Here is a 56,086-nt window from a genome sequence, read left to right as displayed (position 1 = left end):
CGTAACTTCCATGTTGGGCGGTGTCTATCTACTCTGGTTGATGCACCGCAAGCCCATGCTGGAGCGACGCGCATGAAGAACACATCGGCCGCAGCCCCCCACACCGCCGCCCCGCCCTTGAGAGCCCGCTTGCAAGGGGTGAGCCTGCAGGGCACACCCATTCTCGGAGCCCTCGACCTGAACATCGCTCCCGCCCAATGGACCGCCATCGTCGGCCCCAATGGCGCCGGCAAGTCCACCTTGTTGCGCGCCGTGGCCGGCTTGCTGCCGCTGCAAGGGCATGTCGAGTTGTTCGGCCGGCCGCTGCAGCAGTGGGACCCCAAAGCCCGCGCAAGAACGCTGGCCTGGTTGGGCCAAAACGAGCACAGCTCCGATGAATTGAAAGCCTACGAAGTGGTGATGCTCGGGCGCTTGCCGCATCAAGCCTGGCTCGCTGGCCCCAGCGCCGAAGACCATGCCGCCGTGGCACAAGCGATGCGCCAAACCCAGAGCTGGGACTGGCGCGAGCGGCCCCTTGGCCAGCTCTCCGGCGGCGAGCGCCAACGCGTGCTGCTGGCCCGGGCCCTGGCGGTGCAAGCGCAACTGCTGTTGATGGACGAACCGCTCGCCCACCTCGACCCGCCTCACCAAGCCGACTGGCTCCAACTCGTGCGTGCACTCGCCGCCCAAGGCGTGGCCGTGATCAGCGTGCTGCACGAGCTGAACATGGCGCTGCAGGCCGACAGCCTCGTGGTGATGCAAGGCGGGCAGGTACGCTGCCACGGCGCCCCCGAGCAGCCCGAAACCCGCGCCGCTCTGCAAGACGTTTTTGACCACCGCCTGCACCTGATTGAGGTGCAGGGGCAGTGGCTGGCCCTGCCGTTTGCCGGCGCGACGCCAAGCCAGCCCCGGCCCCAATCTGCCACCCCGGGCAGCAATGTCCTGCCGCTCAAATCAACGCACAGGCAACCATGAGTTCATGCCAAGCACTCCTGGTCAGCGCCCCATCGTCCGGCGCGGGCAAAACCAGCATCACCGCGGCCATCGCTCGTTGGCATCACCGCCGGGGGCTGCGCGTGCGGGTGTTCAAAACCGGGCCGGACTATCTCGACCCGATGATTCTGGCGCGCGCCAGCGGGCACCCTGTCTATCAACTGGACCTGTTCATGGCGGGCCTTGACGGCTGCCGTGCGCTGCTGGCGCAAGCGGCTGCCGAAGCCGATTTGATTCTGGTGGAAGGTGTCATGGGCTTGTTCGACGGCAAACCCAGCAGCGCCGATCTGGCCGCCGCTTTCGGCCTGCCCGTCTTGGCGGTGATTGACGCCCAAGCCATGGCGCAGACCTTTGGCGCGCTCGCGCTCGGGCTGCAAACTTACCGCGCAGACATCAAGTTATGCGGCGTGGTGGCGAACCGCATCGGCAGTGAAGCCCATGGCCGCATGCTGGCTGAAGGCCTGCCGCCCTCACTGCCGCTGGTCGCCGCGCTGGCCCGCCAAACCAAGCTCGCCCTGCCAGAGCGCCATCTAGGCCTGGTGCAAGCCATGGAGCTGCCTGCACTGGACGCCCAGCTGGATGCCTGGGCTGACGCATGGGGCGCCGCAACCCAAGATACCCACGGTGGGCTTGAAGGCCTCAGCGCTGCATTCAAGCCACCCGCGGGTGAAGCAAGCGCCGTAGCCCAGCCTATCGAACCCACGCTGCAGGGGCGCCGCGTCGCCGTGGCCCAAGACAGTGCCTTCAGCTTCATCTACCCCGCCAATCTCGACGCACTGCGTGAGTTGGGCGCCGAACTGCTGTGCTTCTCTCCCCTGGCCGGCCACGCATTGCCCGCCTGCGACGCCTTGTGGCTACCCGGCGGCTACCCCGAGCTGCATGCCGAAGCCCTGCGCGCTCACCCCAGCTTCTTCAAAGACCTGCGGGCTCACCTGGCGGCCAACAAACCCCTGCTGGCCGAATGCGGCGGCATGCTCTGCCTGCTGGAAAGCCTTACCGATGCCGAGCAGCGCCAGCACCCGATGGCAGGCCTGATGCCGGGGCACGCGCGCCTGCAAACCCGGCTGGCCGCCCTGGGCCTGCAAAGCCTGGCCTGGCCGGAAGGCACTTTGCGCGGCCACAGCTTCCACTATTCAACATTGGAAACACCGCTCACCCCCACCGCGCATGCGGACAACCCCAACGGCGGCAAAACCGCCGAGGCGCTGTACCAGCACGGCAGCCTGCGTGCCAGCTACGTCCACCATTACTTCCCCTCCAACCTTCAAGCTGTTGCTGCGTTCTTTCGCGGCACAGCCCCCTGAGTTCGGTCACCACGATGCAAATAGAAAAGCCCCCTGTCGACCATGAACGCGTCGTCCCCACAGCCGAGCGCCGCGGCCTGATCCTCATCCACACCGGCGACGGCAAGGGCAAGAGCACGGCCGCATTTGGTCTCGCCCTGCGTGCCCACGGCCGCGGCAAAGCGGTCAAAATCTACCAATTCATGAAAGTGCCGAGTGCCCGCTTTGGCGAGCACCGCATGTTCGAGAAAATTGGTCTGCCCATCGAGGGCCTGGGCGACGGCTTTTCCTGGAAAAGCAAAGACCTGGAGCACTCCGCCCAATTGGCGCGAGACGGCTGGGCGCGGGCCGAAGCCAGCATTCGCGGCGGAGAGTTGTTCATGGTCGTGCTGGACGAGATCACCTACCCCTTGCGATATGGCTGGATACCGCTTGAGCCCGTACTGGCCTGCCTGCGCGAGCGGCCCGCGCACGTTCACGTCGTATTGACGGGACGTAACGCCCCGGATGAGCTGATTGAGTTGGCCGACACCGTCACTGAAATGACCTTGATCAAGCACCATTACAAAGCCGGCGTCCCCGCCCAACGCGGCATTGAAGACTGACGCCCCAACCGGCACCCTGACATGAACATGGCCCTGCTTCTGCCCCTGAGCATGCTGGTTGCCTTGCTGGTAGACCGCCTGTTCGGCGAGCCGCCCGCCTGGATGCACCCGGTGGTGGCGATGGGCCGGGCACTCGGGGTGTTCTCTCAACGCCTGCTCAAATTGCCGCCCGCCACGGCCTTTGTAGCGGGGGCGCTGCTCTGGGGGGTGATTGCCCTCCCCTTTGTAGTGTTGGCCACAGTGCTGGAATTTGCCTTGATCAAAGGCACCCAGCCCGCCTCCGCCAGCGCAAGCCTGCTCAGCTGCAGTGTGGCCTTAGGCCTCATGCTCAAGCCCTTGATGGCCTGGCGCATGCTCAGTGACGAAGTGGCCGCCGTGGAAGCGGCCTTGCGCGAGTCGCTGGAGGCGGGTCGCCTGCGCCTGTCGCGCCTGGTCAGCCGCGATACCTCGGCGCTGTCAGCGGCGGAGGTGCGCGAGGCGGCCATTGAAACCCTGGCTGAAAACCTCAACGACTCTGTGGTGGCGCCGCTGTTCTGGTTTGCCGTGGCCGGGCTACCTGGCGCGGCACTCTACCGTTTCGCCAACACGGCCGATGCCATGTGGGGCTACCGAGGCCGTTGGGAATGGGCCGGCAAATGGGCCGCCTGGGCCGATGATGTACTCAGCTGGATTCCCGCACGCATCACCGCCCTCGCCTTGATGGGAAGCCACCTCGGTTTATTGGGGCAAGTCCGACGGGAAGCGCTGCGCACGCCGTCGCCCAACGGCGGCTGGCCAATGGCCGCCGTGGCCTTGCGATTGCAACTGCGCCTGTCCAAACCGGGCGTCTATGTGCTCAACGCCAAGGGCGAGGCACCCGGGCACAACGACATTGAACGCGCTTATGCGCTGGCCTTCCAGGCCTTGTTGGTCGCAGCAAGCCTGCTGGCCTTGCTCGCCTTTGCAATGAGGTGGCCATGACCTTCGCCATCGCCCCCCAAATCCAGCACGGCGGCACGGATGCCGGGCCTGTGCCCGCGCATGATTTTTCCAGCAACGCCAATCCCCTGGGCCCGCCGCCACTGTTGCTGGCGGCCGTGATGGCCGCTGATCGTGAGCGTTATCCTGACCCGCACTACACCGCGCTGCGCGAGCGTCTCGGCCTGGCCTGGGGCGTCAGCGCGGACCGAGTATTGCCCTGCGCAGGCGGCGCCGAAGCCATCCGCCGGCTGAGCCTGGCGACGCTGCTGGCAGGCGGGCGCGCCGTATGGGTGCCGCAGCCGGGCTTTGGCGACTACGCTGCGGCCGCGCAAGCCCTGGGCCTGGAGGTACTGCGTTACCAGAGCGTGGCTGAACTGTGCCGTGGCTTGCGGCGCGACACGCTGGCCTGGGTGTGCGACCCCTGCAACCCGACCGGCACCGCCTTCAGCCCGCAAGATTGGCTGGACCTGACCCTGGCCCTTCAATCCAGCGGCGCCACCCTGGCCATCGATCAAGCCTATGAACCGCTTCGCCTCAACGGCCAGGGCGCCCTGCCCCCGGTGCTCGCCGAGCGAGCCTGGCGCCTGCAATGCCCCAACAAGGCCTTGGGCCTGACAGGAGTGCGGGCCGCCGCCCTGCTCGCACCGGCGGGAGAAGACTCGCTGCGTGAGCACGCCGAAGCCGTGGCCCCCAGCTGGGTGCTCGCCGCCGAGGCCTGTGCCCTGCTGCAGCACTGGGTCAGCTCAGAAACGCAAACCCACTTGCGCCGCAACAAACTGACCTTGCAGCAATGGCAGCTCACCCAACACGCCGGCCTGCAAGACCTGGGCTGGCAACAAGGTGCGAGCTGTTGCAACTTCTGGCTGGCCCGGCCCCCGCAAGCGCTGGATTTGCCAGCACTGCGTGCGCTGGGCATTCGTGTGCGTGATGCCGGTAGTTTCGGTTTGCCGGGGTGGATTCGGCTGTCCATCCAGCCGCCGCAAGCCCAGCTTGCTTTCTTCAACGCCCTCAAAGCCCTGCGTCGCCCATGAACGACTCCTCTCGCCCCGCCCGCGCCGTCATGGTGCTGGGCACCACCAGCGGTGCCGGAAAAAGCTGGCTGGCCACGGCACTGTGCCGCTGGTATGCACGCCAGGGGCTCAAGGTGGCGCCCTACAAGGCGCAAAACATGAGCAACAACGCCCGCGTGGTGGCCATTGGCGGTTCAGGCGGCGGTTCAGGTGGCGCCGGTGAAGCGGGCCTTGCCCGCATGGGTGAAATTGGTTCAGCCCAATACTTCCAGGCGCTGGCGGCCCGCTGCACACCCGATGTGCGCATGAACCCTGTGCTGCTCAAGCCCGAAAAAGACACCACCTCGCAAGTCATCGTGATGGGCGAGGTAGACACCGCACTCACCCACACGCCCTGGCGTGAACGCAGCGAGCAGCTGTGGCTGCGCGCCCGCCCGCCCTTGATGGAATTGCTGGCCGAAAACGATGTGGTGGTGATTGAAGGCGCAGGCTCGCCTGCCGAAATCAATCTGCACAGCAGCGACTACGTCAATATGCGCACAGCCCTGGCCGCGCAAGCCGCTTGCCTGCTGGTCACCGACATTGATCGCGGCGGCGCCTTCGCCCATCTCTACGGCACCCATCAGCTTTTGCCTGCACATGAGCGCGCCTTGATTCGAGGTTATGTGCTGAACCGCTTTCGGGGTGACGCCAGCCTGCTGGCGCCCGGCCCCGAGCAGTTGCAGGCCCTGACCGGTGTGCCCACCCTGGCGGTGTTGCCGATGTGGCGCGGCCACGGCCTGCCCGAGGAAGACGGCGTGTTCGACGACGCCCGCACCGGCGCCAGCGGCGGCAAACGCGTGGTCATCGTGGCCTACCCGCGGCTCTCCAATCTGGATGAATTCCAGCCACTGCGCAGCCTGCCCGGTGTGCAACTGGTGTGGGCGCGGGAGCCGGCCCAGCTGGAAGACGCAGACCTCATCATCCTGCCCGGCTCCAAAGCTGTCGCCGCCGATCTGGCTTGGTTGCGCACACAAAAGCTCGACCTGCCCATCGCCCTGCATGCGGCCCGTGGCAAGCCCGTGCTGGGGATCTGCGGTGGCCTGCAGATGTTGGGCGAAAGCCTGCTGGACCCATTCAATCTCGACGGCAATGCGCCCGGCCTGGGCCTGCTGCCCCTGGTGACGCAGTTCGAACGCGACAAGCTGCTGCGCCCCGCCGCCCTGCGTTTTGGCACCTTGGAGTCACCATGGCAAGCCTTGATTGGCGTTGAGGCGCAGGGTTATGAAATTCACCACGGCCGCACCGTTCAACACCCTAGCCTCGCGGCCGCCCAAATGGCCGTGCTGAACGAGGCCGGCGAGGCACTGGGCTGGCAATCTGGTTCGGTGCTAGGTTGCTACGCCCACGGCTTGTTCGAGGATCCGGCGGTGATGCGCGCCCTGTTCGGCGCTGCGGCGCCCAGGCTGGACGATGTCTTCGAAGGCCTGGCCGATTACATTGACCGCCATTTCAAACCCGGCGCCCTGATGGGTTTGCTGCAGCAGCCATGACGATTTTCAATGCCGGCGGGCACGCCTGCACTTCACCCCATTGACCTCATTCATCTCATTTCGATTGAAAGCACGCTTCTCATGCATGACCTGATTCCGCACATTTCCTCGCTCCAAGACGCCACCCTGAAAGCCGAGCTGCAGCAGTGCATCGACGGCAAGACCAAGCCTTTGGGCGCACTGGGCCGGCTCGAAACCTTGATGATGCAGCTGGGCCTGATCCAGGGCACGCTGCGGCCGCAACTGCGTGAGCCGCAGATGATGGTGTTCGCGGGCGACCACGGGCTGGCAGCGCAAGGCGTGTCGGCCTATCCCAGCGACGTGACCTGGCAGATGGTGGAGAACTTTCTGGCCGGCGGCGCGGCGGTGAGCGTGCTGGCACGCCAGCACGGCCTGGAAATGACGGTGGTGGATGCCGGCGTGGCGCACGACTTTGCGCCCCGCGCCGGTCTCGTCATCGCCAAGATCGCGTGCGGCACGCAAGATGCCTCCGAGCAAGCTGCCATGAGCATGGACCAATGCGCCACCGCCATCGCAGCGGGCCGCAAGCTCTTGGGCCAGCGCCCCGGCAACGCCTTGCTGCTGGGCGAAATGGGCATCGGCAACACCTCCAGCGCCGCCCTGCTACTGGCCCGCCTGGCGGACCTGCCAGTGGCCGATTGCGCAGGCCGCGGCACGGGCCTCGACGATGCCGGCCTGACGCACAAGATCAGCGTGCTGGAGAAGGTACTGCAGCGTCATCCCGAGGCCCGCGAGGCCTTGCCCGCGCTGGCCGCATTTGGCGGCTTCGAGATCGCCATGATGGTGGGCGCGGTGTTGCAGGCGGCGCAAGAAAACCGCGTGATCGTGGTGGACGGCTTCATCAGCAGCAGCGCGGTGCTGGTGGCGTCCCGCCTGCGGCCTGCGGTGCTGGAGCGTTGCGTGTTTGCCCATCAGTCCGAAGAACGCGGCCACGCCCTGATGCTGCAAGCCATGGCGCCCGCCGAATCGGCCCTGCGCCCTCAGCCCCTGCTCAATCTGGGCCTGCGCCTGGGTGAAGGCTCAGGCGCCGCGCTGGCCTGGCCGCTGCTGGAATCAGCCTGCCGCGTCATGGCCGAAATGGCCAGCTTCGCCTCCGCCGGGGTGAGCGAAAAGGCCTGAAGCCCTTAGCATTGCGCCATGCGCTTTTTCTCACACCAGATCCGCCTGTTTTTCATCGCCCTGCAATTCTTCACCCGCTGGCCGGTGCCCGCCTGGGTGGGTTTTGAGCCCGCTTGGTTGCAGCAATGTGCACGCTACTTTCCGGTGGTGGGTACGGTGGTGGGCGGCGTGGCGGCCTTGGTGCTGTGGGTGGCAAGTTGGATCTGGTCGCCCGCCGTGGCGGTTGGCCTGAGCCTGGCGGCCAGTGTGGTGTTGACCGGCGGTTTTCATGAAGACGGCTGGGCCGATACCTGCGACGGCCTGGGTGGCGCGGTGAGCCGCGAGAAGGCTCTGCTCATCATGAAGGACTCACGCATCGGCAGCTACGGCGCGCTGGGTTTGGTGCTGATGCTGGGGCTTAAGGCCGCCTGCCTGATAGCCCTACTTGAAAGTGATCCCATGCTGGCCCTGTGGGCCACGGTGTGGGCACACACCGCCTCCCGTGCGGCGCCGGTGGCGTTGATGCACGCACTGCCCTACGCGGGTGATGCCGAGCATGCCAAGGCCAAGCCACTGGCCACCCAGGCCAACGGCGCCACATTGTCTGTTGCGCTGGCCTGGGTGCTGCTGCTGAGTGGCGCAGTGGCATGGCTCGCGCCCCGTGAAGTGCCGCTATTGTGCGCAGGCTGGGTCGCCGCGGGCGGTGCCACCTTGGCGATGCAAGCGTGGCTGGAAATGCGCCTGGGCGGCTACACCGGTGACAACCTGGGTGCCACACAGCAAGTCACTGAACTGGTCAGCCTGCTGAGTTTTGCGGCGCTGATCAACTATTCGGGATGACGGCACCACCGCGGCCGCAGCTACACGTCTGGCGGCACCCCCGGCCCGAGGGCGCCGCAGGCCGCTGCATCGGCGCGCAAACCGACCTGCCCGTGCACTGGCGGCGCGCCAAACGCCTGGCCCGCCGCATCCAGGCACAGGCCCGGCGGCAACACTGGCCCCATGTCATCCATTGCTCACCGCTGCGCCGGTGTGCTGACGTGGGCCGCTGGTTGAAACGCTGGGGCTGGCAGTTATGCCTCGATCCCGCCTTGCTAGAGCTGAACTTCGGCAGCTGGGATGGCAAGGCCTGGGCGAACATCCCCAAAACAGCGGTTGACGCCTGGGTGGCTGATTTTTCAAACCATGCACCGGGCGGCGGTGAATCGCTGGCCGCCCTGCTGCAGCGCGTGGCCGCGTGGCAGCCGCAAGCCACCACCCTGGCAGTCAGCCACGGCGGCTGGATGCTGGCCCACGCCTGGCTGGTTGAACATGGCGCAGTGCCGCCGTGCGCAAATCGCTGGCCGGCACCACCCGGTTACGGCGAGTGCAGGGCAAGCCCTTGATGCTCTCTTGAGGCCACTAACGCCCCATCAACTCAGACCGTGGCAACCGTGGTGTCGGCGGTCAGGCGCAAATACTTGGCCATCAAGGTTTCCCGCCCTTCCACATGGGCCGGATTGACTGGGATGCAGGCAACCGGGCACAGCTGCACGCACTGCGGCTCGTCGAAATGCCCGACGCATTCGGTGCACTTGCCGGGGTCGATCTGATAGTAGTCCGGCCCCATGGAAATCGCCTCGTTGGGGCATTCCGGCTCGCAGACATCGCAGTTGATGCAATCATCAGTGATCATCAGTGCCATTTTTTGTCCCCTTTTTCAGACCGACTTGAGCCGCTCGAGCAGGCGCGCGCAGACGGAGGGTGAAACAAATTTGGACACATCGCCGCCCAGGGTGGCGATTTCACGCACAAAGGTGCCAGAGATGAACTGGAATTGGTCTGATGGCGTCATGAACACGGTTTCTACATCGGGCATCAACTGGCGGTTCATGCCGGCCATCTGGAATTCATATTCAAAATCGCTGACCGCACGCAGGCCGCGCACCACGACCTTGGCGCCATGCTCGACAACAAAATTGCGCAGCAGCCCGGAGAAGGGAATCACCTGAACATTGGGGTACTTGGCGGCCAGTTCGGTGGCGATTTCCAGGCGCTCTTCGATGCTGAACAAGGTGCGCTTGTGGTGGCCTGCCGCCACGGCCAGGATCAAGCGCCCAAACATGCGACTGGCGCGGCGCATCAGATCTTCATGCCCCAGAGTCATGGGGTCGAAGGTGCCGGGATAGACGGCGGTGAGAACAGTGGCTGAGGTCAAGGCAAGCGCTCCGGCGGCCCAGCGGGCACAAAGGAAGGAAAGCCTGGATTATCCGCTGCGGCGCAATAACTGGAAATGCACCGCCCCGGCGCGGCCCGAGCGCAGGGGCTCCAGCCCCAGGTCCGCAGGCGCTTCAATCAGCTCGCCCGCCTCCAGGTAGATCAACCCCCCCGGTGCCAGCAAGGGCACGGCGGCCTTCAAAGCCGGCAAGAACAGGTTCAAGTCAAAGGGCGGGTCCAGCAGCACCAGTTCGAACGCCGGCGCCGCCTGGCGGCTCATCCAGCCGATGGCGTCGGTGCATTCGACCCGGATATTGGTGGCCTTGAGCCGTTGGGCGCTGGCCTGCAGACTGCGCGCCAATTGCGGATCGCGCTCCAGCAACAAAACCTCGGTAGCAGCACGGGATGCCGCTTCAAAGCCCAGCGCACCGCTGCCGGCAAAGGCGTCCAGCACGCGCCAGCCTTCCAGGGTCTGGCCCAGCCAGTTGAAGAGCGTTTCACGCACCCGGTCGGGCGTGGGGCGCAGGCCGGGTTTGTCGGCCACCGGCAGTTTGGATCGCTTCCAGTCGCCACCGATGATGCGCACCTCGCGTGCACCCATGCGCGGCGCCCCTCGGCGCTGCTCAGGGACACTGGCGGCCTTGGCCGCAAGGCTGGAACGCGGGCGGGCGCCGCTCATCACTGACGCACCGGGATGCCACGCGCCGCCATCAGCGCCTTGGCTTCGCCCACGGTATGCTGGCCGTAGTGGAAGATGCTGGCCGCCAGCACCGCGTCGGCACCACCCTTGGTGATGCCGTCCGCCAGATCGTCCAGCGAACCCACGCCGCCGGAGGCGATCACGGGGATGGTCAAGGCATCGCTCACGGCGCGGGTCAATTCAAGGTCAAAGCCGCTGCGGGTGCCGTCGCGGTCCATGCTGGTGAGCAGGATTTCACCCGCGCCCAGCTCAGCCATCTGGCACGCCCAGGCCACTGCGTCCAGCCCGACGTTCTTGCGCCCGCCGTGGGTGTACACGTCCCAACCCGGGCCGCGTGCGGCCAGATCGTCACCTTGGCGGCGCTTGGCGTCGATGGCCACAACGATGCATTGCGCGCCGTATTTGTCTGAAGATTCACGGATCAACTCAGGCCGCGCCACCGCCGCCGAGTTGAAGCTGACCTTGTCGGCCCCGGCATTGAGCAGGCGCCGCACATCGGCCACCTCGCGCACGCCGCCGCCCACGGTGAGCGGAATGAAAACCTGGGACGCCACGCTTTCAATGATGTGCAGGATCAGGTCGCGCCCGTCTGAGGTGGCCGTGATGTCGAGAAAGGTCAGTTCATCCGCGCCCTGCTCGTTGTAGCGGGCGGCGATTTCCACCGGGTCGCCGGCATCGCGCAACTCAAGAAAATTGACGCCCTTGACCACACGGCCACCGGTCACGTCGAGGCAAGGAATGATGCGTTTGGCGAGCATGAGAGCAGTCTCGGGTTGAAATACAAAGGGCCGCAGCGTGCGGCCCCTGACGCCACAATTTAACGGCGGCTCAGTGGTGATTCAGCTGGGGCAAAGGGATCAACCCTCAACCCATTCATCGGCCAGCTTCTGCCCAGCCGCCAAGTCGAGGTCGCCGGTGTAGATGGCGCGGCCGCAAATGACGCCTTCGACGCCTTCTCGCTCCACCTCGCACAGGGCGCGGATGTCGTCCAGATTGGACAAGCCGCCCGAGGCGATGACGGGAATCGTCAGCGCCTGCGCCAGTTTGACTGTCGCCTCGATGTTGACGCCGCTGAGCATGCCGTCGCGGCCGATGTCGGTGTAGATCACGCCTTCGACGCCATAGTCTTCAAACTTGCGAGCCAGGTCGATCACTTCGTGGCCGGTCAGCTTGCTCCAGCCGTCGGTGGCGACCTTGCCGTCTTTGGCGTCCAGGCCCACGATGATGTGGCCGCCAAAGGCCGAGCAGGCGTCTTTCAGGAAGCCTGGGCTTTTCACCGCGGCGGTGCCAATGATGACGTAGCTCAGGCCACCGTCGAGATAGCGCTCGATGGTGTCAAGGTCGCGAATGCCGCCACCGAGTTGCACTGGGATTTCATCGCCGACTTCACGAAGAATGGCTTTGATTGCCGCCTCGTTGACCGGCTTGCCCGCAAACGCACCATTCAGGTCCACCAGATGCAGGCGCCGGGCGCCCGCGTCCAGCCAACGCCGGGCCATGGCCGCGGGGTCCTCGCCGAAGGTGGTGGAGTCATTCATATCGCCCTGTTTGAGGCGGACGCAGCGACCGTCTTTCAGGTCAATGGCAGGTATCAGCAGCATGGCCGAGGTAGGTAGAAGAGAAAAGGGAGATCGAAAGATCGAGGACGGAAGCGAAGATTTTTACGGGGCACAAACATAAAGGCAAGAAGCCTTCAGGGTGCCCAATGCAAGAAGTTGCGGTAGAGGGCAAGACCCAGTGCTGCACTTTTTTCGGGGTGAAATTGGGTGGCGAAAATGTTATCCCGCGCCACCGCGCAGGTAAAGCGGGCACCATAATCGCATTCACCCACACTGTGGCGCGCATCTAACGGGGCCGCATAGTAGCTGTGCACGAAGTAGAACCAGCTGCCGTCCGGCACGCCCGCCCAGATCGGGTGCGGCAGCGACTGGTGCACCTGGTTCCAGCCCATCTGCGGCACCTTGTAGCGGCTGCCGTCGGGCTGCAACTGCCCGGCCAGCTGAAAGCGTTTGACCTCGCCGGGGATCAAACCCAAGCCCGGTGTGTCTTGCTCTTCGCTGTGGTCCAGCAGCATCTGCATGCCCACGCACACGCCCATCAGGGGTTTGCGGGCGGCGGCGTCCAGCACCGCGTCCTTGAGGCCCGAGTCGGCCAACTCGCTCATGCAGTCGCGCATGGCGCCCTGCCCTGGCAGCACCACACGCTCGGCGGCATACACCTCGTCGGGTCGCGCAGTGATGATCACCTCCAGCCCGGAGTCTTGCGCCACGTGCAGCACGGCCTGCGAAACCGAGCGCAGATTGCCCATGCCGTAGTCCACCACGGCCACTGTGCGTCGGCTCATGTCAGAGACTTCCTTTGGTCGATGGAATGACGCCCGCCGAGCGCGGGTCAAGGGTCATGGCCATGCGCAGGGCACGGCCAAAGGCCTTGAAGATCGTCTCACACTGATGATGGGCGTTATGCCCCTTCAAATTATCCACATGCAGGCTCACCAGCGCGTGGTTGACAAAGCCCTGGAAGAACTCAAAAGCCAGTTGGGTGTCAAAAGCGCCGATCGAGCCGGACGTGAATTTGACGTCCATCGCCAACCCCGGGCGCCCCGAGAAATCAACCACCACGCGGGACAGCGCCTCGTCCAGCGGCACATAGCTGTGGCCGTAGCGAGTGAGCCCCTTCTTGTCGCCAATCGCCTTGGCAACGGCCAGGCCCAGGGTGATGCCCACGTCTTCCACGGTGTGGTGACCGTCGATGTGCAGGTCGCCTTTGGCGACGATGTCCAGGTCAATCAGGCCGTGGCGGGCGATTTGGTCCAGCATATGGTCGAAAAAGCCGATGCCGGTGTCCAGCCGCGCCTCGCCGCTACCGTCCAGGTTGACTCGCACGGTGATCTGCGTCTCTTTGGTGTTGCGGCTGACCTCGGCCACCCGCGGGCCAACGGTGTGGATGACTTGGGGCAAATTTTGGCTATTCATGATCCAAGGCTTTCTTTCATCGCGGCCAACAAGGCCTGGTTCTCATCCGGTGTGCCCACGGTGATGCGCAGGCAGTTGCGCAGCATGGGGTGGGCGGCGGAGGAATTCTTCACCAGCACGCCACGCGCTTTCAGCGCGGCAAACAAGGCGGGCGCATCGGGCACCCGCGTCAGAATCATATTGCCCTGGCTGGGATAGGGCTGCACGCCGGGCAATTGGCACAGGGCCTCAAACACCCTCGCGCGTTGGGCCCGCAACTCGGTCGCTTGCGCCGCGTACACGTCGGCGTGCTCCAGCGCAAACAAGCCTGCCTCAGCGTTGAGCACGCTGATGTTGAAGGGCGGGCGCACTTTGTCAATCTCGGCAATCAAGGCCTGCTGGCCGATCAGGTAGCCGATGCGCACCCCCGCCAGCCCAAACTTGCTCATGGTGCGCATCACCAGCAGGTTGGCATAACGCGTTAGCCAATGCATGGCGTCACTGGCGGCAAAGGGCTGATACGCCTCGTCCATCACCACCAGTCCGGGCGCGGCCTCGATGATTTGCTCGATGACAGCGGCGTCCCACAAATTTCCCGTGGGGTTGTTCGGGTAGGCCAGATAAATCAAGGCCGGCTGGTGCTCAGCAATAGCCGCCAGCATGGCCGGGCCGTCCAGCTCGAAATCGGCGCGCAGCGGCACGCCCACGAACTTCAGGCCCTGGTAGCGGGCCGACATCTCGTACATCACAAAGCTGGGCTCGGGCGACAGCACACAGGCGCCGGGCCGGCTCAAGGCCAGGCTGAGCATGGTAATCAGCTCATCTGACCCGTTACCCAAGGTGATGCTGCAACCGGCGGGCATGCCGGCATGGCGCGCCAGCGCGGCTGCCAGATGCTGCGTGCCTTCGGCTGGATAACGATTGATCGCGACGGCGCCCAGGCGCTCTCCCAACTGCCGTTGCAAATCAGCTGAAAGGCGGAAGGGGTTTTCCATCACATCCAGTTTGACCATGCCGGCGCTAGACGCCACCGGGTAGGCATGGGCCGCACGCACGTCCTCGCGAATACAGCGCAGGGCAGCGTCGAGGTCTTTTTCAAGAGAGGCATTGGCTGGATTCATGGCGCACTCACACGGAGGTCAAAAGAGCCGGGTCGCTCAACAAGGGATTGATGATCTGCACGCTGTCGAGTTGCAATTCATGCGGCAATTCAAGGCTCAGGAGCAGGCGGCAACCCTGCGCCTTGGCGGCGGCCACGATCAATGCGTCGACATAAGGCAGGCCGAAGCGGCTCTCAATCGACCAGGCGCTTTCCACCGTGGCGTGGTCAATGGCCCAAGGGTTCCAGCGCTGATAACGCCGCACTTCAGCGCGCGCATCGCCATTGGGCATGGGCGGATTCACCCGCGTCGTGACCTGCGCATAAAAATCATTCAAAACTTGGGTGGAGACCCGCCCCAGGCGGCGCAGCCAGAGCTCGCGCAACCAAGCCATCACGCAGCTGCGCGCGGCCTCATCGGCCCCGTCTTCACTGCGGATCAACACCGAGGTGTCGACAAACACAAACGTGGCCGCAGCACCGGTGCTCATTGGGCGGCCCCACGGCGGGGATAGTCGCGCCCATCAGACGCCCAACTGCGCTCGCGGTGCAGCCAGTCTTGCATGGCCCGCTCGTAAGCATCGTCATGCCGCATCTTCTCGGCCAACATTTCACCCACCAGCCGCGACACGCTGGTATTGCGCCGCGCAGCCTCCAAACGCGCCCACTCGGCAACGCTGTCTTCCATGCTGACGGTGACGTTCTTCATGGGCCCAAGAATAACACGAAGTTCGTGTTACACGAAGTTCGTGTTATCTCAAGGCCAACCACCTGGCCTACTCTTTGAGGCGCAACTCCGCCGATTACTTCTTCAAACGCAGTTCCGCTGCGCGGGCATGCGCCTGTAGGCCTTCACCGTAGGCCAACTCGGCGGCGATGGGGCCGAGTTTCTGAGCGCCGGCTTCGCTGACTTCGATCAGGCTGCTGCGTTTTTGGAAGTCGTAGACGCCCAGGGGGGACGAGAACCGTGCGGTGCCCGAGGTGGGCAGCACGTGGTTGGGGCCAGCGCAGTAGTCACCCAGGGATTCACTGGTGAAGGCGCCCAGGAAGATGGCGCCGGCGTGGCGCAACTGGGGTTCCCAGCGATGGGGCTCGGCACTGGACACCTCCAGGTGCTCGGGCGCGATGCGGTTGCTGATCTCGCAGGCTTCGTCCATCGAGCGGGTGTGGATCAGGGCGCCGCGCCCTTCCAGCGAGGCCTTGATCACCGTTTGGCGCGGCATGGTGGGCAGCAGGCGCTCAATCGCCTCGGCAACGCGGGCGATGTAGGCGGCGTCGGGGCACAAGAGAATGCTCTGGGCCAGCTCGTCGTGCTCGGCCTGGCTGAAGAGGTCCATGGCCACCCAGTCGGGCGGCGTGCTGCCGTCGGCCAGCACCAAAATCTCGCTGGGGCCGGCAATCATGTCGATGCCGACTTGGCCGAACACGTGCTTCTTAGCGCTGGCCACATAGGCGTTGCCGGGGCCGGTAATCTTGTCGACGCGGGGGATGGTGGCGGTGCCATAGGCCAGGGCGGCAACGGCCTGCGCCCCGCCCACGGTGAAGGCGCGGCTGACGCCGGCCACATAGGCGGCGGCCAGCACCAGGGGATTTTTCTCGCCGCCGGGGGTGGGCACAACCATGATGATCTCGGGCACACCGGCCACCTGGGCGGGGATCGCATTCATCAGCACGCTGCTGGGGTAGGCGGCCTTGCCGCCGGGCACATAAATGCCCACGCGGTCCAGAGGCGTGACCTTCTGGCCCAGGAGCGTGCCGTCTTCATCGCGGTAGCTCCAGCTGAGGCCTGAATGCTGCTTCTGCCGCTCGTGATAACTGCGCACCCGAGCGGCTGCAGCCTGCAGAGCCTCACGTTGTGCGTGGGTGATGGCGTCGAAGGCGGCCTTGAGTTCTTCGCGGCTCAGCTCCAGCGCGGCAACGCTGGCAGCGTCCAAACGGTCAAACCGGGCGGTGTACTCCAGCACCGCGGCGTCGCCGCGCTGGCGCACATCCGCCAAAATCTCGGCCACCCGGGTTTCAATGCCGGCATCGGTTTCTGCCGACCAATGCAGCACGCGCTGAAACTCGGATTCAAAGTCGGCAGCGGCGGTGCTGAGTTGGCGCAAATTCAACATGATGGCGGGACCGGAGAACAAAAAGGGGAAATGCGGGCCTCACAGAGCAGGCCGGCGCACCGGCCCCACCCCGGGGATTTACGGCTGCACCGCCGAGGCAAACGCCTCGATCATGCGGCGCAACGGCTCGCGCTTGAGCTTGAGCGCAGCCTGATTGACGACCAGGCGGGAGGAGATGTCCATGATTTTCTCCACCTCAACCAGATGGTTGGCCTTGAGCGTGTTGCCGGTGGAGACCAGATCAACGATGGCATCGGCCAAGCCGGTCAAGGGAGCCAGCTCCATGGAGCCATAAAGCTTGATCAGGTCAACGTGCACACCCTTGTCGGAGAAGTGCTGGCGCGCAATCTCGGTGTACTTGGTGGCCACGCGCAGGCGCGAGCCTTGCTTGACGGCGCCGGCATAGTCGAAGTCGTCGCGCACCGCCACGCTCATGCGGCAGCGGGCGATGTTGAGGTCGAGCGGCTGGTACATGCCGTTCACGCCGTGCTCAATCAGCACGTCGCGCCCGACCACGCCCAGATCGGCGCCACCGTATTGCACATAGGTGGGCACGTCGCTGGCGCGCACCAGAACCACACGAACTTCGGGGTTATTGGTGCTCAAAATCAGCTTGCGCGAGGTTTCCGGGTCTTCCAGCACGGTGATGCCGGCGGCTTTCAGCAGGGGCAGGGTTTCTTCGAAAATCCGGCCTTTGGAGAGGGCAAGCGTGATCGTCATGACGTCACGCCCGCGTTCGCGTTCGCGTTGACCACGTTGGTCGCGGCCCACTCGGTGGGCGTCAACGTCTTCATGGACAAGGCATGAATCTGCTCACGCATGCGATCGCCCAGCGCTTGATAGACGCGCTGGTGACGACGCACGCGGTTCAAACCCTCAAACTCGGCGGAGACGATGGTGGCGAAGAAATGCCTGCCGTCACCCTCGACTTCGAGGGTCTGGCAGGCAAGACCTGCGGCAATGTAGTGCTGGACTTCAGCGGGTGTGGGATCGGCCATGGCGCAATTCTAGTTTGATCGCCGATGGCCGTCGTTCACCAAGTGCCCAACTCAGGGTGCCGCAGGCTTGAGCAGGGTCTCTCGCAAGAACAGGATCAGAGCGTAGAACTGATAGTCCTGATTCTCTTTGCGGGCAAAGCCATGGCCCTCGTTGTCGGCCCGCAGATACCACACGGGGGTACCCTGACTGCGCACCTTGGCAACGATTTGCTCAGCCTCGGTGTAGGGCACACGCGGGTCGTTCTTGCCCTGCACCACGAACAGCGGCTTGGTGATCCGCTCCGCATGGGTCAGCGGCGAGATTTCTTGCAGGTGGGCACGCATGGCCGGCTCACGCTCGTCGCCATACTCCACGCGGCGCAGGTCGCGGCGGTAGCTCTCGGTGTTCGTCAAAAAGGTGACAAAGTTGGAGATGCCCACCACGTCCACCGCGCCAACGATCCGGTCGGCATAGTGCGTGGCCGAGGCCAGCGTCATGTAGCCGCCATAGCTGCCGCCCATGATCATCACCCGCGAGGCGTCCAGGCCGGGCTGCTGCGCCACCCAGTCCAGCAAGGCGCCGATGTCTTTGACCGAATCCTCGCGCTTGAAGCCATTGTCCAAGGCCAGAAACGTCTTGCCGAAGCCGCTTGAACCCCGCACATTGGGCTGGATCAGCGCCACGCCCTGCTCCATCACAAAGTAGTTGTTGCGATTCAGAAAGCCCACACTGGCCTGGCTTTCAGGCCCACCGTGGATGGAAATCAGCACCGGCCGGCGGCCCTTGAACTTGTCAGCGGGCGGCAAGGTCATCAGGCCCGAAATAGCCCTGCCATCGAAACTCTTCCAGCGGATGATTTGCTGCTCAGGAAACAAGCGCGTGTCCACGCCGGGCGGAGCGTAGGACTGTGTCCAGGCCTGCACCGAACCATCGCGTTGGATGCTGAATACCTGCCCAGGCCCCTGGGCGTTGTTGACCCCGAAGGCCAATTCATCCCCGCGCACAGCGTAGTGGGCGCTGGTGATGTTGCCAGCGGGCAGCGCCGGCAGCGGCAAGGGCTTGGCGGTGGCGGTGTCGTAGAGCCTCAATTCATGGCGCCCTTCAACGTTGAACAGGGCCGCCAGGCGACGCCCATCCTGCGTGAAACTGATGCCGCTCACGTCCCACGGCAGGTCGGCGCTGACCCGCTGTAGGTCACCTCGCGCCAGATCAAGCCGCAGCAGTTCGCGGAATTCCCCGAAGCGATCACCGCTGAGCCACAAAAACTTGTTGTCGCGGCTGAAGCCTGCGCTGAGGTAACTGGCCTTTTCAGCGGCAGCATTCCTGTCGCCATTGCCCGAGGCATTGGGCAAAATTTGACGCATCTTTCCGTCGGCCAAGTCCATCAACCAGATCTGGCTCTCATTGGCGGAAATGCTGCGGGTCAGAACCAATTGCCGGTCGTCCCAAGAGACTTGCGCACCCGCCCAGCCGCCCCCGGGCAGCTCGGCCAATTTGCGTCGCGTCTTGAGCGGCTCGGCGCTGAGCGGGTCGACCCGCCAGAAGGTGCTCGTCACCTCAGCCCGGCTGCCGCTGGCGGCGGTGCGGTCTAACGGCACCGACACATAGATCAGCTGGCCACCCGCATGCAGCCAGTTGACCATGACATGGCGCTCGTTGGCGGGGGTCAGCTGAACTGGCACGGCAGGCCGCCTGGCCGATGAGGCACCCATATCCAGGCGATACAGCTGCCCCACTTCATCACCACCGTTGGCACGCTCGAACACGATGTAGCCGCCGTGTTTGGGCTCGTAACTGGCGCGATTGACGGGGTCGGCCGCATCCGTCAAGGCCTGCAGCACCCCCAATTTGCCGTCGGCGGGTGCACTCAGGCGAAACAGTTGGTTGATGTTGCCACCGGCCGGGCGGTGCGACACCAGCATTTCGCGCTTGAGCGGGTGCCAGTCAACAAAAGCATGGCCGCGGAAATCGGTGTAACGCGCCACATCGTCGGCCAGCGTTTTTGGAATTTCAGGAATGCCTTGCGTCAGGAGATGCGCATTGGCGGCGATCACGCTGTCAGCCGGAGCATATGCCGGAGCAAAGACCAGCGCAGTGGCCGAGGCCGAGGCCGTCTGGGCGGCAACGCCGCCGGCCACGACGGCCAGCGCCAGCGCCCCCAGTTGCAGCAAGGGAATAGGAAAGGGCAATCGCGGAGCTTGTGGTCGCGTCATGGCTCGGTTCATCCTGGATAGAAGAGGAAGGCCGCCGGATTATGCGCAAGCCCTCCCCCCAACACAGCCGCCACCCGACCGGACACGGAAAACGAACCTTGAATGACGCCGCACAAGTCCCTTGGGCGCCATGCGCACCGTGCAAAGGCCAACCCATGCCAATCTAAGCGCCAATCAGGCGCAGATTTGACGCCGTTTGGCGTGCGATGCAGTACTTGAAAGTGGCAGCACTGGCCCCGCAGCTGCAGCCTCCTAGCTGCGAATCTTGTAGCCGCGCCGCAGCAACTCCAGCGCCAGCGCGGCCACGCCGACAAAGGCCCCGCCGACCACGGCCAAGCTGAGCCAGGGCGAGGCGTCGCTCACGCCAAAGAAGCCGTGGCGAAAACCGTCGATCATGTAGAAAAACGGATTCAGATGGCTCACCGCCAACCACAGCGGCGGCAGTGAATGCACCGAATAGAAGACGCCCGACAAAAACGTCATCGGCATGATGATGAAGTTCTGGAAGGCGGCCAGTTGATCAAATTTTTCGGCCCACAGGCCGGCAATCAGGCCCAGGGTGCCCATCAGGGCCGAGCCCAGCAGGGCAAACGCCAGCACCCAGGCGATCGACGCCAGGCCCGGCGGCGCAAACCACGCCGTTACCGCCAGCACCCCCACCCCCACAACCAGACCGCGCACCACGGCCGCGCCGACATAAGCCACAAACCAGGCCCAGTGCGACAGTGGCGTTACGAGCAGAAACACCAGATTGCCGGTGATCTTGCTTTGGATCAGCGACGAAGAACTGTTGGCAAAGGCGTTCTGCAGCACGCTCATCATCACCAGCCCGGGAATCAAAAAGCTGGTGTAGCCCACCGTGCCATACACCTTGACGTGATTCTCCAGCGCGTGGCCAAAAACCAGCAGGTACAGCACCGAAGTCAAGATCGGCGCGCCCACCGTTTGGAAACTGACCTTCCAAAAGCGCAGCACCTCCTTGTTGAACAAGGTGCGTGAACCGCGCAGCACACCGCGCAGGCTGCCGAAGGCCGTCTGCGCCGGGGGCTGACTGTGAGTCTGCACTGATACATCGGCGGTGGCGGTGGCGGCGGAATTCAACGTCGGGGCCATCCCGTTCATGGTCTCGGGCTTCATGCCGTAACTCCTTGTTGCGCGGGCTCGCCCTGCATGATTTCGAGGAACACGTCTTCCAGATCAGCGCGGCCGATCTCCAGGTCTTCCACCCGGCATTGCGCGGCGCGCAGCACCGCCAGCAGGGCTTCAACGTCGCTGGCGTCATGCGCCTTGATTTGCACGATGCGGCCCGTCACACGCGCTTGGGCCTGCAACTCGGCGGGCAGCGTGTCGTCAGTTTTGAAGCGCAGCATGGTGGCGGCACGCCCGCGCAGCAAATCGCTGGTGCGGTCCAGCGCCACGATGCGGCCTTGCTTGAGCATGGCCAGGCGGCCGCACAGGGCTTCAGCCTCTTCCAGATAGTGGGTGGTGAGCAGCACGGTGTGGCCTTCGCGGTTGAGCCGCGCGATGAACTGCCACAGCGTCTGGCGCAGTTCAACGTCGACACCGGCGGTCGGCTCGTCCAGCACGATCACGGGCGGGCGATGCACCAGCGCCTGCGCCACCAGCACCCGGCGCTTCATGCCGCCCGAGAGTTGCCGCATGTTCGCGTTGGCCTTGTCAGAGAGGCCAAGCTCATGCAGCAACTCGTCGATCCAGGCCTCGTTGTTGCGCACGCCGAAATAGCCGCTCTGGATCTTCAACGACTCGCGCACGCTGAAAAAGGGGTCGAACACCAACTCCTGCGGCACGATGCCCAGGGCCCGACGCGCCGCCGCATAGTCGCCTACCACGTCGTGCCCCAGCACCTCCACCCGCCCACCGCTGGCCTGGCTCAGCCCGGCCAAAATGCTGATGAGGCTGGTCTTGCCGGCGCCGTTTGGCCCCAGCAGGCCGAAGAATTCGCCTTGCGCAATGTCGAAGGAAACGCCGTCAAGCGCCTTGACCTGACCGCCACGGTAGGTCTTGCTGACGTTCTGAAACGAAACGGCCGGCACATGGCCGGCCGAGGAGAGGTATGGATGCTGCATGGCTGCATTGTAGAAAAGCCACGCTGATCGCGCTGAAATGAGGCTATTTGAGGCGAATACCCTGGGCGCCCAGGGTCTGCAGCCACTGTGGAGCGAAAACCCTAGAGCAAGTCCCCGGCTTGGTGCCAGAATGAAACGAGGAGACTCCCCATACATGGTCACTAAAAAGCCGCCACGCCGCACGGCCGAGCGAATTCTTGAAGTCACGCTGGACCTGTTCAACCGTTTTGGTGAACCCAATGTCTCAACCACACTGATCTCAGCCGAGCTGAACATCAGCCCGGGCAATCTGTACTACCACTACCCGGCCAAGGATGAGTTGATCAACGCCTTGTTCAACCGCTACGAACAGGAGTTGGGCGTTTTGTTGGCTGCTGCTGACGGTGTGCGCCATGTTGAAGACGCTTGGTTGTTCTTCCATATGCTCTACGAGCTGACCTGGAAATACCGCTTTCTGTACCGCGACCTGAACGACCTGCTGTCCAAGAACCGCCGCCTGGAAACGCATTTCCAGACCGTGCTGGCCCAAAAAAGCCAAGCCATGCGCCAGGTGCTGGCCGGCCTGCAACACGGCGGCGTGCTGACGATGGATGCACGCGAGCAAGAACCCACGGCCAGCGCCATGGTGGTGCTGTTGAGCTACTGGCTCAGCTTTGAGTATGTGAAAGATCCCCGCAACGCCCTGGAGCCCGCGCAGGCCGGGGCTGCGCTGATGCGCGGCGCCTTCCACGTGCTGAGCCTGCTGTTGCCCTATCTGGAGCCGGCCTCCAAAGACCACCTCTTCGCGCTCGCCAACCAATACCAACAATCCTGAAGGAGATCACCGCATGGCCAAGTGGACCGCTTTTCCACATGACAACAGCGCCTTTCAGTACACCCCAGCCAGCCTGAAAAAGAACTGGGCACGCCTGCACATGGGCGACGCCGAGCCTTTTCCCAAGGATGCGGCGGTACAGCAGGCCTGGATTCACTTCCACGCCGGTGAATTTCAGCAGGCGCATGACGCAGGCCTGGCCGCTGGCGGTGGCGGCATCACCGTTGCCAACAAGGCCCAAGCCATCTACGCCAACTACCTGGAGAAGAAGGAAAAGGTCAAGTTGGAGATGTTTCTGGAGGTGGCCGAACGCGCGGCCGCCCAGCAAGAAGCCGAGCCCGGCAACCCCAACGCCTATTACTGGCAAGCCTATGCGATTGGCCGTTATGGCCAAGGCATCAGCGTCGCCAAGGCCTTGACGCAAGGCCTTGGCAGCAAGGTCAAGAACGCGCTGGAGAAAACCATCGCCCTCGCCCCCCAACATGCCGACGCGCACATCGCCCTGGGCGCCTTCCATGCCGAAGTGATCGACAAAGTGGGCAAGCTGCTCGGCAAGACCCAGGGCGCCGACACCAGCACTGGCCTGAAAATGTTTACGCAGGCACTGCAGATCAACCCCGGCAGCGCCATCGGGATGATCGAACGCGCCAACGGCCTGATCATGCTGGAGGGTGACAAGCGCATGAAAGAAGCCGAAAAGCTCTACGCCGATGCCGCCGCCTGCGAGCCCGTGGACGCCATGGATTGCCTGGACATCGAAATGGCACGGGAAGAGCTGGCGGAATAAAGGCCGGTCTGAGGGACGAAGCGCACCGAGCCGGCGTTCAACGCCGGCTCGCCCTCATTCCTCGGCAGCCTCGTCGCCCCAAGGCAGCATCAGCGCCAGCATCAGCAGCTTGTCGAATTCTGGCGTGAAGTTGGCAATGACAGCGTCTGGATCCGGGCACAGCTTGCTGTCGGTGATGAGGCCAAATTGCACATTGCCGGCGTAAGTGAGCACGCTCACCCCAACCCCCACATCGCCCGACTGGGGCACCCAGAACATCACCCGCTCCACCTCGGCGCCGCAGAAGTTCAGCGCCTCGGCCGGGCCGGGCACATTGGTCATGACCGCCGTGGTCTTCTTGGCGAAGATGTTCAACATCGCCTGCTGCACCGGCTTGATCAGCAGGCCCGCCACCGACAACAGCCCGAAGGCCATCACCGGCTGGTAGCTGCCTTTGAGGTTGCGCATCCGCGACTTCACCTCATACAGCCGCTCCACCGGATTGAGAATGCCGATGGGCAGCACCAGCGGCACCAAACCAAAGCGGTTACCTAACTGATAAGCCTTTTCCATCGGGCGCAGGTTCACCGGCACCATGACACGGATTTCCTTGCCCTCGACCGCGTCACCCTTGTCGTGCAGGTAACGCCCTATGGCACCGGCCACGCAGGTCATCAGCACGTCGTTGATAGAGGCGTTCATGGCCTTGCCAACGGCCTTGACGGCATCCAGCGGCAAGGGCTCGCCCCAGGCCACGCGCTTGTGCAAACCCGGTTTGCCTTTGAGCCGGGTATGTGAATCGTCAGCCATCAAAGCGAAGGCCGCCACGTCTGCCGCAACTTGGTAACCCATGCGCGCCATGTCCAGGCCGCTGTCCCAGGGGTTCAATGGGCTGACCGGATGCAGCAAATGGTCCACGGACTTGGACATGCCCGCGCCGGCCATGCGAATCGCCTTGATGGTGAGCCCGGTGATTGGCCGCATCAAGTGGTCGTACAGCCAGTCGGCGTCGTCGCGGGGCTGCTGCTTGCGTTTGGGCGGCGCGCGCCCGCCGTCGGTGATGGAGAGCATCACAGCGATCAGCGCCATGCCGTCGCCAATGCAGTGGTGAATGCGGGCAATCAAGGCGCTCGACCCGTCGCCCATGTCCTCAACGAGATGAAACTGCCACAGCGGATGCGCCGGGTCCAGGGGCTGCACTGCCAACTCGCCCACCCGATCTTTCAAGAGCATCTCGGCATCGACCCCGGTATGCAGGGCCAGGGTTTCAGCGGGCACGTGGCGGTTGATGTCGAACTCGGTGTCTTCAATCCAATGCGCGCCCAAGCCGTCATCCACCACCCGTTGCCCAAATCGCGGGTACTTGAGCAAGTGGGTGCCGATGCGCTCACGCACGGCGGCCAGGGTCACGCTCGGGCGGATGCGCCACACGCCCACGATCATCATCAAATTGGACGGGGTGTCCATCCGCAGCCACGCGGTGTCCACCTTGGACATGCGTTCATGTTCTGGCGCCAAAATCGTCTCCATTCTCATTTTTCCTCTCGTGCCCGAGCCGGTCATCGCGCGTCGTCTTGGGCCACGTCGCCACCCGGGCAGCGCCCGAACCTTCATTGCCTCGCATTTTTAGATCGGCCACACTTCAAGAAGAAGGGCATCAGCCCTCTTTTCAGTGCAAACCCTCGTTAACATCGCGGCCGGTCCTGGCAATTGTCACGAACTGCATTCAACATCAAGGAGAAGCCCCCATGAGCCTGAAAGATCAATTCGACGCCGCTGTTGTCGCCTCCAAACAACTTCCCGAGCGTCCGGACAATATGACGTTGCTCAAGATGTATGCCTTGTTCAAGCAAGGAAGTGCTGGCGATGTGGAAGGTTCGCGCCCCGGTTTCACCGACATGGTGGGTCGCGCCAAGTGGGACGCCTGGAACGAGCTCAAGGGCAACACACAAGAAGAAGCCCAGCAGAGCTATATCGATCTGATCGAGTCGCTGAAGTAATCAAGCAGCCGCGCGGCACCTCAGCGCGACGCTTCAACATGCCGCTTCTGAATTTGATTTCAGCGCGGCTTTTTTTTCGTCGCTTTGGGCGGTGATACGGGCGCTTGCTCAGCGGCGAGCAAGGCGTCCAACTCGCGCTGGATCTCACCTTCGATGGTGGCTTTGAAGGCGCCCAGAAGCAGGCCCAGCTTGGCATGCAGGTCGAAATGATCGGCCGCCACGATCAGCTCACCCTTGACGCCCGAACGATGAAACGCCACGGTATCGCTGGTCTTGCCCTCCAGCACCGTGCAGTCCATGCCGAACTTGGCCTCCAGCTGTTCGGCCCAGGTCCAGGCCAACTCGCGGGCGCGCTTGAGGCCCAGGGAGTGGTCGCGGTGAATACGGATGTCGGACATGGTCTATTTGTCTCCTGCGCTCAATCGTTCCAGACGCTGGGATTTTGGCAGCTGTGCCAAGCGCTGCACCTCGGCGTAGAAACGCGGCCAGTCGCCGCCCTGGCGATCCAGCAAATTTTCAAACGCCGGCGTCAGGTCAGCATAGGCGCCCATGATCGCCAGGCTGGCATTGTTGGCGCGTTCAAACCAAGCGTCATAGGCCGTGTCGCCACCCCACTGGTCTGCCTTCAAGCGTGCGTAGTCCTGCCGCATGGCCTGCATCAGCACTGACTTGGCGCTGCGCTTGTCTGCATCGCTCAGGGGCCCGGTGTACACAGCGCCCAGCTTGGCGCGGTAGAGAGCCGTCAATGCCCGAAACTGTTCCCGCCTAAGTTGGCGGCGCCGGTACGCCTCGCCAGCCTCGGGCTGGGCGTGCGCCCGCAACCAGGCCTGAACACCCCGACGCTCCACCGCGCTGGCAAAGGCTTCATTGAAGGCCGTGTCATCCGCCGCATAGGCCACTTGATGGGCCAACTCATGAAACAGCAAGCCCGCCAGATCCGCCTCGCTGTCGTTGAGAAAGGTGTTCAGCAGCGGGTCGCCGCCCAGCGCATTGCTCCAGCCCAGGCTGGAATAGGCCGGCACCGGGTACACCATCAACTCAAGGTCAGGTTGCTGCGCCTTCAGCTCGCGTGCAAAAGCCTGTGCCGCCTCCCGCTCGAAGTACCCCCGATAGCCCACGCACCCCAACACCGGAAAGCACCAAGTCTGCAGTGTCAGGCTCAGTGCCGGCGCCGCCACCACATTCCACACCGCCGCGCTGCGCCCTAGATCGGCATAACGTCGATAACTGGCGTTGTCGGGCAGATGCAGTTTAACCACGGCGTAGTCCCGCAGCTGCTGGCTCAGGGCAAGACGTTCACGCAGCTTCGCAGGCGTGGCCGGATCAGCCAGCAAGTCCGACACCGGCTTGGCCGCGGCCAGCATCTGCAGGTGCCCACTCACCGATTGGCGCCAATACGCCATCTCCGAGCAGCCGCTGGCGGCGAGCAGCACGCTCAGCGCCGCCGCCCAGGCCTGCGCCTTTAAAACAGGCCGGGGCCAATAGCCCGAAGAGCCCGAAGAGCCCGGCAACTCTTGGCTAGGCACCGTGTTCAAGCGTCGACGGGCAGTGTTTGCAGATCCACCAAGCAGTCGTAGAAGCTGGGCGCCGCGCCCATATCGGTCAGGCGCTGGTGAGTCAGCTCATTGACATTTGTGCCCTGCACGCCCAGCTTGCGCCACCACACGCCTAGGCCATTCACCACGCCCGGCCGTGCGCGTTTGCTGATGCGTGCACGGCAAACATAGCTGCCCCGGTCGTTGAAGACGCGCACCATCGCGCCATCGGCCAGGCCGCGCGCGGCGGCGTCGTCGGCATGTACTTCCACCAGGGGCTCGCCCTCGATGTCGCGCAGGCTCTTCACGTTGACGAAGCTGCTGTTGAGAAAATTGCGCGCCGGTGGAGAAATCATCGCCAGCGGATAACGTTCAGCCAGCACGGGGTTGGAGGCCCGGCTTTCGTAGTTGGCCACGTAGTCGGCGCCCCCCGCCTGGGCACGGCCATTGGGCGTGTGAAAGCCACCCTGCGCAAACGGCGCCTCGGGCACAGGCAGGCTTTGCCAACCCTGGGCGCGCAAGGCCGCAAAATCAATTTCGGCTGTAAAAGCCTGGCGCGCGAGCAGTTCGTCCGACTCGCTAAAGCAAGGCTCGCCAAAGCCCATGGCCGCCGCCAATTCGCGGAAGATCTGGGTATTGGGCTTGGCTTCACCCAGGGGCGCAATCGCCGGTTCGTTGATCAGCACATCGGTATGGCCGTAGCTGGTGTGCACATCAAGATGCTCCAGCTGCGTGGTGGCGGGCAGCACGTAATCCGCCAGGTCAGCGGTGTCCGTCATGAAGTGCTCCAGCACCACGGTGAACAGGTCGGCACGTTGAAAGCCCTTGACCACCTTGGCCGACTCGGGTGCCACGGCCACCGGGTTACTGTTGTAGACGATCAAGGCCTCGATCTTCGGGCCGAAGCCGGCGCTGGCCTCGCGCAGCAGGTCGTCGCCGATGGTGCTCATGTTCACCATGCGCGGGGTGGCGCCGTTCAAGAGTTCAGGCATCTCCAGCGCGGCCGTGTTCTTGTAGGGTGCAAACCAACCCGAGCTGGACAGCAGCAAGCCGCCCGCCCGGTGACGCCACGCCCCAGTCAGGCAAGGTAGCAAGGCAATCAAGCGGACCGCATTGCCACCGCCGTGCACCCGCTGCATGCCGTAATTGAGGCGGATCGCCGCGGGCTGCGTCGTGCCGTAGTCGCGCGCCAGACTCTGCACCTCTTCAGGCGTGATGCCGCACACCTCGGCGGTACGCTCGGGCGGCCATTGCAGGGCCTTGGCGCGCAGGGCGTCCCAGCCATCCACATGCGCTTGCAGGTAGGCATGATCCAGCCAGTCGTGGGCGATCAACTCATGCATCAAGCCCAGGGCCAGCGCACCGTCAGTACCTGGCATCAGGGCGATGTGCTGATGGCATTTGTCCGCCGTTTCGGTTTTGCGCGGGTCGATGCAGATCAGTTTGGCGCCGGCGCGCTTGGCCTGATTGGCATAGGTCCAGAAATGCAGGTTGGACGCAATCGAATTGCTGCCCCAGATGATCAGCAGTTTGCTTTCGGCAAAGTACGGCAGGTGCATGCCCAGCTTGTGGCCGTAGGTGGCCGCCAGGGCTGCCCCGCCCGCCGAAGCGCAAATGGTGCGGTCCAGCCGCGCAGCGCCCAGGCGATTGAAAAACCGCGCGGCCATGCTTTCGCCCTGCAACTGGCCCATGGTGCCGGCATAACTGTAAGGCTGGATGGCTTGCGGGTCACGCGCGGCGATGGCCTGCAGGCGGGCCGCGATGTCCGCCAGCGCTGCGGCCCAACTGACGGGCTCGAAGCGCGGAGCCTCGGTCTTGGCGCTGACCCGCTTGAGCGGCGTCAGCAGCCGCTCGGCGTGATAGGTGCGCTCGGCATAACGGGACACCTTGGTGCACAGTGCGCCGTGCGTACTAGGGTGGTCGGCAGCACCCTGAATCTTGATGACGCGGCCGTCTTCAACGGTGACTTTCAGCGCGCAGGTGTCCGGGCAGTCGTGCGGGCAGGCGCCCTTGACGACCGTTTGGGAGGGGGATGAAGCGAGGGATTGCATGCCTGAACTATTGCACAAGATGCCACGCCAAGGTCTTTCAAGCCGGTGCGGGCAGCCCTGAAGCACCGCCCCTGTAAACTCGAAACACAGCCCACCGCCGACCCCCGCGGTGCCCGGCCCCCAACAACGGAGCGACCCATGAAGTTGATCGATTCCATCCTGGCCGATGCCCCTGGCATCGCCACCCTGCGACGCGATATCCACGCTCACCCCGAGTTGTGCTTTCAAGAAGAACGCACGGCTGATCTCATCGCCAAGGCCCTGAACGATTGGGGCATCCCTGTGCACCGCGGCCTGGGCAAAACCGGCGTGGTGGGCATCGTCAAAGGCCGTGGCAACAGCCCTCGCGCCGTGGGCCTGCGCGCCGACATTGACGCCCTGCCCATGACCGAACACAACCACTTCGCGCATGCCAGCACCTACCCCGGCCGCATGCACGCTTGCGGGCATGACGGGCACACCGCGATGCTGCTGGCCGCAGCCAAGCACCTGGCTAAAAATCGCGACTTTGACGGCACCATCTATCTGGTATTTCAACCGGCTGAAGAAGGCGGCGGCGGCGCCCGCGAGATGATCAAGGACGGCTTGTTCAAGCAATTCCCGATGGAAGCCATCTTCGGCGCCCACAACTGGCCCGGCATGGCTGCCGGACAGTTCGCGGTGAAGAGCGGGCCGGTGTTTGCCTCCAGCAACGAGTTTTTCATCACCCTGCGCGGCAAAGGCGCGCACGCCGCCATGCCGCATCTGGGGCTGGACCCGGTGCCGGCGGCCTGCCAGATGGTGCAGGCCTTTCAGACCATCATCACGCGCAACAAACGTCCGATCGACGCGGGCGTGATTTCGGTGACCACCATCCATGCCGGCGAGGCCACCAACGTGATCCCCGATGCCTGCGTGATCGAGGGCACGGTGCGCACCTTCACGCTGGAGACGCTGGACCTGATCGAGCGGCGCATGAAGCAAGTGGCGCAAAGTACCGCCGAAGCCTTTGAGCTCAGTTGCGACTTCCGCTTCAAACGCAATTACCCGCCCACCATCAACCACGAGCGCGAGACCGGATTCGTCCGCGAGCTGTTAGGCGAGTTGGTCGGGCCCGAGCAGGTGCAAGAGTTCGAGCCCACCATGGGTGCGGAGGACTTCAGCTTCTATCTGCAGGAGATACCGGGCTGCTATTTCCTGATCGGCAATGGCGACGGCAGCCACCGCGTGGGCGGGCACGGCATGGGGCCGTGCATGTTGCACAACCCCAGCTACGACTTCAACGACGAACTGATTCCGCTGGGCGGCAGCATGTGGGTACAGTTGGCGCAGGCTTGGTTGTCCAAACCCCAAGCCTGAGCGGACCCACTCAAGCGCCCGGCTGACAGACAATACCGGTTCTATCTCCGTGCTCCCGCCTCATCTCATGAACCACACCGCTCCCGACATCAACGCTGAAGTCGTCCAGCAAGATACCCAGGCCTGGCTTGAAAAAGCCGTGATCGGCCTGAACCTCTGCCCCTTCGCCAAGAGCGTGCATGTCAACCAACGGCTGCGTTATGTGGTGAGCAGCGCCAGCACACCCGAGGACCTGCTGAAGGAACTCGCGCATGAACTGCTATTTCTCAAGCGCGCCGACCCCGATGAGATCGAAACGAGCGTACTGATCCATCCGCAGGTGTTGACCGATTTTCTGGATTTCAACGACTTCCTGGGCGCCGCCGATGCGCTGGTGGAAGACCTTGAGCTGGACGGCGAACTGCAGATCGCCAGCTTCCACCCCCGCTACCAGTTTGCGGGCACTGAGGTGGACGACATCAGCAACTACAGCAACCGCTCGCCCTACCCCACCCTGCACCTGCTGCGCGAAAGCAGCATTGAGCGCGCTACCGAAACCATGGCCGACACCGACGCCATCTACGAAGCCAATATGCAAACGCTGGAAAAGCTCGGGCTGGAAGGCTGGAAAGCTCTGGGCCTCAAAGCCTGAGGCAAGGCGCACAAGCCGCAGGGCCTCGAACGAAGCCCTGCAGCTGACGCATTACTTCTACGCTGAGTTCAGCGCTTATTTCTGCGGCTGCGTGCCGGTGAAGTAGCTGACAGCGTAAGCCTTCAAGCTGCCATCGGCCTGCGGCACGGCCGACAGCTTGATGCGGTTGCCCACCACCAAGCCATTGGTCAAGGCGGTCAGGCCGGCAGAGCTGCTCAGGTCTTCAGGGCTCACCGTCACCTGGTCTTTGCCGGTGCCGCGATCCACTTGGTAGGCCAGCGTGGCCGAGCCCTTGGTGGTGCTCACATTGACCGTCACTGCCTTGGTGCCGCCCGCCGCCGTGATGGTGAAGCTGTTGCCCGACAAGACCGAAGCCACGGTGGCCGCAGGAATGTTGGTGGGCTTCAGCACCACCCAGGGCACGGACCAGCCATTGGCGTTCGCCTTGTCACCCCAGCGGGCATAGCTGACGCCATGCGCGTAGAACATGCCGGCCTTGCTGCCCGCATCGTCCGACGTTCCGCCGAAGTTCACCGACCCGCTGGTGGCTGCAACAAAATCGCTGATCGCGTTGCTGCCGCTGTCGACCAGGGTCGGGAACAAATCATTCCAGTACTTGAAGCCGGTGATGGCCACGCCGTTGGCGTCCTTGCCATTGGCCGAGGCAGCGTCGATATAACCCAGCGGCGTGTCGTAGCCGTCGCCGCCCGTGTTGAAACGGTTGCTGTAGATGAAGCCGGTGCTGGTCACACTGGAAATGCGGCCCTCGTAGGCGGCGGTTTCAATGTCCACCGTCTGCGCCACCATGGGGCTGGCCAGCGGGTCGACCACCTGGGTATGCACCTTGAAGCCGCGCACCAACTGCTTGGCTTGCAAGAACGCAGTGCCGCTACCGATCGCCGTGGCATCGGCCACCGCGCTGTCCGGGGTGCGGAAGAAGAACTTCGTCTTGTCGTCGACCTGAATGGTGACGGGCTTGCCGTTTTCATTCGCCAGCACCAACTGGTTCTTCGCCAAGTTCACCCGCAACACATGGCCCTCGGGGCTGACAAAAACGGTGTTGAAGTCTTTGGAGATCCAAAGCCGGGTGACCACCAGCGTGCCGTCTTGCTGGTAGCGGGTGGCCACACGAACGAACTTGCCAGCGCTCAGCGCGGCAGCAACGCTGGAAAAGTCCTTGATCGGCAAGGATGCCGTCTTGGCGTCCAAGTCATAAACCAAGCTGCCATTGGCGGCGTCCACCTGAACGGCGATCGCCTGGGTGGTGGCCACTGCCGTTTCGGGCGACACCACCGGCACGGTGGGCAATTCCTTGGTCAGATTGAGCGTGAGGTTATCCGCCGAGACGCTAGTTACCGCGCCGTAGGTATGACGCAGCACCACGCGTCGCAGATCGTCCACCGGTTTGTGCTTGACCGGACCGCTGAAGTTCACCGCCCAGATGGAGGAACCGCCCGACACCGCATGGTTGGTGAGGAAGGCGGGGTGGCCCAAATCCACCTCCAGATTGAGCGCTGCGCCAGCGGTGGTAGGCACGACCAACGGCTTTTCAAACGTGACCGGGATCGACAGCGTCTGTGCACCGGCGGCGCCCGTGGCACCTTGAATCTGGATGCGGGATGCCGCAATGGTAGTGCCAGCCGCGTCGGGGAAACCCGACTCCGGGTCAGCCGACACCGTCAACGACACGTCGCCCGGGTTGGCGCTGATCGTCAGCGTGGCGCCGGTGTAGGTGTCTCCGGCTGTGAGGCTCACATTGCTCAACACATCGCCCAATTGGTCCAGTTGCGCCAAGTTGACAGGCACCGAGGCGGCACCCAGGGTCACCGGCACGGTGCTGCCGTCCGACTTGGTCAGAGTGATGGCCGTGACCTTCACACCAATGGTGGCCCAGTCTTCTGCGGCACCGTCGCTGATCATCAGCGGCACGGTGACCGATTGCGCCGTTGCCGTAGGCGTGGAGGCCGTTGAACCGCCACCGCCGCCACCACAGGCTGCCAATGTGGCCAAGGTGATGGCGCCGAGCGCAAATTTCAGGGGTGTCGCGTTCATGATTTGGACCTTTTGATTGAATCGATGGGGTTGACCTCGATCAGCAGACCCGCCGTGGCAGCGCACCACAGCAGCGAAAGCCTTTGCGAGCATCCGGTTTTTGCATCGGGAGGAGTTTCAGAACCAGACTCATGAAATAACGCGCATGTAACGAACATACGACGCACATCTAATAAGTTATTTGATCGGCTTTAAAACTCGCCCAGCACGGCACCGAACGATGTTGACAACGACTTGAGATTAATAAAGTTAACGGGACTTGGTGTAACAACTTGTAAATCAAGCGCAACGCCGGACACAAAGCAAAAACGAAGGAATCAAACAATTGCCAGCCATGAGCAGAGGGGTTCTCAGGCTGTGCGCCCCAGTGTAGGAAATTGAATCTGACCAGATACTGACCAATAAACCCTGCTCATTGGTACTTGCAAATTCAAACTGACTGCGTGCAAAAACGCACAAATCAGAGGGCAGTTTCGGCAGGCATTCTTGTCAGATGAGACACATGGGCAGTCTGATGAGTTTCAACGTCAGGGCAATGTCACCGCGATTTCATGCACATCTGTCACGCTCATGACTTGAGACCCTATGCGCCGGCAAATAGCAAGAACAGCAACTGCAACAGCCACAACAACGAGAAGAAGCAATGCCTCCTGGTTTTCATCTGCTGATTGCAGCGCAGTTTGCATCGGCCCTGGCAGACAACGCCCTGTTGATCGTGGCCATCGCGTTGCTGCAAGAGCAGGGCCTGCCCGGCTGGTGGGCACCCCTGTTGAAGTTCGGCTTCACCTTGTCTTACGTGCTCCTGGCGCCCTTTGTCGGGCCGCTGGCTGACACCTTTCCCAAGGCCCGCCTGATGGCCTGGATGAACGGCTTGAAGATGCTTGGCGTCTTGGGCTTGCTGGCCGGACTGCACCCCATTGCCGCCTTCACCATCATCGGCTTTGGGGCAGCCGCTTATGCCCCCGCCAAGTACGGGCTGGTCACCGAGATGGTCTGTGCTCAAGCCTTGGTCAAGGCCAACGCCTGGATCGAAGTGTCGGTGGTGTTTGCCGCCCTGGCCGGCATGGTGCTGGGCGGCCTGTTGGTCAGCCCAGCCTTGCTGGGCAGCGAGCTTATTCATCATGCCGGGCAGGGCCTGCAAGGCTTGGCCGATGCCGGTTTTATCCAGGGCAGCCGGCTGAGCGTGTCGATGGTGGCCTTGATGGGCGTCTACCTGGCGGCGAGCTTGCTGAACATCGGCATCCCGGACAGCGGCGCGCGCTACCCCACCGCCCATCTCCACCTGCCTGCGCTGCTGCGCGACTTTTGGCGCGCCAATCTGACGCTGTGGCGTGACCGGGAGGGAGGCCTTTCACTCGCCGTCACCACGATTTTCTGGGGCGTAGGTGCCACCTTGCAATTTGCGGTGCTCCGCTGGGCGGCCTATGTACTGGGCCTGGCGCTGGACCGCGCCGCCTTCTTGCAGGCGGCCGTGGCCGTGGGGGTAATTGCCGGCGCGGCGCTGGCTGGGCACAAGGTGCCCCTGGCTGCGGCCAAACGCATGCTGGTGTTTGGCGTGGCCCTGGGCCTATTGATTCCTGCCGTCGGGCTGACGCATCACTTGAGCGTCACCCTGCCCTTGCTGGTCTTGGTCGGCGTGGTCGGCGGCCTGCTGGTGGTGCCCTTGAATGCTTTGCTACAGCACCGCGGCTTTGTGCTGCTGAGTGCAGGCCGCTCCGTCGCCGTGCAAGGCTTCAACGAGAACGCCAGCGTGCTCGGCATGCTGGGCACTTACGCCGCCCTGCTGGCTTTGGACTTGCCGATCACCACGGTGATGGTCGGCTTCGGGCTGTGCATTGCCGCCGCCATGGCTTTGTTGATGCGCCGGGAGCGCAAACGTAGCCGGCAGGATCAACAAGAGCGCCAAGAAGCACTCAGGCCGCCCGCCGCGCTGTCGCCCTGAGCGGCAAGGCCTGTGGCGCCGCGGCGCGCACCATCACCGCTTCAAGCACACCTTCAAACCGGGCCACGATGCTGGCCCAGTCAAGCTCACTGGTGGTTGTGCAAGCCTTCACGCCCATGGCGCGGCAGGCAGCCAAGTCGGCGGCAGCGCTCACAGCGACGCGCACAAATGCGTCTTGGTCGTCCATGGGCACCAGCACGCCGTTGTCGCCGGAGCGAATCAATTGCGCTGCTGCGGCGTAGTTGAATGCCACCACAGCCAAGCCGCTGGCCATGGCTTCTGTCGTGACATTGCCAAAGGTTTCCGTCAGGCTGGGGAAGAGAAACAAATCGCCCGAGGCGTAATGCGCCGCCAAATCTTCCCCCTTGCGTTGCCCGGCAAATATCGCGTTAGGGCAACGGGCTTGAAGTTCAGCCTGTTGGGGCCCGCTACCCACCACCACCAGGCGGATGCGGGGGTTCTGGCGCGAGATGGCCTCAAACGCCGCCGTCAGGGTGGCCAGGTTTTTTTCTGGGGCAATGCGGCCGACATAGAGGCACACCAGATCATCCGGCGCCACGCCCCATTGCTCACGCAAGGCCTGGCTGCGCCGCAGGGGTGTAAACAGCTGGGTATCTACGCCCCGCGACACCACGGTCAATTGCTTGAACCCCCCCGCTTCGAGATCGCGCCGCAAGGCCTCGGTCGGCACCATGGTGCATTGCGTGCGGTTATGAAACTTGCGCAGGTAAGCCATGATGGGTTTGTACAACCAGCCAATGCCGTAGTGCCGGCTGTAGGCATGGAAGTTGGTGCGAAAGTCCGAGCACACCGGCAACTTCAAATGCAGCGCTGCTTGCAAAGCAGACCAGCCCAATGCGCCTTCGGTCGCGATGTGCACGACGTCGGGCCGGTTGACCGACCACAGCTGAACCAGAGCGCGTTTCGACGGCACGCCCATGCGCAGATTCGGGTAGCGCGGAATCGGCAGCCCCCGCATCAGCACTTCATGAAATCGCGGGCTGCGTTCGGCCGATTCATTGCCGTCTTGGCGCGGCCGAATCAGCTGAACATCGTGGTTGCGCCGATGCAGCCCCTCAACGATGCGCGCAATGGTCATGGCCACGCCGTTGACCTCAGGCGGGTAGGTCTCGGTGACAAAGGCAATGCGCAGGGAACGCTGCGCCGCCTTCAGGTTGTCCACCACGATGCCTTCAGCTTGAGCAGTATTCATGCCTCGCATGCTGCCCGGCTTGCATAACAGTTCGATGACAAGACCCGCTGCAGCAATCCGCCAAACAGACCGTCATGCAGTTTTCATGCAGCACCGTCACTATCGCGTCACGCTGGCCCACTCCGGGCCGCGACCCCACTCCAACCCGAGGTCACCCGTGAAGGAACTCCTGAAAACTCTTGCTGTGCAGCGCTGGGACGACCATCGCTACTACCACCACAGCCGCATCAATCAGAGCCTGCATCTCTTGAGCGCCATCTGCTTTCTGGTGTCGTACGGCCTGCTCTTCATCGACCCTGCCAAGGCCGCGCTGCTGGCCTGGTGCGTCTCCATGACCAGCCGTCAGGCGGGCCACTTCTTCTTCGAGCCGCGTGGTTACGACGAAGTCAACCAAGCCACCGATGAGCACAAGGAAGCCATCAAGATCGGCTACAACATCCAGCGCAAAATCGTACTGCTGTCGGTCTGGGTGGCCCTGCCCGCCTTGCTATGGCTGCAACCCTCGCTGTTCGGCCTGATTGAGCCCGCGGCGAACTTCAATGGATTTCTGCACGACGTGGGCATTGCCTGGTTGTCACTGGGCGTGACGGGCTTGCTTTTTCGCGTGGCGCAGTTGTGGGTTCAACAGAGCTTCATGACCGGTTTCGCCTGGGCACTGAAGATCATTACCGACCCCTTCCACGACATCTACCTGTATCACAAGGCGCCGCTGTACCTGTTGCGCGGCGAGTTGATCGACCCGATGCAGCACGTGAATCATCAAAGCTGAAGCCCGCAAAGGCCCCGCGCTGCGGGGCCCATTCAAACCGCACTCCTCACACTGCGCTCAGGCCCAAAGCTCCTGCCACCTGCGCGCCAGGGTTTCACGCACGATACCGCGCCGGATGTGCTTGTTGCTGAGGCCCTCGCCTTGCCACCACCATCCGTCGGCCTGCATGGTTCGGCACGCCGCCACGAAGCGCTGCAAGACCGCCTCGAAATCAGCGTCGCTGTAGTTCAGGCTAAAGATGAAGCGCCCCGTCCCCACCCAACTCAAAGCCAGACCTTGTTCCCGCAAATAGAACTGCAGCATCCAGTTGTAGCGCGATGGCTGGGTATAACTCACCGTCCAGACGGACTGCATATTCGCCACCTGAACCGGCAGGCCTGCATCCACCAAGGTCTTGTTCAGGCGTGCGGCACGGTCATTCCAGCGCTCGTCCAAGCCGGCGTAGATTGCCTGAATTTTTGCCGATTCAAGCCGCTGCAAAAAGACGTTCATCGCGCCCATCACATAGGGGTGTGCGTTGAAGGTGCCGCGGGCAAAGCAGACATCGGCCGGGCGGTCTTCACGGTAACGTTTCATCAGAGCGGCACGACCGCACACCACGCCCACCGGCAGGCCGCCGCCCAAAGTCTTGCCATAGGTCACCAGATCGGCCTGCACGCCAAAGTAGGCTTGCGCGCCGCCCGGCGCCAGGCGGAAGCCCAAGAACACTTCGTCGAAGATCAGCACAATGCCGCGCTCGGTGCACACCTCGCGCAAACGCTTCAACCAAGCGGTATAGGCGGCACGGTCGTAGCCGGCACTGCGGCCGCTGTCCAGCAAAGACGAATCGCCTGGCGCGTTCTTGTTCGGGTGCAGGGCCTGCAGCGGATTGACCAGCACGCAGGCCACGTCACGGCGATTGCGCAAGACCTGAAGGCTGCGCTCGGCCATGTCCTTCAAGGTGTAGGTTTCACGCGGGGGCAAGGGGTTGCCGGGCCCGGGTTGAACATCTTCCCACCAGCCGTGATAGGCCCCACAAAAACGCACCAGATGGCGGCGCTTGGTGTGATAACGCGCCAGGCGCACGGCTTGCATCACCGCCTCGGTGCCAGACATGTGAAACGATACTTCGTCCAGGCCAGAGATGACCTTCAGGCGTGCAACGTTGTCGAGCACGCAGGGGTGGTAGGCGCCGAGCACGGGGCCCAGCTGATGGGTCATGGCGATACCCTGATCCACACAGTCGCGGTAGAAATCGTAGCCAAAGACGTTGACACCGTAAGAGCCGGTCAGGTCGAAGAGCTGATTGCCGTCAATATCTTCGACCATCACGCCCGACGAGGCCTTCAAAAAGCTGCCGGTCTTGAGCCGCTCACGCAGATAGGGGCTGTACTGAAAGGGTACGCGGTAGCTGCCGGTGAACTGCAAGTCGGAAATGCCGGGCCGCGCCTGAGCTGTCATCGCAATGCTCTGGGCATAACGTGTGGCAAACACGGTGCACAGGCGATTGAATCCCGCCTGCCGCTGTGCGGCCACGGCCTGGGGCGCCGCGTCCGAGGCAAAGAATTGCTGCTCATCGTAGGCGTAGCCCGGCAGCATGGAAGCCAGCCGTTTGGCCATGCGCGAGTGCCCCGCCAACGAGCGATGCTTGGCACGCGACAGCGTCAAACGGCGGCGTGCGGCGGGCACGCTCCAGGCCAGGGACGCCAAGGCCAGCGCAGACAGCGCAGACAGCGCAAAAGTTTCATCCATTGTTTTTCACGTCCTTCCAACAAACCCCTTGACCAGCCAAAGTGCCTGCCGACCCTGCAATCACGCAGCCCGGCGGCATGCCACCCTAGCAAGCAAGATTGACAGGCTTATGAAATCCCACATCAGCATTGAATCGCCGACCCCCGCGCCCGCGCCATCACAGCCGAGCTCGCGCCTGCGCCGCCTTTTTCAACAAGAGGATCTGAACTTTCTGCTGACCAATCGGGTGCCACGCATCGCCTTGACCCGGCTGATGGGGCGCTTCAGCCAGATTCGCAACCCCTGGGTGTGCCGTGCGTCCATCGCGTTATGGCGGCTGTTCACCGATTTGGATCTGAGCGACGCCAAGAAGACCCACTTCGACAGCCTGCACGATTGCTTCACCCGCGAACTGCGCCCCGGCGCACGCCTGGTGGATTTGGCGCCCGAGGTGCTCAGCAGCCCCTGCGACGCCATCGTGGGTGCCTGCGGACCGGTGGCGGGACAGCAGGTCTTTCAGGCCAAGGGCTTTCCGTACGCGATGCAGGACCTTTTCGGGCCGACGCAGGACACCGCCGCCTTTCAGGACGGCAGCTTCGTCACCTTGCGACTGACCTCGGCGATGTACCACCGCTTTCATGCCCCGCACGATTGCGAGATCGAGCATGTGACCCACATCGCCGGAGACACCTGGAACGTCAACCCGATCGCGCTCAAACGGGTGGAACGCCTGTTCTGCCGTAATGAGCGCGCCGTCTTGCGCGCCCGCCTGCGCAGCGGCCCCGCGCAAGGCCAGCCCATTGCCATCGTCCCGGTGGCCGCCATCCTGGTTGCCAGCTTGCGCCTGCATTTTCTCGACCTGCTGCTACACCTCGGCTACCAAGGTGCCAACGAGTTAGCTTGCCGGGCCCCCGCCCAAAAAGGCGAAGAGCTGGGCTGGTTTCAACATGGCTCAACCATCATCGTCTTTGCGCCACGCGGCTTTGAACTGAGCCCCGGCATCGAAACAGGGTCCCAGCTCCGCATGGGCCAGGCCTTGATGCACTACCGTCCCAAAGAGCTCAACGCTCAGCCAGCGCCAACTTAAGCGCCAGGCCCAGAAACACCATGCCTGCCGTTTGATTCAAGAGCCGCTGCGCCCGCGTAGAGCGTTGCAACAGCTTGCGCACGGCGCCGGCAAAGTAGGTGATGGCGCCAAAGGAGATCAAAGTGGAGAGCACAAAAATCAAACCCAGCAACACGATTTGCCCAGCGACCGGACCGCGTTGCGCGTCCACGAACTGCGGCAGCAGGGCCAGAAAGAAAAACACCACCTTGGGGTTGGTGAGATTCATGACCATGCCGCGCCGAACCATGCCCTTCATGCTTTGGACCTCACCGGATGGATTCAAAGACAAAGGCCCCACCGGCTCGCGCAGCACCTGCCAAGCCAGATAGACCAGGTAGGCAGCCCCCGCAAACTTCAGCGCGGTGAAGGCCCACGCGGACGCCGCAAACATAGCGGCAAGGCCCAGGGCGATGGCAGCGGTGTGCACCACCAAGCCTGCGCACAAACCCAGCACCACATAAAAACCCGCGCGCCGCCCTTGCGTGGCGGACTGCATCAGCACAAAGAGGTTGTCGGGGCCCGGCGTGAAGCCCAGGAGCAGGGCCAGACCGAAGAAGCTGAGGGCGGTGTCAAGAGGCAACATGGGGAATCCTCACAAGCTGAGGGTTAGGGTCAGAAATTGATGCTGAAACGCTCGCCCTTGTAGACGAGCACGGCGGCTTTGAGTTTGATCTGCTCCAGCACCAACTGCGGCGCCACCTGATCGCCCTCGCGCAGCACCTGCCCGTTGATGATGAGCATGCGGTTGGCGGGGGTGTCGGAGTACATGGCACCGCCCGCCACCAGAGGCGGCAATTCGCGACGCAGCGATTCAGGCAATGCGCTGAGTGCGGGGATGGCTGCGGGCTTGGCAGCAACGGCTGGGGGCGTGTTGGCAGGCACAGCCGGCGGCACGGCGGACAGCATAGCGGGCGGCACGGCGGCAAGTGGACCCGACGGGGCGGTGATCGGCCGCGCCACAGGGTTGGCGCTCTCGGCCGGTTTTGCGGGTGTGGTCTGCTGCGGCACAACGGGGTTCTTCACGACAGCAACGGCCACTACGGGCATTGGCGCAACGCTCAGGGAAGCTGCCTGCGCAGGCGGCCGTTCAGCGCTCCGCCAAGGTCCCTGCCCCAGGCCGAACACCCATGCCAATACCAGCGCGATCAAGCCCAGCAAAAGTCCGAGCACCAGACCCAGCCTCAGGCGCCGAGCGCGCGGTGAGTGCGGGCCTTGTTCAGTGCTCAAGGTCGCTTCGGACTGGGTGTGCAGGCGGGGCACCGTGCCACGCTCGCGTTCGGATTCAGCGCGCCGCAGGGCGTCAAGAATGTAGGACATGGCGGGCTCTGGGCTCTATTTGTTCACGCGTTGGTTTGGGGCGGTGGGCGACTCCAGCCGGGCCTCGTCCACCGCCGTCACGCGGTTCAACTGCATCAAGGTGATGGGGCCGGCCAGGCCATCTGCGGCCAGCCCCTGGCTGCGCTGGAATTGCGCCACACGCTGGCGCAGCACCGCGTCATTGCGCGTGGGCTCCGTTGGGGCGGGCTCGCCCAGGGCTTGGGCCAATTGCCGGGCCACTGCATCCAACGCGGGCCCGTTGCTGCCCAATTTACCCTCGAAGCCAGGCGGCGAATGCCAGAGCGTGGCGAACTCTCCTCGCCATTGGCGGCTGAGTTGCAGCAAGCTCCAGGTCTGCCGTTGCCCCACCAGTTGCAGCGTGGCCGTCTGGTCGCCCAACCCGATGAGCAGGGCTTGATAAGCTTGGCCGGACTCATCTTGCAGCGTCAGGATGCTGGGCCGCCCCAACATGCGCAGCAGGGCCAGGCCACCGTCAGCGCTGTTGAAGCATTGCAGCTGCTGCGCCGCCAAAAGCGCACAGGGCTCACCCTCGGGCAGATTCAGCCGCCACAACTGCGCCAGCGCACGCCAGGCCGCAGCCTCATCGCGCAAGAGCTCGGTGGATGCGGGTGTCTTTGGTACGGGCGTTGGTGCAGGCGTTGGTGCAGCCATCGAGGCCACCACCACCGGGTGCGCCGCTGAAGCGGCAGCGGCCACAGGCGGCGGGGCATCTTTCGCCCCCTTGACGGCCCAGGCCAACGCAAATGCAGCAGCGGTGGCCGCCAGCAGCCCGAAAGTCCAGCCGGCCCCTCGGGCCACCCACTTGCGCGTTACACCGTTTGTGGGCACGCCATCGGTGCCGAACACCTCAGCAGCCGCCCGCTTCAAGGTCGCCATATCCACCTGGGTATGCCCCTGGGCATAGGCGCCGAGCAGGGACCGGTCACATAACAGGTTAATTCGGCGGGGCACGCCGCGCGACAATTGGTGGATGCGCCGCCGCAATCGGCCGTCAAAGGGCAGCTGCCCGCTCAAGCCCGCAACGCCCAGGCGATGGCTGACGTATTGCGCGGTTTCGCTCTCGCTCAAGGCCTGCAGATGAAAGCGCGCAATCACCCGCTGCGCCAGTTGCTCCAGTTCGGGCGTGGCCAGCATGGTGCGCAATTCAGGCTGGCCGATCAAAATGATCTGCAGCAGCTTGCGTTCATGCGTTTCCAGGTTGGTCAGCAGGCGAAGCTGCTCCAGCACGTCGGCAGAGAGGTTCTGCGCCTCGTCGATGATCAAGATATTGTTCTGGCCCAAGGCATGGGTGCGCAGCAAGAAGGCATTGATGGCGTCGACATAGGTCTTGACCGAAACACCATCGGCCATGCCATCCCCCAGGGGCAGATGAAACTCCTGACACACCGTTTGCAAAAGCTCGGGCACGCTGAGCTTGGGGTTGAAGATGTAGGCCACATTGCAGTTGTCGGGGATCTGCTCCAGGAAGCATCGGCACACCGTGGTTTTGCCAGCGCCGATTTCACCCGTCAGCAACACAAACCCGCCCCCGCCCTGCAAGCCGTACAGCAGATGCGCCAACGCCTCGCGGTGCCGCTCACTCATGAACAGATAGTGAGGGTCAGGCGCAATCGAAAAAGGCGCTTGGCGAAGGCCGAAGAATTTGGCGTACATGCAGAGGAATGAAGCCCGGGAAGCAAGGCGCATCGTAAACGCAAGCGCGACCGTTGCCCGCAGGCAAAGGACACAGGACGCTAGCGCACAGCGCTCACTTGACCCGCTGTTTCTCCAGCTTGCGCGCCAGCGTGCGGCGGTGCAGGCCCAGGCGGCGCGCAGCTTCAGAGATATTGAAGCCTGTGGCGGCCAGGGTTTCGTGGATGTGCTCCCACTCCAGTGTTTTGATCGAGGTGGTGCGCTCGGTCAGTTCAACCTCGGCGTCACCTTGGGCGCGGGCAAAGGCGGCCTCGATGTCATCGGTATTGGCCGGCTTGGCCAGGTAGTGCCGCGCCCCCAGCTTGATCGCCTCGACCGCCGTGGCAATGCTGGCATAGCCGGTGAGCACAACAATCAACATCGCGGCCGAATGGGCGTGCAGCGTTTGCACGCAAGACAGGCCGGAGTCGCCGCTGGCCAGCTTCAAATCCACCACCGCGAAGCCCGGTGTGTGCGAACCCAACAATTGCTGAACCTGGGCCAGATCGGCGGCGCGCAGCACCCGGTAGCCGCGCCGCTCGAACGAGCGGATCAGCGTGCGCGCGAAGGCGTCGTCGTCTTCAACGACCAGCAGCAGTCTCTCGTTCACATCCAGATCAAGCGCGTCAGCCATGGTCTATTGTTTCATGCCACTTTTGGAAACCCCGGCCTCACCGCCCTCCTCGCGCAGGCTCAGTGCTGACAAAGGCAGGGTGATGCGCACTTCAGCCCCCGCACCTTCAAGATTGCGGGCCTCGATTTTTCCGCCCAGGGTGCGCGCCACATTGACGGACAAAAACAAACCCAGCCCGCTGCCTGGGCGGCCCTTGGTGGAGTGGTAGGGCTTGCCGAAGTTTTCGAGAATCTCTGGGGCGAAGCCCGGGCCCTGGTCGATGACGCGCAGCACCAGCACATCGCCTTCGCAACTCACGCGCAGCGTCAGCGGCTGCTGCGGTGCCGCCTCTTGCGCGTTGTCGAGCACGTTGCCCAGCATCTGGCGCAGCGCGGTGTCGGAGATGATGGCCCGGTCCGGCGTTTCGCCGAGCAGGTAATGCAGCACGTGGCCGGGTCGGGTCTCACGCCACCGGCTCACCACGTCGCCGAGAAAGGCGTGCAGCATGGTTTGTCCAGGGGCTTCGCCTCGGGATTCGCCGGCTGACATCAAAATGCCAGTCACGATGGTCTTGCAGCGCGCCAGCTGAAACTGCATTTCATCGATCTCTTCGCGCAATTCGGGGTCGGCCGCAAAGGGGCCCATGCGCGACCAGTCGCCCAAAATCACCGACAACGTGGCCAGCGGCGTGCCCAACTCATGGGCGGCGCCTGAGGCCAGCAAGCCCATGCGGACAATGTGCTCCTCTTCAGCAGCACGCTGGCGCAGATCGGCCAGCCGGCTGTCTCGCAAGCGCAGATTGCGCCCAATGCGGTGGATGAAGATCACCAGCAAAGCCGCGTTCAAGGCAAAGCAGATCAACAGGCCGCCAAAGTAGTGCACCGACAAGCCCGGGCCGGACAACTCCTCCAGGTGCAGCGGCCGGTTCCACACCGTCAAGCCCATGAAACACAGGCAGGTGATGAGCACCATGGCCCAGATGTAGCCGGTGCGCAGCAACATCGCCCCCACAGCAATCTGCAGCAAGTACAAAAAAATGAATGGGTTGGCAATGCCGCCGCTGAAATAGAGCTGCGCGCTCAACACCGCCACATCGACCAGCAAGGCCGCAAACAACTCGGCATTGCTGATGGCATGGCGTGCCAGGCTCACCCGCAAGCGGCTGGCCAGGTTGAACACGGTCAACGCGGCCAGCACGCTCAACATCTCGACGATGGGCAGGCGCACGTCAAGCACCAACTCCGTGGTGAGGATGGTGGCCAGTTGCCCAGCCACGGCCAACCAGCGCAGTTGGATGAGCTGCAGCAGATTGCGCCGGCCTGCCAATTTCTCCGGCGCGGAAACCGGCGCGGACTCGAGCGAGTCATCGCCCTGTGTGGCGATCGACGGAGCGCTGCCGGGCGGCAGGTTTGAATCGGGGTGGTCGTTCATGCGCTCATGCAGGCGGGCTGTCAGTCAGCCGCCATTCTGTGCGCAATAGAAAAACGGCGCCCGCAGCCACCATCAACGCCAGCGCGAACCAGGTCCAGGCGTAGGCCCGGTGATTGTTGTTGAACTGCAGAACCGTCAAGCCGGCACGGGGCCAAGGCGCCGTTTGCGAGGCATCCGCTGCGGCCAGCGCGTCCACAAAAAATGGCGCGACTTCAGCGCCGGGCAACCCTTGCGCCGAGGCAATGGCCGCCACATCACGCGAGTACCAGCGCCGTGCAACGGGGTCGTTATGTTGCAGCAGGCTGCCACCAGGCTCGCTCAAGCGCAACAGCCCCACCCATTCATGCAAGCCTAGTGGCGCCGTGCCGGGTCGGCTCGCAGGTGTAGCAAACTCTGCAGGGACAAAGCCGCGATTGACCAGCACCCAGGCTCCGCCCTCGGTCTGCAAGGGCGTGATCACCCAGTAGCCGCTGCCCAAGGCCGTGCTGGCGCGAACCAGTGTTTCACGAGCATGGTCGAACTGGCCGCGCACGCGCACGCGGCGGTATTCAAGATCAACGGTTGGCGCGGCGGGCGCCGCCGGCAACGCCAGCACGGGGCCTGACTGCCCGGCGCTGATGCGTTGAAGCAGACTTTCTTTCCAGCTCAAGCGCTGGAGTTGCCACAGCCCCAGGGCCGTGAACCCCGCACACAAAAGCACTGCCAGCAGCATGACCAGCGCGAGCACCGCGGGCGCACGCCGGGGTGCGTGGTCCGCGCGGCGGGCGCGGCAGACGGACTCAGCGGGGCTGCTGGCGGGGTCGGCTTTCACATCAGGGCATGTTGCGCACGTCGGCCATCTCGTGGCTGGGCATCATATTGGCGTTGAGGTGATACATCACCCAAATTGAACCCACCAGCATGATGACAACCATCACCAGCGTGAAGATCAAGGCCAGCATGGACCAACCGCCCTCGACCTTGGCGTTCATGTGCAAAAAGTACACCATGTGCACCACGATCTGCACCGCAGCGAAGGCCAGAATCACCAGCCCGGTGGAACCCGGCGGCAACACCTTGGCCATCACCAGCCAGAAGGGGATGGCGGTCAGCACGAGGGACAGCAAGAAGCCAATCACATAACCGCGCACCGTGGCGTGGTAGCCGCCGTCGTCGTGGTGTTCGTCGTGATGTTCGGCGTGGTGATCGTGGCCGTGCGAATGGTCGTTTTTAGGCGCGCTCATGGCAGCACTCCCATCAAGTAGACAAAGGTGAAAACGCCGATCCAGACCACGTCCAGAAAGTGCCAGAACATCGACAAGCACATCAGGCGGCGCTTGTTCTCTGCGGTCAGCCCAAGTTTGCCAACTTGCAGCATCAGCACCACCAGCCAGATGATGCCGAAGGTCACGTGCAGGCCGTGCGTGCCAACCAGTGCGAAGAAGGACGACAAGAAGGCGCTGCGCTGCGGGCCTGCACCCTCACCGATCAGGTGATGGAATTCGAACAACTCCAGGCTCAGGAAGCCCAGGCCGAACAGGCCAGTGATGGCCAGCCAGACCAGCACGGTCTTCACGCGGCCATGTTGCATCGCAATCATGGCCATGCCGTAGGTGATGGAGGACAGCAGCAGCATGGCCGTGTTGGCGGCCACCAGCGGCAGGTTGAACAAATCCGCGCCCGAGGGGCCGGCCGCATAACTGCGACCCAGCACGGCGTAGGTGGCGAACAGCACCGCAAAGATCAGGCAATCGCTCATCAGGTAGAGCCAAAAGCCCAGCAGCGTGCCTTGCTGCGGATGGTGCGAGCCTGCGGTGTCGTAGAAGCGCGGCGTCTGGCCCGCGTGGAGAGTAGTACTTGAACTGTTCATTGTGTTGCTCTCACCTCAAGCTTGAGCCGCAGCGCCTGCCAGGGCCCGGGTACGGGCGGCTTCGGTGCGAGTGACTTCATCAGCGGGGATATGGAAATCGCGCTTGTAGTTGAAGGTGTGAAAGATGGCCGCCGCGACGGTGACCACGAAGGTCAGGGCGCCCAGCCACCAGATGTGCCAGACCATGGCGAAGCCGAACACCGTGCTGATGCCCGCGATGACCACGCCTGCGGCGGTGTTCTTGGGCATATGGATGGGCAGGAAGCCAGCGGTTGGGCGCTGGGCGCCGCGCTGCTTCATGTCGTGCCAGGCATCCAGCTCATGCACCACGGGGGTGAAGGCGAAGTTGTAGTCCGGCGGCGGCGAAGACGTTGACCATTCCAGCGTGCGGCCGTTCCAGGGGTCGCCGGTGTGGTCGCGCAGTTGCTCGCGACGCATAAAGCTCACCACCAACTGCACGATGAAGCTGAGAATGCCCAGGCCGATCAGCACCGCACCCAGTGCCGCCACCTGGAACCAGATTTGCAGCGATGGATCGTCAAAATGGCTCATGCGACGGGTCACGCCCATTAGGCCCAGCACATACAGCGGCATGAAGGCAATGTAGAAGCCCACCAGCCAGAACCAGAACGAGCACTTGCCCCAGAACGCGTCCAGCTTGTAGCCAAAGGCCTTGGGGAACCAGTAGTTGATGCCGGCAAACATGCCGAACAAGACACCACCAATGATGACGTTATGAAAGTGCGCAATCAGGAACAGGCTGTTATGCAGCACGAAGTCGGCCGGCGGAACCGCCAGCAGCACACCCGTCATGCCGCCGATCACAAAGGTCACCATGAAGCCGATGGTCCACAGCATGGGCACGTCAAACTGAATGCGCCCACGGTACATGGTGAATAACCAGTTGAAGATCTTGGCCCCGGTCGGGATCGAGATGATCATGGTCGTGATGCCGAAGAAAGAATTCACGCTGGCACCCGAGCCCATGGTGAAGAAGTGGTGCAGCCACACCAGGTACGACAAGATGGTGATCACCACCGTCGCGTACACCATGGAGGCATAGCCAAACAGGCGCTTGCGGCTGAAGGTGGAGACCACCTCCGAGAAGATGCCGAAGGCCGGCAGCACCAGGATGTAGACCTCCGGGTGGCCCCAAACCCAGATCAGGTTCACGTACATCATGGCGTTGCCGCCGAGATCGTTGGTGAAGAAGTTGGTGCCAACGTAGCGGTCCAGGCTCAACAACACCAGCACGGCGGTCAGCACCGGGAAGGCAGCCACGATCAGCACGTTGGTGCACAGCGAGGTCCAAGTGAAGACGGGCATCTTCATCAGCGTCATGCCGGGCGCGCGCATCTTGACGATGGTGGCGATCAGGTTGATGCCCGACAGCGTCGTGCCCACACCCGCCAGTTGCAGGGACCAGATGTAGTAGTCCACCCCCACGCTGGGGCTTTGCAGAATGCCCGACAGCGGCGGATACGCCAGCCAGCCGGTGGCCGCGAATTCACCCAGGAACAGCGACAGCATCACCAGCACGGCGCCGCTGGCCGTCATCCAGAAGCTGAAGTTGTTCAAGAACGGGAAAGCCACGTCGCGCGCGCCGATTTGCAGCGGCACCACGTAGTTCATGAACCCGGTGACGAAGGGCATGGCCACGAAGAAGATCATGATCACGCCGTGAGCAGTGAAGATCTGGTCGTAGTGGTGCGGCGGCAAGAAACCGGCCTGATCACCAAAGGCAACCGCCTGGTGCGCACGCATCATGATGGCGTCGGCAAAGCCGCGCAGCAGCATCACGATGCCCAGCACGATGTACATGATGCCGATCTTCTTGTGGTCGATGCTGGTGACCCAGTTGCGCCAGAAGGGGCCCCAGGCCCTGAAGTACGTCATCGCGACCAGCAGGCTCAAGCCACCTAACATCACCATGGCGAAGGTGGCAAGGATGATGGGGTCGTGGGGAAGCGCATCCCAGCCCAGGCGGCCGAAGAGCTTTTGTTGGAGTTCAGGGGAGTCAAGCATCGGACTACTTCTCTCGGAGTTCTATCGTTGCAGGCCGCTGGGCTGATGAGTTATTTCAGCGCCAACGGCCGGTCGAATCAGGGCTGGGCCGTACGGTCGGCCGACTGAGGCGGGCGCCGTGGCAAATATTGGTCAAGGTTCTGCGGCGTGCACATGGCCGCAACCACCGTGCGCTCGCCACCGCGCCAGGACTGGCGGGACAAACCGTCCACACTGCCCTTGCCCAGGCCGCCAGCCGCGTCAACGGCCATCATCTGGCTCATGCACATCTTGCCGGCGTCGACACAGCGGTTCAGGATGGCGTCGTACAGCCCCTGCTCAACCTGGGCGTAACGTCGCACCGGCTCGCTCTTGCTGGGCTGCTCCAGCTGCTGGTAGGCCGCGCGGCTCAAGGCACCGCCTTCAGCTTGGTTCTTGGCCACCCAGGCGTCGAAGTCAGCGTTGCTCAGACCATGAAACTTGAAGCGCATCTGCGAGAAGCCGGCACCGCTGTAGTTGGCGGAGAAGCCGTCAAACACGCCCGCCTTGTTGATCACCGCATGCAGTTGCGTCTGCATGCCGGGCATGGCGTAGACCTGCCCGGCCAGCGCAGGCACATAGAAAGAGTTCATCACGGTCGATGCAGTGATCTTGAACTGGATGGGCCGATCCACCGGCGCAGCCAACTCGTTCACCGTCGCGATGCCTTGTTCGGGATAGACGAACAGCCATTTCCAGTCCAGCGCCACCACTTCCACCACCAAGGGCTTCATATCGGCAGGAATAGCCTGCTGGGGCGAAATGCGGTCGAGCGGGCGATAGGGGTCAAGCTTGTGGGTGCTGATCCAGGTCAGCGCGCCCAGGGCAATGATGATCAGCAGCGGCGCGCCCCAGATCAACAACTCCAGCTTGGTGGAATGATCCCACTCGGGCTCGTACGTGGCCGCCAGATTCGACTGGCGATAACGCCAGGCGAAGAGCAGCGTCAGGACGATCACCGGCACGATGATCAGCAACATCAGCAAGGTCGAGGTCACGACCAAGTTGGCCTGCTGCTGGGCAATGTCGCCCGAGGGCTTCATCACCACCCAGTTGCAGGCCGACAGAGGCAGCGTTGCCGCCAAGATGCCGAGGCTTTTCGATGTTATGGACTTTTTGGAATCGGGGGTCATTGGGAGTAACCAGAGACGGGAAAACGCCAGTTGCGCGCCGGGCTGGAATGTATCCTGATTGACCCATGTCAACGATTGGACATTTTGTCCCAGGGGACTGTTGCCAGCCACTCCAATTTCTGCCATGAACAGCTCAGCCACACACCCCACTCCAGCCGGCATTGCCGCCGGTTTTCACCCCAACACGGGCACTTCATCCCACCCGAGCGAACCCGCATCGGTGGCACCCGGCGACATTGCCGTCGGCGTGGTCATCGGGCGAGCGTCGGAGTACTTTGACTTCTTCGTCTTCGGCATCGCCTCGGTGTTGGTTTTCCCGTCGGTGTTCTTCCCCTTCACCGACCGCCTAACGGGCACGCTCTACGCCTTCGCGCTCTTGGCGCTGGCCTTTGTGCTGCGCCCCATCGGCACGGTGCTGGGCATGCAGGTTCAGCGTTACTTCGGCCGCAGCACCAAGCTGACGCTGGCGCTCTTCATGCTGGGCACCTCCACGGCGGCCATGGCCATGCTGCCGACCCACGCGGTGGGCGGTATCAGTGCCATCACCTTGCTGGCCCTGTGCCGCATCGGCCAAGGCCTGGCGCTGGGTGGCTCGTGGGACGGCCTGCCCTCCTTGCTGGCCATGAACGCGCCAGAGGGCAAACGCGGCTGGTACGCCATGCTGGGCCAACTGGGGGCGCCGCTCGGCTTCTTCATCGCCTGCGGCCTGTTTGCTTACTTGTGGAGCGAGCTCTCACCGGCTGACTTTCTCAGCTGGGGCTGGCGCTACCCCTTCTTCGCCGCCTTTGCGATCAATGTAGTGGCCTTGTTCGCCCGCCTGCGCCTGGTACTGACCCACGAGTACGAACGCGAGTTGGAAGCCCGTGAGTTGGAGCCCTGCGATGTGGGTGAACTGCTGCGCACCCAGGGCGAAAACATCTTCATCGGCGCTTTTGCAGCCCTGGCCAGCTACGCCCTGTTCCACTTGGTGACGGTGTTTCCGCTGTCCTGGGTGCAGCTGTATTCCAAGCAGGTGATCGGTGAATTCTTGGTCGTTCAATTGGTCGGCGCAGTGCTGGCCGCCGCGGCCATGCCCATGTCAGGCCTGCTGGCCGACCGCTTTGGTCGCCGCAGCCTGCTGGGCAGCTTGGCCTTGGTGATCGGCGTCTTCAGCGTGGTGTCGCCCTGGTTGCTGGACGGCGGTACCGCCGGACAAGATGCCTTCATCTTGATCGGCTTCGTTTTGCTGGGCCTCTCCTACGGTCAGGCCGCGGGCACCGTAACGTCCAACTTCCTGCCACGTTTTCGCTACACCGGTGCGGCCCTGACAGCCGACTTGGCCTGGCTGATCGGCGCCGCGTTCGCGCCACTGGCGGCCTTGAGCTTGTCGGTACGCTTTGGCTTGGGCGCGGTGAGCCTGTACCTGCTGTCCGGCGTGGTCTGCACCCTGCTCGCCCTGCGGGCCAACAAGGTATTGAGCCTGCGGGATTGAAATAAGACAGAAATGAGAATGGGCGGCGCCGGGATGGCGGCCGCCCGTCACCGCGGCGCAGGCAACTCCAGGTGCAGCGCTTGGGTCACCAGACGACACCGCACCTGTAGTCCAACGCCTCCGGCGGAATCAGTGCGATCGCATCAAACTCCTCGGCTCGCCCTTCAGCGCGACTGAACGGATCAACAAACACCACCGAAGTTTTGTCTAATTTCTTTACATTTTTTCAATGACCGCACCACCGCGCCAGCCCAATCCGTTGATGCTGGCGAGTTTTAGCAATTGGCTCACATATTGCTTCCGTCGTGCCGGTCGCTGATAAGCCGATTTGTCTGAAAAACAGGGGTGTTTCCGCTTGGGAATACATCACCGCTGCGCGCTGGACCGCAGCCTCAAGCACACACCGTTGCCGCACGATTGGGTACGACGCTGGCGCATCAAATGCGTGCCGGCCAAGCTGGCTGTTCTTCGACTTGGTGACCATATCGCATTGATATGACAACTTCGTGATAGACCGGCCCAATCGCCAGAATCCTGATTGCCCAAGTCCCGATTCGACGGATAGGCCCAAAAAGGAGTGCAAATGAACCATCGTTTTGGTTATTCGGTTCGAAACATTTTGAATGTTCGACCCCTGCGCCTGTTAAGCGCCCCTGCGGCCGTTTTACTGCTTTGGGGAGCTGGCTCCGGTTTTGCACATGCTGCGAGTTGGTCCCCCGTGACGACACCTGCGCCACTCGGCAGCGCCAGTTCGATGATGCTACTCAGCGACGGGCAGGTGATGATGCAGGGCAACGCCTACAGCCAGCCGCAGTGGCAATTGCTCAAACCAAGCAGCAGTGGCAGCTATATTGCGGGCGCATTTTCAGTCACCGCAGCCATGAGCACGCCCAGGCTGTACTTTGCCTCGCATGTGCTGCGCGACGGACGGGTCTGGGTGCTGGGCGGTGAATACAGCGGCGGCCACAACAACTGGACCAACACGGGCGAGATTTACGACCCCGTGAGCAACACCTGGACTGCGATCGCCCCCTATCCCAATCAGGCCGGATGCCCCCGGATAGACGGCAACGGGGCCAGCCCAGCCGGCTGCTTCGGCGACGACCCGTCCATGTTACTGAATGGTGACCGGATTCTTGCCGGCAATTTGCTTAACAACACCACACGAATTTACGACATTGCGTCGGACACTTGGAGTGCGCCGATTTCTAAGGTGCAGGCAGATTCCAGCGATGAAGAAACCTGGGTCAAGCTCTCAAGTGGGCAGGTTCTCACCTACGATCTGTTCAAAAGCATCGCCACTGGTGGCGCGTACGCCGAAAAGTTCGACCCGGTTACCAACACCTGGCTGGACATCAGCCCAAGTGCCAGCACTGCCTTGGGCACCATTCCACAACTCAGTAGTCGGGCCCTGGGTTATGAGATGGGGCCCACCTTTCGCCTGCAAGATGGCCGGATTTTCCAAATCGGCGCCACTCAGAACACAGCCTTCTATGATCTGGTCAGCAACACTTGGTCGGCAGGCCCCGTCAACACGGGCTGGGGAGCCTATGACGCACCGGGCGCCATTCTGCCCAACGGCCACGTGATCTTCGCGGCCAGCCCCACGAGCAAATTGTTCTCAACACCTGCCGTACTGTTCGATTTCAACCCGGCGACCAACACCATCGCCCCCGTCACCGGTCTGCCGGCGGCCCTGCAAACGCAACTCAATCGAGTCACCAGCTACGAGTTGCGGATGCTGATGTTGCCCACCGGGCAGTTGCTGCTGGCGAATGATCAAGTGTCACAACTGTGGGTGTACACGCCAGATGGCCCGATCAACCCGGCGATGCGACCGGTGATCAATCAGATCATCAACAACGGCGGGGGCAGTTTCACCCTGGCAGGCAAGCAACTCAACGGCCAGTCGGCAGGATCGGGCTACGGTGACGACGCCGAGAGCGATGAAAACTACCCCATCATCCGGCTTACCAACACCTCCACTGGCGTCGTCTACTACACCAAATCGACCCATTGGAGCCGTACTGACGTTGGGCCGGGCCCCGAAACCGTGGACTTCAAGACACCGGCCGGCATGCCCTCGGGCCGCTATTCGATCGTTGCCGTTGGGGCAGGAATCCCCTCCTTCGCAGTCTTCACCGCCATCCCCTGATCGATCAGGGGGTCAGAAGGGCCCTCGACCGCCTTTGCAAACGACTTGCGATCGGCCCTGTTTTTTGCATTGGCACAGACTCAATGAAAGTAAAAAGGGAAACCCCATGAACAAACGTCTCGGAAAACTGATCGGCAGCTTCGGCCTGTGCCTGTGCGGGCTTGGCCTGTCGGGTACGACACTCGCCAGCGTGATCTTCAGCAACTTCAGTGCAGGCCTGAGCTACGACACCAGCAATGGCAACCCGGTTGGCAACGGCTTTGACGGCAACTTTTATTCACAAGGCAGCAGCTTTGTCGCAGGATCGAATGCGGTCCTGGGCTCGATGGAAATCGCGCTCAACAAAATGTCGGACAACCAGCAAGTCGGCGGAATTACCGTCAATCTCACCGCCGCGGCCCCCGACGGGGCCTTACTGGAAAGCTGGTCCTTGGACTTGAACAGCTTAGGCCTGTTCGGCAACAGCAACGCGCCACTCCTGCTGGGTTCGCTACTCAACCCGACGTTGGTTTCCGGAGATGAATACTGGGTCACGGTCAGCCTGGGGGGTGACAGCGCCGCCGCTTGGAACTGGAGCTCATCCGGCGATACCAACCCCACGGCCATCAATGCCGGCGATGGCGGCGGCTGGTTCACCCCGTCCGGGCAAACGCCCGGCGCCTTCCAACTGGATGCAAAAGGTGACACAACACAGGTCCCCGAGCCCGCAACACTTGCCTTGGTCGGACTGGCATTGGCAGGGCTGAGCTACTCGCGTCGCAAGCAGTAACTCGCCAACGCACGGGCCGTGGCGCAGCAGGTGGCGCCCGGCCCAATCGCCTAGCCCAGGCGGATTGCTCGCTCCAAAATCCAGCCGAAGGCCCATGACGCTGCCGTGGTCGCAGTCACGCCCAAAGTCACAGTGACGGCATCGCCCCCCAAGGTGCGCCAGCTACCGCATCACCGCCCGTCATCCCCCTGTCGTGCGACAACTTTAGGCCAATGCTGCGGTCCCCAGTGTCAATAGCTTGACGCAGTTACCTGGTGCAACCATGTACTTGTTGCGACACCTTTTGTAGGTTTCGCGTCGAAATGCGACAGGATTTGCCGGAATTGCGTGAATTCATCAAACCGCATGTTTCGATAGCTCAAACTCAACAAGCACCACACTTCCGCCATGCGGGTGGTATGGCGGAAGTGGGCAGGTCACTAGGTGACAAATGACCTCCCCCCACGCACCTGGAGCGGACAACTGGTCACCAGTTTCGATTCAACCTGGCCGGCCATTCCGCTGTGACGAAGCCAACCGCAAGTCAGTGCCGACGATCCGGTTTTAACGGTTCTGAATGGCTCCAACGTGCCCAAAGCCGACATCAACGAGGGTCAGCTCTGTGGCGGGCTGGTACAGCAGCGTTCAGGCGCTTGATCGGGCAGCCAGTACATCCATCGGACTGCGCACGCCCCCGCCGCCCACCTTCAGGACATGGGTATAGATCATGGTGGTAGCGACGTCGGCATGGCCCAACAACTCCTGCACCGTCCGGATGTCGTAGCCCGACTGCAGCAGATGGGTCGCAAAAGCATGGCGGAGGGTGTGCGGGCTCGCTGGCTTGGTGATGCCGGCCGCGGCTACCGCGCGCTTGAACGCACGCTGAAAAGTCTGGTCATACAAATGATGGCGCCTCACGATCCCGGTCCTCGGATCGGTGGAGTGCTCAGCCTGCGGGAATACCCAGAACCAGCCCCACGATGAGCCGGCCCGTGGGTACTTTCGCTCCAGCGCATCCGGCATGAAGACGCCGCTCCGACCTGCCTCCTGATCCAGTGTCCACAAAGAACGCGCCGCATTGAGCTGCCCCCTCAAACCACCCACCAGGCTCTGCGGCAGCATGACCACCCTGTCCTTGCCGCCTTTGCCTTCCCGGACGATCACGGCGCCATGCTCAAAGTCCAGATCCTTGACGCGCAACTGCAACCCTTCGGTGATGCGCATGCCAGTGCCGTACAGCAGTTGGGCCAACAGCCGGTGCGTCCCCTCCAGATGCGCCAGCACCGCCATCACCTCGACTTGGCTCAGGACGACGGGCAGACGCCGCTTGACCTGGGGGCGCCCGATGTCCGACATCCAAGGCAAATCCAGCTGCAAGACCTTGCCGTACAGGAACAGCAAGGCAGACAGGGCTTGCCGGTGCGTCGATACCGCCACCCCTCGGTCGTTGGAAAGCCAACTTAGGAATACCTCTACCTCGGGGCCACCCAGCTCGGCCGGATGGCGGATGCCGTGGAACCGAATGAATGCCCGGCACCAGTGCGCGTAGGCCTCCTCAGTGCGTCGGCTGTAGTGCAGGTACCGGATCCGCTCGCGGACTTGGTCAAGGAGCTTCACCGACTGCAGCGGTGGCAGCATCGGCCGAGAAGGGCGAGGACCGCGCACCGGACTGACCTCCCCCGAAGGAATGATTGACGGGCTGAACATACTTGCCTCCAATCAGCAGCACGCAGGCACCCACAGGGCAAACCATCAGGCCTAGCCCCACCAGGAATGGCAAACTGCCCGTGCTGCCTTTGCCAGTTTTGATATTACTGTATGAAAACACATATATGCAACACGAACTGAGGCTTGGCGCGGCCTGCGGGCCGTTTGGGGGTGCC

General features: G+C 63.1%; 55 protein-coding genes (1 of these 55 cut by a window edge). 21 read left to right on the top strand and 34 right to left on the bottom strand.

Features of this window, described 5'->3' with window-relative positions; translation table 11 throughout:
• The 10 genes from PRZ01_RS11375 to PRZ01_RS11330 all read left to right on the top strand — a co-directional run.
• Positions 1-76 carry the final stretch of a FecCD family ABC transporter permease gene (locus PRZ01_RS11375; RefSeq protein ID WP_273596912.1) on the top strand. It extends 944 nt beyond the left edge of the window, so only the last 76 of its 1,020 coding nucleotides appear in the window; its start codon lies off the left edge, out of view; the stop codon is at positions 74-76.
• The gene (locus PRZ01_RS11370) at positions 73-954 is read left to right on the top strand and encodes an ABC transporter ATP-binding protein (RefSeq protein WP_273596911.1); all 882 of its coding nucleotides are present in this window, start codon (positions 73-75) and stop codon (positions 952-954) included. Before PRZ01_RS11375 ends, PRZ01_RS11370 begins: the two co-directional genes overlap by 4 nt.
• The gene (locus PRZ01_RS11365; protein WP_273596910.1) at positions 951-2,276 is read left to right on the top strand and encodes a cobyrinate a,c-diamide synthase; all 1,326 of its coding nucleotides are present in this window, start codon (positions 951-953) and stop codon (positions 2,274-2,276) included. The genes PRZ01_RS11370 and PRZ01_RS11365 overlap by 4 nt, the downstream gene beginning before the upstream one ends.
• Before the next feature lie 14 nt (positions 2,277-2,290).
• A complete protein-coding gene (gene cobO, locus PRZ01_RS11360) occupies positions 2,291-2,860 on the top strand; it encodes a cob(I)yrinic acid a,c-diamide adenosyltransferase (RefSeq protein ID WP_273596909.1) in 570 nt (189 codons plus the stop codon).
• A 21-nt stretch (positions 2,861-2,881) separates the two neighbouring features.
• Complete coding sequence (gene cbiB / locus PRZ01_RS11355; protein WP_273596908.1) at positions 2,882-3,820, top strand: adenosylcobinamide-phosphate synthase CbiB; 939 nt, start codon at positions 2,882-2,884, stop codon at positions 3,818-3,820.
• Complete coding sequence (locus PRZ01_RS11350) at positions 3,817-4,851, top strand: aminotransferase class I/II-fold pyridoxal phosphate-dependent enzyme (RefSeq protein WP_273596907.1); 1,035 nt, start codon at positions 3,817-3,819, stop codon at positions 4,849-4,851. Before cbiB ends, PRZ01_RS11350 begins: the two co-directional genes overlap by 4 nt.
• Positions 4,848-6,362, top strand: coding sequence for a cobyric acid synthase (locus PRZ01_RS11345; protein ID WP_273596906.1), 1,515 nt, complete (start codon positions 4,848-4,850; stop codon positions 6,360-6,362). The genes PRZ01_RS11350 and PRZ01_RS11345 overlap by 4 nt, the downstream gene beginning before the upstream one ends.
• An 81-nt stretch (positions 6,363-6,443) precedes the next feature.
• On the top strand, positions 6,444-7,502 hold the full coding sequence (gene cobT, locus PRZ01_RS11340; protein ID WP_273596905.1) for a nicotinate-nucleotide--dimethylbenzimidazole phosphoribosyltransferase: 1,059 nt from the start codon (positions 6,444-6,446) through the stop codon (positions 7,500-7,502).
• Between the two features lie 18 nt (positions 7,503-7,520).
• Positions 7,521-8,321, top strand: a complete 801-nt coding sequence (locus tag PRZ01_RS11335; RefSeq protein ID WP_273596904.1) for an adenosylcobinamide-GDP ribazoletransferase — start codon at positions 7,521-7,523, stop codon at positions 8,319-8,321.
• Positions 8,318-8,866 (top strand): histidine phosphatase family protein, encoded by a 549-nt coding sequence (locus tag PRZ01_RS11330; protein ID WP_273596903.1) that lies wholly within the window; start codon positions 8,318-8,320, stop codon positions 8,864-8,866. Before PRZ01_RS11335 ends, PRZ01_RS11330 begins: the two co-directional genes overlap by 4 nt.
• Before the next feature lie 32 nt (positions 8,867-8,898).
• Here the strand turns inward: PRZ01_RS11330 and PRZ01_RS11325 are convergent, their stop codons facing one another.
• The 16 genes from PRZ01_RS11325 to PRZ01_RS11250 form a co-directional block, all read right to left on the bottom strand.
• Positions 8,899-9,165 carry a YfhL family 4Fe-4S dicluster ferredoxin gene (locus PRZ01_RS11325; RefSeq protein WP_273596902.1) on the bottom strand — a complete coding sequence of 89 codons (267 nt, stop codon included), beginning with the start codon at positions 9,163-9,165 and terminating at the stop codon, positions 8,899-8,901.
• A 15-nt stretch (positions 9,166-9,180) separates the two neighbouring features.
• The gene (gene coaD, locus PRZ01_RS11320; RefSeq protein WP_273596901.1) at positions 9,181-9,678 is read right to left on the bottom strand and encodes a pantetheine-phosphate adenylyltransferase; all 498 of its coding nucleotides are present in this window, start codon (positions 9,676-9,678) and stop codon (positions 9,181-9,183) included.
• 48 nt (positions 9,679-9,726) lie between these two features.
• Complete coding sequence (rsmD, locus tag PRZ01_RS11315) at positions 9,727-10,356, bottom strand: 16S rRNA (guanine(966)-N(2))-methyltransferase RsmD (protein WP_409993837.1); 630 nt, start codon at positions 10,354-10,356, stop codon at positions 9,727-9,729.
• Entirely contained in the window at positions 10,356-11,135 is a 780-nt protein-coding gene (hisF, locus tag PRZ01_RS11310; protein WP_273596900.1) for an imidazole glycerol phosphate synthase subunit HisF, read from the bottom strand. Before hisF ends, rsmD begins: the two co-directional genes overlap by 1 nt.
• 99 nt (positions 11,136-11,234) lie before the next feature.
• Entirely contained in the window at positions 11,235-11,978 is a 744-nt protein-coding gene (gene hisA, locus PRZ01_RS11305) for a 1-(5-phosphoribosyl)-5-[(5-phosphoribosylamino)methylideneamino]imidazole-4-carboxamide isomerase (RefSeq protein WP_273596899.1), read from the bottom strand.
• Positions 11,979-12,070: 92 nt separating this feature from the next.
• Positions 12,071-12,721: an imidazole glycerol phosphate synthase subunit HisH gene (gene hisH, locus PRZ01_RS11300; RefSeq protein ID WP_273596898.1), complete on the bottom strand. Its 651-nt coding sequence runs from the start codon at positions 12,719-12,721 to the stop codon at positions 12,071-12,073.
• A 1-nt stretch (position 12,722) separates the two neighbouring features.
• Positions 12,723-13,352, bottom strand: coding sequence for an imidazoleglycerol-phosphate dehydratase HisB (gene hisB, locus PRZ01_RS11295; protein WP_273596897.1), 630 nt, complete (start codon positions 13,350-13,352; stop codon positions 12,723-12,725).
• Positions 13,349-14,452 carry a histidinol-phosphate transaminase gene (gene hisC, locus PRZ01_RS11290; RefSeq protein WP_273596896.1) on the bottom strand — a complete coding sequence of 368 codons (1,104 nt, stop codon included), beginning with the start codon at positions 14,450-14,452 and terminating at the stop codon, positions 13,349-13,351. The genes hisB and hisC overlap by 4 nt, the downstream gene beginning before the upstream one ends.
• Positions 14,453-14,459: 7 nt before the next feature.
• Positions 14,460-14,921, bottom strand: coding sequence for a PIN domain-containing protein (locus PRZ01_RS11285; protein ID WP_273596895.1), 462 nt, complete (start codon positions 14,919-14,921; stop codon positions 14,460-14,462).
• Positions 14,918-15,139: a CopG family transcriptional regulator gene (locus PRZ01_RS11280; RefSeq protein WP_273596894.1), complete on the bottom strand. Its 222-nt coding sequence runs from the start codon at positions 15,137-15,139 to the stop codon at positions 14,918-14,920. The genes PRZ01_RS11285 and PRZ01_RS11280 overlap by 4 nt, the downstream gene beginning before the upstream one ends.
• A gap of 94 nt (positions 15,140-15,233) precedes the next feature.
• A complete protein-coding gene (gene hisD / locus PRZ01_RS11275; RefSeq protein ID WP_273596893.1) occupies positions 15,234-16,544 on the bottom strand; it encodes a histidinol dehydrogenase in 1,311 nt (436 codons plus the stop codon).
• 78 nt (positions 16,545-16,622) lie between these two features.
• Complete coding sequence (gene hisG, locus PRZ01_RS11270) at positions 16,623-17,264, bottom strand: ATP phosphoribosyltransferase (protein WP_273596892.1); 642 nt, start codon at positions 17,262-17,264, stop codon at positions 16,623-16,625.
• On the bottom strand, positions 17,261-17,542 hold the full coding sequence (locus PRZ01_RS11265) for a BolA family protein (protein WP_273596891.1): 282 nt from the start codon (positions 17,540-17,542) through the stop codon (positions 17,261-17,263). Before PRZ01_RS11265 ends, hisG begins: the two co-directional genes overlap by 4 nt.
• A gap of 51 nt (positions 17,543-17,593) precedes the next feature.
• The gene (locus PRZ01_RS11260) at positions 17,594-19,735 is read right to left on the bottom strand and encodes a S9 family peptidase (RefSeq protein ID WP_273596890.1); all 2,142 of its coding nucleotides are present in this window, start codon (positions 19,733-19,735) and stop codon (positions 17,594-17,596) included.
• A 252-nt stretch (positions 19,736-19,987) separates the two neighbouring features.
• Complete coding sequence (locus PRZ01_RS11255) at positions 19,988-20,743, bottom strand: ABC transporter permease (RefSeq protein WP_409993842.1); 756 nt, start codon at positions 20,741-20,743, stop codon at positions 19,988-19,990.
• 125 nt (positions 20,744-20,868) lie between these two features.
• Complete coding sequence (locus PRZ01_RS11250; RefSeq protein ID WP_273597032.1) at positions 20,869-21,789, bottom strand: ABC transporter ATP-binding protein; 921 nt, start codon at positions 21,787-21,789, stop codon at positions 20,869-20,871.
• 187 nt (positions 21,790-21,976) lie between these two features.
• Between PRZ01_RS11250 and PRZ01_RS11245 the strand changes: the two genes are divergently transcribed.
• A complete protein-coding gene (locus tag PRZ01_RS11245; protein ID WP_273596889.1) occupies positions 21,977-22,636 on the top strand; it encodes a TetR/AcrR family transcriptional regulator in 660 nt (219 codons plus the stop codon).
• Between the two features lie 13 nt (positions 22,637-22,649).
• Complete coding sequence (locus PRZ01_RS11240) at positions 22,650-23,423, top strand: hypothetical protein (RefSeq protein WP_273596888.1); 774 nt, start codon at positions 22,650-22,652, stop codon at positions 23,421-23,423.
• A 54-nt stretch (positions 23,424-23,477) separates the two neighbouring features.
• On the opposite strand, the gene PRZ01_RS11235 is transcribed toward PRZ01_RS11240, so the two are convergent.
• Positions 23,478-24,932, bottom strand: a complete 1,455-nt coding sequence (locus PRZ01_RS11235; protein ID WP_273596887.1) for a wax ester/triacylglycerol synthase family O-acyltransferase — start codon at positions 24,930-24,932, stop codon at positions 23,478-23,480.
• A gap of 218 nt (positions 24,933-25,150) precedes the next feature.
• On the opposite strand from PRZ01_RS11235, the gene PRZ01_RS11230 reads away from it, so the two are divergent.
• Positions 25,151-25,402, top strand: coding sequence for an acyl-CoA-binding protein (locus PRZ01_RS11230; protein WP_273596886.1), 252 nt, complete (start codon positions 25,151-25,153; stop codon positions 25,400-25,402).
• Positions 25,403-25,461: 59 nt separating this feature from the next.
• Here the strand turns inward: PRZ01_RS11230 and PRZ01_RS11225 are convergent, their stop codons facing one another.
• From PRZ01_RS11225 to PRZ01_RS11215, 3 genes are read right to left on the bottom strand one after another with little or no spacing between them, the layout of a single operon-like run.
• Positions 25,462-25,800 carry a polyhydroxyalkanoic acid system family protein gene (locus tag PRZ01_RS11225; protein ID WP_273596885.1) on the bottom strand — a complete coding sequence of 113 codons (339 nt, stop codon included), beginning with the start codon at positions 25,798-25,800 and terminating at the stop codon, positions 25,462-25,464.
• Between the two features lie 3 nt (positions 25,801-25,803).
• Entirely contained in the window at positions 25,804-26,928 is a 1,125-nt protein-coding gene (locus PRZ01_RS11220; protein ID WP_338111467.1) for an aminopeptidase, read from the bottom strand.
• A 5-nt stretch (positions 26,929-26,933) separates the two neighbouring features.
• A complete protein-coding gene (locus PRZ01_RS11215; protein ID WP_273596883.1) occupies positions 26,934-28,988 on the bottom strand; it encodes a molybdopterin-containing oxidoreductase family protein in 2,055 nt (684 codons plus the stop codon).
• Positions 28,989-29,126: 138 nt separating this feature from the next.
• Between PRZ01_RS11215 and PRZ01_RS11210 the strand changes: the two genes are divergently transcribed.
• Together PRZ01_RS11210 and PRZ01_RS11205 are read left to right on the top strand one after the other, a co-directional pair.
• Positions 29,127-30,326 carry a M20 aminoacylase family protein gene (locus PRZ01_RS11210; RefSeq protein ID WP_273596882.1) on the top strand — a complete coding sequence of 400 codons (1,200 nt, stop codon included), beginning with the start codon at positions 29,127-29,129 and terminating at the stop codon, positions 30,324-30,326.
• 67 nt (positions 30,327-30,393) lie between these two features.
• Positions 30,394-30,957, top strand: coding sequence for a DUF1415 domain-containing protein (locus PRZ01_RS11205; RefSeq protein WP_273596881.1), 564 nt, complete (start codon positions 30,394-30,396; stop codon positions 30,955-30,957).
• A gap of 75 nt (positions 30,958-31,032) precedes the next feature.
• Here the strand turns inward: PRZ01_RS11205 and PRZ01_RS11200 are convergent, their stop codons facing one another.
• The gene (locus PRZ01_RS11200; RefSeq protein ID WP_273596880.1) at positions 31,033-33,009 is read right to left on the bottom strand and encodes a hypothetical protein; all 1,977 of its coding nucleotides are present in this window, start codon (positions 33,007-33,009) and stop codon (positions 31,033-31,035) included.
• A 643-nt stretch (positions 33,010-33,652) separates the two neighbouring features.
• Here PRZ01_RS11200 and lplT point away from each other — a divergent pair.
• Positions 33,653-34,951 carry a lysophospholipid transporter LplT gene (gene lplT, locus PRZ01_RS11195; RefSeq protein ID WP_273596879.1) on the top strand — a complete coding sequence of 433 codons (1,299 nt, stop codon included), beginning with the start codon at positions 33,653-33,655 and terminating at the stop codon, positions 34,949-34,951.
• Here the strand turns inward: lplT and PRZ01_RS11190 are convergent.
• Positions 34,923-36,164, bottom strand: a complete 1,242-nt coding sequence (locus tag PRZ01_RS11190) for a glycosyltransferase family 4 protein (RefSeq protein WP_273596878.1) — start codon at positions 36,162-36,164, stop codon at positions 34,923-34,925. The two genes, lplT and PRZ01_RS11190, sit on opposite strands and share 29 nt — an antisense overlap.
• A 157-nt stretch (positions 36,165-36,321) precedes the next feature.
• Here PRZ01_RS11190 and PRZ01_RS11185 point away from each other — a divergent pair, with 157 nt between their 5' ends.
• On the top strand, positions 36,322-36,933 hold the full coding sequence (locus PRZ01_RS11185; protein WP_273596877.1) for a hypothetical protein: 612 nt from the start codon (positions 36,322-36,324) through the stop codon (positions 36,931-36,933).
• Between the two features lie 57 nt (positions 36,934-36,990).
• Here PRZ01_RS11185 and PRZ01_RS11180 read toward each other — a convergent pair whose 3' ends face one another.
• On the bottom strand, positions 36,991-38,664 hold the full coding sequence (locus tag PRZ01_RS11180) for an aminotransferase class III-fold pyridoxal phosphate-dependent enzyme (protein ID WP_273596876.1): 1,674 nt from the start codon (positions 38,662-38,664) through the stop codon (positions 36,991-36,993).
• A 109-nt stretch (positions 38,665-38,773) separates the two neighbouring features.
• Between PRZ01_RS11180 and asd the strand changes: the two genes are divergently transcribed.
• Positions 38,774-39,730, top strand: coding sequence for an archaetidylserine decarboxylase (gene asd / locus PRZ01_RS11175; protein WP_273596875.1), 957 nt, complete (start codon positions 38,774-38,776; stop codon positions 39,728-39,730).
• Here asd and PRZ01_RS11170 read toward each other — a convergent pair.
• The 10 genes from PRZ01_RS11170 to cyoA all read right to left on the bottom strand — a co-directional run bounded on the left by PRZ01_RS11170 (position 39,705) and on the right by cyoA (position 49,829).
• Positions 39,705-40,334: a LysE family translocator gene (locus PRZ01_RS11170; RefSeq protein ID WP_273596874.1), complete on the bottom strand. Its 630-nt coding sequence runs from the start codon at positions 40,332-40,334 to the stop codon at positions 39,705-39,707. The genes asd and PRZ01_RS11170 overlap by 26 nt on opposite strands.
• A 29-nt stretch (positions 40,335-40,363) precedes the next feature.
• Entirely contained in the window at positions 40,364-41,068 is a 705-nt protein-coding gene (locus PRZ01_RS11165) for a general secretion pathway protein GspB (protein ID WP_273596873.1), read from the bottom strand.
• 15 nt (positions 41,069-41,083) lie between these two features.
• A complete protein-coding gene (locus PRZ01_RS11160; RefSeq protein WP_273596872.1) occupies positions 41,084-42,742 on the bottom strand; it encodes an ExeA family protein in 1,659 nt (552 codons plus the stop codon).
• A gap of 94 nt (positions 42,743-42,836) precedes the next feature.
• The gene (locus tag PRZ01_RS11155; RefSeq protein WP_273596871.1) at positions 42,837-43,394 is read right to left on the bottom strand and encodes a response regulator transcription factor; all 558 of its coding nucleotides are present in this window, start codon (positions 43,392-43,394) and stop codon (positions 42,837-42,839) included.
• Positions 43,395-43,397: 3 nt separating this feature from the next.
• Positions 43,398-44,804 (bottom strand): ATP-binding protein, encoded by a 1,407-nt coding sequence (locus PRZ01_RS11150; protein ID WP_273596870.1) that lies wholly within the window; start codon positions 44,802-44,804, stop codon positions 43,398-43,400.
• Between the two features lie 4 nt (positions 44,805-44,808).
• Entirely contained in the window at positions 44,809-45,615 is an 807-nt protein-coding gene (locus PRZ01_RS11145; protein WP_273596869.1) for an SURF1 family protein, read from the bottom strand.
• A 1-nt stretch (position 45,616) separates the two neighbouring features.
• On the bottom strand, positions 45,617-46,027 hold the full coding sequence (gene cyoD, locus PRZ01_RS11140; protein ID WP_273596868.1) for a cytochrome o ubiquinol oxidase subunit IV: 411 nt from the start codon (positions 46,025-46,027) through the stop codon (positions 45,617-45,619).
• The gene (cyoC, locus tag PRZ01_RS11135) at positions 46,024-46,653 is read right to left on the bottom strand and encodes a cytochrome o ubiquinol oxidase subunit III (protein WP_273596867.1); all 630 of its coding nucleotides are present in this window, start codon (positions 46,651-46,653) and stop codon (positions 46,024-46,026) included. Before cyoC ends, cyoD begins: the two co-directional genes overlap by 4 nt.
• A gap of 15 nt (positions 46,654-46,668) precedes the next feature.
• Positions 46,669-48,678 (bottom strand): cytochrome o ubiquinol oxidase subunit I, encoded by a 2,010-nt coding sequence (gene cyoB, locus PRZ01_RS11130; protein ID WP_273596866.1) that lies wholly within the window; start codon positions 48,676-48,678, stop codon positions 46,669-46,671.
• 77 nt (positions 48,679-48,755) lie between these two features.
• The gene (cyoA, locus tag PRZ01_RS11125; protein WP_273596865.1) at positions 48,756-49,829 is read right to left on the bottom strand and encodes a ubiquinol oxidase subunit II; all 1,074 of its coding nucleotides are present in this window, start codon (positions 49,827-49,829) and stop codon (positions 48,756-48,758) included.
• A gap of 124 nt (positions 49,830-49,953) precedes the next feature.
• Between cyoA and PRZ01_RS11120 the strand changes: the two genes are divergently transcribed.
• The 3 genes from PRZ01_RS11120 to PRZ01_RS11110 all read left to right on the top strand — a co-directional run bounded on the left by PRZ01_RS11120 (position 49,954) and on the right by PRZ01_RS11110 (position 54,224).
• Positions 49,954-51,300, top strand: a complete 1,347-nt coding sequence (locus tag PRZ01_RS11120) for an MFS transporter (protein WP_273596864.1) — start codon at positions 49,954-49,956, stop codon at positions 51,298-51,300.
• A gap of 718 nt (positions 51,301-52,018) precedes the next feature.
• Positions 52,019-53,455 (top strand): kelch repeat-containing protein, encoded by a 1,437-nt coding sequence (locus PRZ01_RS11115; RefSeq protein WP_273596863.1) that lies wholly within the window; start codon positions 52,019-52,021, stop codon positions 53,453-53,455.
• 106 nt (positions 53,456-53,561) lie between these two features.
• On the top strand, positions 53,562-54,224 hold the full coding sequence (locus PRZ01_RS11110; protein ID WP_273596862.1) for a PEP-CTERM sorting domain-containing protein: 663 nt from the start codon (positions 53,562-53,564) through the stop codon (positions 54,222-54,224).
• A 624-nt stretch (positions 54,225-54,848) separates the two neighbouring features.
• Here the strand turns inward: PRZ01_RS11110 and PRZ01_RS11105 are convergent.
• Positions 54,849-55,841: an integron integrase gene (locus PRZ01_RS11105; RefSeq protein WP_273596861.1), complete on the bottom strand. Its 993-nt coding sequence runs from the start codon at positions 55,839-55,841 to the stop codon at positions 54,849-54,851.
• Positions 55,842-56,086 lie beyond the last annotated feature (245 nt).

The sequence above is a fragment of the Roseateles koreensis genome (assembly GCF_028595305.1).
Taxonomy (GTDB): Bacteria; Pseudomonadota; Gammaproteobacteria; order Burkholderiales; family Burkholderiaceae_C; genus Paucibacter_A; species Paucibacter_A koreensis.
This window is presented reverse-complemented; position numbering and strand designations above follow the sequence as displayed.

Excerpts from the sequence above, each read along its gene's own strand:
- PRZ01_RS11370 (WP_273596911.1), top strand. The coding sequence starts at position 73 with ATGAAGAACACATCGGCCGCAGCCCCCCACACCGCCGCCCCGCCCTTG.
- PRZ01_RS11365 (WP_273596910.1), top strand. The coding sequence starts at position 951 with ATGAGTTCATGCCAAGCACTCCTGGTCAGCGCCCCATCGTCCGGCGCG.
- cobO (WP_273596909.1), top strand. The coding sequence starts at position 2,291 with ATGCAAATAGAAAAGCCCCCTGTCGACCATGAACGCGTCGTCCCCACA.
- cbiB (WP_273596908.1), top strand. The coding sequence starts at position 2,882 with ATGAACATGGCCCTGCTTCTGCCCCTGAGCATGCTGGTTGCCTTGCTG.
- PRZ01_RS11350 (WP_273596907.1), top strand. The coding sequence starts at position 3,817 with ATGACCTTCGCCATCGCCCCCCAAATCCAGCACGGCGGCACGGATGCC.
- PRZ01_RS11345 (WP_273596906.1), top strand. The coding sequence starts at position 4,848 with ATGAACGACTCCTCTCGCCCCGCCCGCGCCGTCATGGTGCTGGGCACC.
- cobT (WP_273596905.1), top strand. The coding sequence starts at position 6,444 with ATGCATGACCTGATTCCGCACATTTCCTCGCTCCAAGACGCCACCCTG.
- PRZ01_RS11335 (WP_273596904.1), top strand. The coding sequence starts at position 7,521 with ATGCGCTTTTTCTCACACCAGATCCGCCTGTTTTTCATCGCCCTGCAA.
- PRZ01_RS11330 (WP_273596903.1), top strand. The coding sequence starts at position 8,318 with ATGACGGCACCACCGCGGCCGCAGCTACACGTCTGGCGGCACCCCCGG.
- PRZ01_RS11325 (WP_273596902.1), bottom strand. The coding sequence starts at position 9,165 with ATGGCACTGATGATCACTGATGATTGCATCAACTGCGATGTCTGCGAG.
- rsmD (WP_409993837.1), bottom strand. The coding sequence starts at position 10,356 with ATGAGCGGCGCCCGCCCGCGTTCCAGCCTTGCGGCCAAGGCCGCCAGT.
- hisF (WP_273596900.1), bottom strand. The coding sequence starts at position 11,135 with ATGCTCGCCAAACGCATCATTCCTTGCCTCGACGTGACCGGTGGCCGT.
- hisA (WP_273596899.1), bottom strand. The coding sequence starts at position 11,978 with ATGCTGCTGATACCTGCCATTGACCTGAAAGACGGTCGCTGCGTCCGC.
- hisH (WP_273596898.1), bottom strand. The coding sequence starts at position 12,721 with ATGAGCCGACGCACAGTGGCCGTGGTGGACTACGGCATGGGCAATCTG.
- hisB (WP_273596897.1), bottom strand. The coding sequence starts at position 13,352 with ATGAATAGCCAAAATTTGCCCCAAGTCATCCACACCGTTGGCCCGCGG.
- hisC (WP_273596896.1), bottom strand. The coding sequence starts at position 14,452 with ATGAATCCAGCCAATGCCTCTCTTGAAAAAGACCTCGACGCTGCCCTG.
- PRZ01_RS11285 (WP_273596895.1), bottom strand. The coding sequence starts at position 14,921 with ATGAGCACCGGTGCTGCGGCCACGTTTGTGTTTGTCGACACCTCGGTG.
- PRZ01_RS11280 (WP_273596894.1), bottom strand. The coding sequence starts at position 15,139 with ATGAAGAACGTCACCGTCAGCATGGAAGACAGCGTTGCCGAGTGGGCG.
- hisD (WP_273596893.1), bottom strand. The coding sequence starts at position 16,544 with ATGTTGAATTTGCGCCAACTCAGCACCGCCGCTGCCGACTTTGAATCC.
- hisG (WP_273596892.1), bottom strand. The coding sequence starts at position 17,264 with ATGACGATCACGCTTGCCCTCTCCAAAGGCCGGATTTTCGAAGAAACC.
- PRZ01_RS11265 (WP_273596891.1), bottom strand. The coding sequence starts at position 17,542 with ATGGCCGATCCCACACCCGCTGAAGTCCAGCACTACATTGCCGCAGGT.
- PRZ01_RS11260 (WP_273596890.1), bottom strand. The coding sequence starts at position 19,735 with ATGACGCGACCACAAGCTCCGCGATTGCCCTTTCCTATTCCCTTGCTG.
- PRZ01_RS11245 (WP_273596889.1), top strand. The coding sequence starts at position 21,977 with ATGGTCACTAAAAAGCCGCCACGCCGCACGGCCGAGCGAATTCTTGAA.
- PRZ01_RS11240 (WP_273596888.1), top strand. The coding sequence starts at position 22,650 with ATGGCCAAGTGGACCGCTTTTCCACATGACAACAGCGCCTTTCAGTAC.
- PRZ01_RS11235 (WP_273596887.1), bottom strand. The coding sequence starts at position 24,932 with ATGGAGACGATTTTGGCGCCAGAACATGAACGCATGTCCAAGGTGGAC.
- PRZ01_RS11230 (WP_273596886.1), top strand. The coding sequence starts at position 25,151 with ATGAGCCTGAAAGATCAATTCGACGCCGCTGTTGTCGCCTCCAAACAA.
- PRZ01_RS11225 (WP_273596885.1), bottom strand. The coding sequence starts at position 25,800 with ATGTCCGACATCCGTATTCACCGCGACCACTCCCTGGGCCTCAAGCGC.
- PRZ01_RS11215 (WP_273596883.1), bottom strand. The coding sequence starts at position 28,988 with ATGCAATCCCTCGCTTCATCCCCCTCCCAAACGGTCGTCAAGGGCGCC.
- PRZ01_RS11210 (WP_273596882.1), top strand. The coding sequence starts at position 29,127 with ATGAAGTTGATCGATTCCATCCTGGCCGATGCCCCTGGCATCGCCACC.
- PRZ01_RS11205 (WP_273596881.1), top strand. The coding sequence starts at position 30,394 with ATGAACCACACCGCTCCCGACATCAACGCTGAAGTCGTCCAGCAAGAT.
- PRZ01_RS11200 (WP_273596880.1), bottom strand. The coding sequence starts at position 33,009 with ATGAACGCGACACCCCTGAAATTTGCGCTCGGCGCCATCACCTTGGCC.
- lplT (WP_273596879.1), top strand. The coding sequence starts at position 33,653 with ATGCCTCCTGGTTTTCATCTGCTGATTGCAGCGCAGTTTGCATCGGCC.
- PRZ01_RS11190 (WP_273596878.1), bottom strand. The coding sequence starts at position 36,164 with ATGAATACTGCTCAAGCTGAAGGCATCGTGGTGGACAACCTGAAGGCG.
- PRZ01_RS11180 (WP_273596876.1), bottom strand. The coding sequence starts at position 38,664 with ATGGATGAAACTTTTGCGCTGTCTGCGCTGTCTGCGCTGGCCTTGGCG.
- asd (WP_273596875.1), top strand. The coding sequence starts at position 38,774 with ATGAAATCCCACATCAGCATTGAATCGCCGACCCCCGCGCCCGCGCCA.
- PRZ01_RS11170 (WP_273596874.1), bottom strand. The coding sequence starts at position 40,334 with ATGTTGCCTCTTGACACCGCCCTCAGCTTCTTCGGTCTGGCCCTGCTC.
- PRZ01_RS11165 (WP_273596873.1), bottom strand. The coding sequence starts at position 41,068 with ATGTCCTACATTCTTGACGCCCTGCGGCGCGCTGAATCCGAACGCGAG.
- PRZ01_RS11160 (WP_273596872.1), bottom strand. The coding sequence starts at position 42,742 with ATGTACGCCAAATTCTTCGGCCTTCGCCAAGCGCCTTTTTCGATTGCG.
- PRZ01_RS11155 (WP_273596871.1), bottom strand. The coding sequence starts at position 43,394 with ATGGCTGACGCGCTTGATCTGGATGTGAACGAGAGACTGCTGCTGGTC.
- PRZ01_RS11150 (WP_273596870.1), bottom strand. The coding sequence starts at position 44,804 with ATGAACGACCACCCCGATTCAAACCTGCCGCCCGGCAGCGCTCCGTCG.
- cyoD (WP_273596868.1), bottom strand. The coding sequence starts at position 46,027 with ATGAGCGCGCCTAAAAACGACCATTCGCACGGCCACGATCACCACGCC.
- cyoC (WP_273596867.1), bottom strand. The coding sequence starts at position 46,653 with ATGAACAGTTCAAGTACTACTCTCCACGCGGGCCAGACGCCGCGCTTC.
- cyoB (WP_273596866.1), bottom strand. The coding sequence starts at position 48,678 with ATGCTTGACTCCCCTGAACTCCAACAAAAGCTCTTCGGCCGCCTGGGC.
- cyoA (WP_273596865.1), bottom strand. The coding sequence starts at position 49,829 with ATGACCCCCGATTCCAAAAAGTCCATAACATCGAAAAGCCTCGGCATC.
- PRZ01_RS11120 (WP_273596864.1), top strand. The coding sequence starts at position 49,954 with ATGAACAGCTCAGCCACACACCCCACTCCAGCCGGCATTGCCGCCGGT.
- PRZ01_RS11110 (WP_273596862.1), top strand. The coding sequence starts at position 53,562 with ATGAACAAACGTCTCGGAAAACTGATCGGCAGCTTCGGCCTGTGCCTG.
- PRZ01_RS11105 (WP_273596861.1), bottom strand. The coding sequence starts at position 55,841 with ATGCTGCCACCGCTGCAGTCGGTGAAGCTCCTTGACCAAGTCCGCGAG.